Genomic DNA, 57671 nt, shown 5'->3' with positions numbered 1-57671 from the left:
TTTCCTTTGTTTAAGGTGCTGCAAATATAATAGGAATATCTGTTCAAAGCAAGTTTTATCCTGAGATCAGGGTGATTTTTGACTAAATGTATTGAATTTCAATAAGAAATATTTTGATTATTTTTTAATTAAGTTCCTATCAGCCCCAATAAATGCCAGAATAATGCTGCCCCACTTACAAAAAAAATGTTGGATTTTTATTTTATGGCTATGCTTTGCAATTTTAAATAAAATGAAAACGACCAACTAGATAAGAAAATTGGATATTATCAAATACTAATCAGATAATTTTTGATTTAATAGTTGATATGGCGTCATATTGTTATCATCAAAAAAATGTTCTTTATAATCAATCTCTAATTTATCCAGTAATCGGAGCATATTGAAGCCTGTAGAATAAAAATAGCGAATAGAATTACTTTTATACATCCACGGCTTATCTTCCAGTTTAAAAGATTTCAATGCTGAAGGATTATAATATTTGTCGATCTTCATGAGTTCCTTATTGATTGGAATATTTTTAAATGCTAGGTATAACTGGTATTCTATATACCTTGCACTGCCTTCCATCTTTTCCATAAATTCTTCCTGAGATGCCAGATCAAATTTTTCAGTCTGATAAAACTTTAATAATCTCTGGCTTCTTTTTGCTTTATATTCTTTAAAGAGTGCTTTTGTTTTCTTGATACTCCGGCTGTCTATGCAGGCTAACAAAATTTCATTTTCTCTCTCTATGCTATCGCTGAACCATGAATAATGTTCGTAATATGACTGTAATTTCGTGATACTGACAGTTATTGAATCATTGGCAAACCGTATGAATTCCGGATGACGAAACTGAAACCCATGAAAATACTCGTGTAAGATGATGGTGGCCCAGGTTTGGGTATCAGGAATATCATCAATGTGTTTAGAGGTTGTATCATAATCACTGCAGAGTATAACAGGATAGTGGTACCATAATTTGCTGCGGTCATCATTTTCATATGCGGTCAACATATGAAATGATGTGGTATCCAGGCGTTCTGTTTTTTCTATCGAAAGATTTCCTTTTTTATAAGTTGCTAATGGTTGTCTTTTTAATGTTTTTGAAATAGGGCGGCCTGTTATAAAAGTTTCGGTAGGAGTGAAGTAAGCAATGTCTGCGGTATATTTGGAGGAACCAAATGTGGGCCACGATGTATTTAGATGCTGTTTTAAAGTGTGAAGGTATTGTATACGCTTAATGTCAAGTTTATGATTCTGTGCGTGAAGATTCAACGGAAAAATAAAGAGGCAGCAAAAGATAAGTATTCCTGTTGATGTTCTTTTCATGCTGATTTTTAAGGACTAATATAACAAATATTTAATGAGGAGATTATATCTGAATGAACAAAATGTAAAAAAAAGACCTACATTTCTGTAAGTCTCTTTTTATTATTTTTTCAGATCTTTTAATATTTCCTGAACAGCTCTTTCCAGCTGCGGGTCATTATTCTGAAGTCGATCCATAAACGTATTTTTAACATAAATGTCTGGTTTTACACCTGTTTTTTCAAGATTTTGTCCGTCTAAAGTATAAGTTCCCCACGAAGGCAGTCTGTAAGAAGATCCGTCTACCAAACTTTTAGCCGAAGTGAAAATAATCCATCGATAGGTATCCTGGCCTATGATTTTACCCAGCTTCAGGGCTTTAAATCCTGCTGCAGTCATTTCGGCATCACTTAATGAAGCTTCATTAATCAACAGTACGATAGGTTTACCGGAAGGAGCAAAGTTAGGCTGTGTTGTCATTTTTCCTTCACGATATTTCCATTGTAAATAAGGCTTCTGAGAAAGGAAATTTAATACCTTATCATGAACATTTCCACCTGTATTGTAACGCAGGTCAAGAATTACAGCGTCTTTTCTGTTTTCCTGTTCCACCATATCCAGAAGGAAGCGGTCCAGCTCATCCGTAGACATATTTTTCATGCAGGAATACGCAATACGGTTGTTGCTGAGCTTATCAACACGCTGGTGATTGTTGTAAATCCAGTCATCGTAAAGCAATCCTTTTAGTTCACCGTTTGAAATAGGGTGTACTTTTGTGGTAATATTTTTACCGTCGCGGTTGAAAGTAAGAACAAGCTCATCCTGTTTTTTAGGACTCGTAAAATAGGCCTCACGGTTTTCATTCGGGTCGATTTTTTTTCCGTTGACAGCAATCAATTGGTCCCCAGGTTTAATATCAACTCCGGAACGGAAAGCCGGTGATTTTCTTACAATACTTTCCACCGTGTAAGGTTGATCTTTTTTGAAGATAACTCCTGTTTCGTTGGTGAAATAGTTCAGGAACATTGCTTCTTCTTTTCCGGTTGAAGAAAACCCGGTGTGAGAAGAGTTAAGCTCTCCTAAAAGATCATTTAATAAAATCCGCAGATCATTTCTGTTGTGTACATACGGAAGATATTTGGCATATTGTTCCTTTTTCGCTTTCCAGTCAATACCATGAAATTTTTCATCATAAAAATTTTCTTCTACACCAGTCCATGCTTCGGCATACATCTGTGTAAATTCTGAAGCCAGATCTTTGTCAAAACTATACTGAATACTTATTTTCTCAGGTTTTAAAGCCGCTACAGTTGTTTTATAAATGTTTCCTTCGATCAAAGCAAACAGGTTTTTCTCATTTTTAGTAAGATAATACGCTGCTTTATCAAAAACTTTTTCAGATTTGGCAGGCTCAAAATCTGTGAATACTTTTTTGTACAGCTGTCTTTTTCCATTATCCTGATTAGAGTTGAATAACAAGATCTCCTTTTTGTCATCTGTAAAAACAGCAGGGTCGTCCTGATATCCATATCGGTCGGTAACCAGTTCTATTCTGTCCAGAGTATCTTCAGAATTTACCTTCAGTTCTTTGATTACCGGTTCTTTTTCTTCCTTCTTCTCCTTTTCTTTGTCTTCTTCTTTTTTGTCCTTCTTGTCTTTATCTTTATCCTTTGCTTTATCAGAAGATTTTTCTTCCTTCTTTTCTTCCGTGAAGAGATTGTCAAATTTTTCAGATTTAAAAGGTTCGTCAAACCAATCTAAAGCCATGCGGTAAATATTAGACTTCTGCATGCCTAAAGGATAAGATGGGTTGGTTCTGTCGCTGGCAAAATAAATATACTTACCATTGGGTGACCACACTGGATCCTCTTCTGATACACCAGTATTGGTCAGGTTTAAGGTTTGTCCTTTTTTAATATTATAAATGAAAATATCCAGTTCAAAGTTTCTTTTTGCAGAGAACAGGACGTATTCATTGTTTGGCGAAAAAGATGGTCTTGAGTTTTGGAAAGCCCAGATTTCGTCTTTTACGATCGTTGTAGATTTGAAGCTTTTTAAATCCAATAATCTTACTTCATCTCTTCCGCTTAAATAAACTGCTTTTGAAAGATCGCCGTTGAGCATTATATTACGATTATTGCGTAAATCTTCCGTTAATTGCTTTGGCTGTCCTTTTCCGTCTGCCTGAATCGTAAACCAGTTTTGGTATCCATTATAGGTCTGACTGTAAAGCAGGGTGCGGTTGTCTTTCAGCCATTTTACTTCCATTGCACGTTCTTTTCCATCAGAGACCTGTTGTGCAAATTTTCCTTCAATATCTGATACAAATAAAACTCCACGGCTTATAAATGCCATTTTTTTACCATCCGGAGAGACATCATAATAAGAAATGTTATTTTCCACATTGAAGTTTTGCTCTTTATCTAATGTTTTATTGGTGTTTAAACTGATATTAAGTGGAGTAGTATTTTTTGAGGCTACATCATAAGTATAAAGCTGATAATCCTTTTCAAAAATAACTTTAGAGCCGTCTGCGGAAACAAAAGGCTTTTTTATAGAAGTATCAAATTGTGTTAAAGCTGTTTTTTTACCATTTTCAAGTTTGTAAAGATTGTATTCTCCGTTATTTTCATCAGAAATAAAGTAAATAATGCCGTTTTTATCTACGCTTGGATTAAAATCTTTCCCTTCATAGTTTGTATACTGTTTGAAGGAATTGCTTTTTGGGCTATATCCTAAAATGTCAGGATTATTTTCTCCTTTGTAACGCTTACGCTGCACCTGATGAGCACTTTCTGAAGAGCTGGTGAAAAGATATTCTCCCGCAGGAGTTTCTACAAGTCCATTGGTATTGTTAAAATAATTATTGAAAAGTTTTTGTGGAGTTTTTCCTTCAATTGTAGTTTTAAAACTGCCGAAATTATTATTTCTGCTTGAGGTAAAATAAATAGTTTTGCTGTCCCATGCCCAGCTTTCCATTTCGTCTCTTCCTGTGTGGAAGGTTAACTGCTTGATAGTTCCTCCTCCCGCAGGCATTACATACACATCATAATTTCCGTATTGGTTAGAACTGAATGCAAGCCATTTTCCATCCGGTGACAATCGGGGATTGATTTCTTCTCCGTCCAGTGCTGTAATTCTTGAAGCGTTTCCGCCATTGGAGTCTGCTTTCCAGATATCGCCGTCATAAGCGAAATACGCTGTTCTTCCATCAGGACTCAATGAAGGACTTGATAAAAAATAAGACTTTTCCTGTGCCGAAATCCCTATAATAGAAAATGCTGTTAATAACGAAATAATAGTTTTCTTCATGGTATAATGGGTATTGATACAATACTATAATGTTGATTTTATTACTCTTTGTTTAGGTAAAGAAATATCCATTTGCTGAGAATTTTAGCACTTTGAATAACTCTAAAAAAGAATAGTCGAATGATTATGGAAATCGTTACATGAAAAATAGCTGGAAAGGTGGATAATATTCAGTGAAGCAGGTCAATACTTCATAAAAGTTAATATAAGTTACCGATATCTGTCTTTTCCAGGCTGGATATGTACAATTGTTCAGATTAAGGCATAAAAAAAGACTCACATTTCTGTAAGTCTTTTTGCTCCTCCTGCTGGGCTCGAACCAGCGACCCTCTGATTAACAGTCAGATGCTCTAACCAACTGAGCTAAGGAGGAATGTCCTTTGTTTTAAGTGGTGCAAATATAGGACGAATATTTATACCCTACAAATATTTTTAAGAAAAATTTTAAAAAAATTATAATTTCCCTGTAAATACCTTGAAGATGTCGCTTCCAAAGATCAGTAACATCAATCCTAACAGGAAGATAACCCCGATCATCTGTGCGTTTTCCAAAACTTTCTGAGGAACTGGTTTTCCTACAATAATTTCATATAAAGTAAATAAAACGTGTCCGCCATCAAGTCCAGGAATAGGAATAAGGTTCAGGAATGCCAACCATACGGAGAACATTGCTGTAAAGCTCCAGAAAGCAACCCAGTTGATTTTAAAACTTCCATCAGCATCTTTATCTACAGGCATATTTTTTACAATCGCAATAGGACCTCCTACATTTTTATACCCCTGAACTTTAGAGTTGAACATGATTTTGAACTGCTTAACCTGAGTTGTTAATGCTTCAATAGTTCTTGTGAATCCTCTTGGAATAGCTTCTCCAAAAGAGTATTTTTTATTCGTTACGATCGTTTTTGCGATGCTTTTTGTATCAATTGCTACACCCAGTTTTCCGTTTTTATCAACAGAAACAGCTGGTAAAGTTTGTAGAGTTCCGTTTCTTTCAACATCTACAGCAATCGTTTTACCTTTATTTTCGCTTAAAAGAGTGCTTACTTCATCAAAGAATGCTGCTTTTTTACCGTTGATTCCTACAATTTTATCTCCTTTTGCAAGACCTGATGCCTGAGAAGAAGGAGTTGCCAGTGAATCAATCACCATAGAAACTCTTGGAGTGATATACAATTTTGCTTCTCTTTGTTTAAGAACATCTGCAACACCGTCGGCATTTACCGGGAAAGTAACTTCCTGCCCGTTTCTGTTTACAGTAACATGATCTCCTAAAAGAATATTGATTGAAGTGTTTTCAAGTCTTTCTGCAGGTTTTCCATCTACACTGATGATTTTGTCACCATTCTGGAATCCCATTTTCTTTCCGGCAGAAGTAGCTTCAATACCATTGTCGAATTTCGTGATATCTGTATAGGTTTCTCCATTGAAGAAAGAAAGGCAGCTGTAGATCAGCCATGCAAGGAAAAAGTTAACCGTAACTCCTCCCAACATAATAATAAGTCTCTGCCAGGCCGGTTTAGATCTGAATTCCCATGGTTCTGCCGGTTTTTTCATCTGGGCAGTGTCCATACTTTCATCCACCATTCCGGCAATTTTTACATATCCTCCAAAAGGAAGCCATCCGATACCGTATTTGGTTTGTTCAGGGTGTTTTCTCCAGTCGTTATCCGGAAGTTTTGATATATCGATAGGAACTTCTTCTTTCTTTCCGTTTACCTCTATTACTTCAGAATCCGGCAGGTTCCTTGATAAAAACTTATACTGCCATTTTCCGTTGATTTTCTTCATGGAGAATATGGAGAAGTAAGGATCAAAGAACAGGAAAAACTTTTCTGCTCTGGTCTTAAACCATATTGCGGGTAAAAAATGCCCAAGCTCATGAAGAAGCACAAGTATAGAGATGCTCAGAATGAACTGAAAAAGTTTGATTGCTATTTCCATTAATAAATTTTAGATTTTAATTTGCAAAGGTAACAATTATCAAAACTATGCCAAATAAAAAAGCTCCCCGAAACGAGAAGCTTTGTCATATTTAAAGACGATTTGATTATAAATTGAAAGAAACACCCAGACTGCCATTATTACCTACTTCTGCAAATACTCCTATTTTCTCTGTGAAGAAATAACGGGCTCCAATGTGAGCGCCAACTCCGAAGTCTCTTCCAAGAACTCCAAGGTCTACACCAGGGTAGATGTCCCATTTTGAAGGCAGGTTCAGTGCTTCCTGTAAGTGGAAATTAAGTCTTCCGAAAACAAAAACACGATTATCCTTATCGTTGTTTTTGTAATTGTCAAAATAGCCATTAATCCCGGCTCCTACTGAAATAAGTTTGTTGAGCCCATAGTCATAAGTTCCCGTTACTCCGGTTCCATATCCCCAGGCACTCAGCCCCAGTTGTATTTTCTGATCTCCCTTTCCTGTCCAGGCCTGAGCATTAGCCATAGCCCCAAAAAATAAGATCGTCACCATAAAAAACAATTTCTTCATAAATTTTAAATTTTTAAGGATAGTAATAAAAAATATCTCTATCAAAAATGAAACCGAAAGAATGACAGTATTGTAAAAAGACGAGACTTTAATAAATTATTAAGAAATATGACTCCGTTTTTGTGGATAAAACTATTTTTTCAACGGTTTAATTCTCCTTTTGTAATCATAAAAGCTGTATTTTTATACATCAGATTTGTAATAATTTAAAAAGAATAAAAGATGAAAGTTGTAGGGCTTAATTTAGATATCATCTGGAAAAATAAAGCTGAGAATTTTAAACTCATAGAAAAAGAACTTCAAAATGTGGAAGCAGATCTGTTTCTTCTTCCTGAAATGTTTTCCACAGGCTTCTGTATGGATGCTTCTGAAGTTTCGGACAGAAATAATGAGTCACTGGAGTTTTTGAAAAAGATCTCGAAAGAGAAAAATGCAGCATTCTGCGGAAGTGCTCCGGTAGAACAAAACGGAAACTTTTATAACAGAATGTTTTTTATAAAGCCGGATGGTGAAACATCTTTTTATGATAAAAGACACTTGTTCTCTTTTTCCGGAGAAGATAAAGTATATACACCCGGAAAAGAAAGAGTAATTGTTGAATATAAAGGAATACGTTTCCTGCTTCAGGTATGTTATGATCTTCGTTTTCCTGTCTTTGCAAGGAATAATGATGATTATGATACCATTTTATATGTTGCTAACTGGCCTGAGAAAAGAGTAGGAGCGTGGGAACACTTATTAAAAGCCAGAGCAATTGAAAACTTATCTTTTGTATTTGGTTTAAACAGAATCGGGACAGATGGAAATGATTTATTTTATCAGGAAAGTTCTCACTGCTTCTTTGGTGACGGAAAAGAAATTTCTGAAAAACAAGGGAATTTGGTCTCTGCAGAATTGAATATGGATGAATTGAAAGATTTTAGAAAACATTTCCAGTTTTTAAATGACCGGGATAGTTTCTCCATTCAATTGTAAATAAAAAATAAAGGCTGAAATTCATTTGAACTTCAGCCTTTATTTTGGTCTTTATCTAAACATATTGTTGGAGAAGATGAGTTAATGTATTCACATCATGCACTCCACTTTCTTTCCATAGCATTTCTCCTTTTTTGAAAATAGCCAGAGTAGGAACTCCACGAACTCCATATTGAGCTGCCAGTGCAGGATATTGGTCTACATCTACCTTTATAATTCTAGCTCCTTCGCCGATATTTTCTTTTACAGTATTTAATACCGAAGACTGTACTTTACAGGGTTGGCACCATGTTGCGAAAAAATCGATCAGTACCGGTCTTTCGGAATCAATGATTTCCTGAAATTTTTGTGACATAGTTTTGGTTTTATTAGTTTGCCTTTTTGGTTGTTTCGTCCTGAATCGCTTTTACATTCTTCCAGCTTGTGCCATCATAGGCTTCCACTCCATTTTTCTTAAGAATTTCCATTGCCTGATCTGCCTGAACTCCTTTATTGCAGAACACAACAACTTTATTGCCCTTCAGGGTTTCTATGTTGTTTTGAATATCTGCTAATGGAATGTTGATAGCATTTTTTGCCGTTCCTGCAGCATACTGTTCCGGAATTCTGACATCTACCAAGGTTACATCAGAGCTGTTAACTACTTCTTTGATGTTAGCTTTGGGTATGACAGCTGTATGATTTGTTTTACAGGAACTTAGCGTAATAATTACTATTAGAAAAAGTCCCCGAAACTTAATATTCATGATCTTATGATGTTTTGGATTGGCATACAAAATCTGAAGTCGGCAATTTTTCAGTCTTTTTTATACCGTTAAAACCTCCTTCTATTTCAGTAAAGTTTCTGATTCCGTGTGAGTTAAGGATGCTTGCTGCAATCATGCTTCTATATCCTCCTGCACAGTGAAGGAAAAAGTGTTCTGAATCATCAATTGTGCGAGCCCAATCACTGATTGCATCTAATGGCTTATTGTACGCATTATCAATATGTTCTGCAGAATATTCAGTCAGTTTTCTTACATCAATTACTTTTGCATCTTCTGTAAACTGTTCAGCAAATTCAGATGGAGTAATTCTTTTGATCTCATCAGTTTCCTTACCTGCATTTTTCCAGGCTTCAAAACTTCCTTTCAGATAGCCTACTACATTATCAAAACCAACTCTGCTTAGTCTTGTAATTACCTCTTCTTCGGTTCCTTCATCTGTTACCAATAATAAAGGATGCTTTACATCTACGATAAGGTTTCCTACCCATGGGGCAAAATCACCTTTCAATCCTATGTTGATAGAGTTCGGAACAAATCCTTTATGGAAATCTGCCGCTCCTCTTGTATCTAAAATTAATGCTCCGGTTTCTTCAGCTAATGCTTCAAAATCTTCCGGTGCTACAGGCTGTAATCCTTTGTTCATTACAACGTCCAGACTTTCATATCCGCCTTTGTTTAATGCGACATTCATTCCGAAATATTTCGGTGGTGCTGTTAAACCGTCAAGAACCTCTCTGATAAAAGATGCTTTGTCTGGCTGATTAAGCGCATAATTGGTTTTCTTTTGGTTTCCTAAAATATCCACCGTTTCTTTCTGCATATTCTTTCCGCACGCAGAACCCGCGCCATGAGCCGGATAAACTGTAATGCTGTCATCCAATGGCATGATTTTGTTCTGAAGACTGTCGTACAGAATTCCTGCAAGGTCTTCCTGAGTAAGATTAGTTGCCTTCTGAGCAAGGTCCGGCCTTCCTACATCACCCAAAAACAGGGTGTCACCCGTGAAAATTGCCTTTTCAACACCATTTTCATCGATTAAAAGATAAGTACTGCTTTCCATTGTGTGTCCCGGCGTATGCATTACCTTTATTTTTACTTTTCCGATTTCAAAAATCTGATTGTCTTCAGCAATAATTGCTTCAAATTCAGGAGCAGCAGTAGGTCCGTATACAATCGGAGCACCTGTTTTTTTGCTTAGATCCAAATGTCCGGATACAAAATCAGCGTGGAAGTGAGTTTCAAAAATATATTTTAAAGTGACATTGTCTTTTTCCAGACGATCCAGATAAGGTTTTACTTCTCTTAGTGGATCTATAATGACAGCTTCATTCTCTGATACAATATAATAGGCCCCCTGAGCCAGACAGCCCGTATATATTTGTTCAATTTTCATTGGGTCTTTTTTTAATGAGTTAAAGATACAAAGTATTAGATAAATTCTAAATGAAATGTTAAATCCCATTGATAGTTTCTTTCAATACTTTGTTAAACGGATGTTTGATCCATTGTGTTTTTCAGCAAAAAGAATGCCTTACAACTTATGAATTTGCAAATGCTGTTTTTTATCATGTTCTCCTTAGAAATCATCTATTGTTCACAAATTAATACATATGGTTTGAAATTTGTTTATGCAGATACAAATTTATTTTTCGAAGAAATAAAGATAAGTTCATTGGAAAATATCTTTAAATATTCTCCAAAAATTTTATATTTATAAGTTAAAAAAGCGATCAGATGGCAGACAAAACACAATTTATTGAAGAACTAAATGCAAGATACACTCCAAAAGGAGAACATATTATATTAGGAAAAGGAATGCTGGACGGAGAAGTGGTAACAGAAGTAAACGTAACCATTCCCCTGAAAACAATTAACCGTCATGGTCTTATTGCCGGAGCCACAGGTACCGGTAAAACAAAGACACTGCAGGTGTTTGCAGAACAGCTTTCCCATGCTGGAATTCCATCTTTGGTTCTTGATATTAAAGGAGATTTCTCCGGGATTGCAGAAGCAGGCCAGATGAATCCTGTCATTGAAGAAAGATATGCCAAAACACAGCTTCCTTACAATCCACAGAGTTTTCCCGTAGAACTGATGAGTATTTCCGGTGGTGAGGGTGTAAAATTGAGGGCTACTGTTACAGAATTTGGTCCCGTTTTGCTAAGTAAAATTCTTGAGCTTAATGATACTCAACAAAGCATAATGTCTATCGTTTTCAAATACTGTGATGATAAAGGCCTTCCATTGATTGACCTTAATGATTTGAAGAAAGTCCTGCAGTATGTGACGGATAATGCACAAGGAAAAGCTGAGCTTGCAGCAAATTACGGATCTATTGCGCCAGCATCCTTAGGAACAATTTTAAGATCTATTGTTGCTTTAGAACAGCAGGGAGCAGCAGGATTCTTTGGTGAATTAAGCTTTGATGTTCAGGATTTACTGGAAACAAGAGACGGAAAAGGAGTAGTCAATATTTTAAGAGTATCAGATATTCAGAATAAACCACAGCTTTTCTCAACGTTTATGCTTTCTCTTTTTGCTGAAATTTATATGACGTTTCCGGAAGAAGGAGATAGTGGAAAACCAAAACTAGTATTATTTATTGATGAAGCACACCTGATTTTTGACGAAGCTTCCAAAGCACTTCTTTCGCAGATTGAAACGATGGTAAAACTGATTCGTTCCAAAGGGGTTGGGATCTATTTCATTACCCAGATTCCGGGAGATGTTCCTGAAAATGTGCTTTCTCAATTAGGATTAAAAATCCAGCATGCATTGAGAGGTTTTACAGCAAAAGATAAAAAAGAAATTTCCAAAGCCGTTGAAAACTATCCTACCACAGAATACTACAATGCTTCCAGCCTGATCCAGAATTTAGGAATTGGAGAAGCATTTGTTACCGCTTTGGATGAAAAAGGAATACCTACCCCATTAGTACATACCTATCTCATTTCTCCGGAATCAAGGATGGATGTTCTGAATGAAGCTGAAATCTCTGATCTAACCGGTAAATCAGCACTTGTTGCAAAATACGAAGAGGCTGTTGACAGAGAATCTGCTTACGAAATGCTAACTAACAGAATGGAGCAGGCAGCACAAAATCCAACTCCTGCACAAAAAACAAGACCTGTGAAAGAAGAACCGGGAATGTTTGAACAGGTATTACAGAGTAAAGCCGGCCGTACTTTTACCAATACATTGATGAGAGAAGGAGCAAAAGCGATTCTCGGGATGTTTGGTCTGGGAGGCAGAAGAAGATAATTTTGAAAGATAACCTGCTATATTTTGATATATTTTTTGTTATTTTAGCAGGTTATCTTACATAACAGTAAAAATAGAACTGGATTTTATCGGGGAATAAAACACAGTTTTAATATCAATGACAAAACAGCAGTTAACACACATTCAATGTATTCAATTATAGATATAGAAAGTAATGGTGCAGGTTATAGAAATGAATGCATTATAGATATTGCCATCTACAGATATGATGGTCAGAAAATTACGGACCAGTTTATATCCCTTGTAAACCCAGAAGGAGATATCACTCCTTTTGTACAGAAATTGACCAGTATTACCCCAAAAATGGTCAAAACTGCTCCGAAATTTCACGAAATTGCCAAAAGAGTCATTGAAATTACTCAAAATACGACCTTGGTAGGCCATAATATCGATTTTGATTACAGAATGCTTCGCCAGTCTTTCAAAAGGCTTGGGTATGATTTCAAAATCAATACTTTAGATACTATTCCTTTAGCAAAAAAACTGATTCCTGATGAGGTAAGTTACTCGCTTGGGAAACTGGTGAAATCTCTGGGAATTCCTTTGACTAATCATCACAGGGCTGAAGGAGATGCAAGAGCTACACTGGAACTTTTTAAACTCCTGATTTCAAAAGATACTGAAAACGAAATCATTCAGAAGCAGCACGATGAATCTAATGCAAAAACCTATATCAATAAGATCAAAGAGCTTACTCAGGATCTTCCTAATGATAAAGGTTTTGTCTATTTTCAGGATGAAGCAGGACGTATTATTTTCTCGGATTACGTTCAGGATATCAACAAGTTTTCGAAAAAGGTTTTTAATTCCAAATCGAAGAAATGGGAGAATATTCAAAAAGGGGTTGAGCAGATTAATTTTGAACTTACAGGAACAGATATTATTGCAAAGCTGATTTTGAACTCCAAGAATATTAAAAAGAAAGAAGTATTGCCTTTCGGTCTTTATTTCAGGAATAATAAATATGTTGTTGAAAAAAACACACTCAATAAGACAGAAAAACCAGGCTTAAAATTCAGGTCATTTACCCAGGGAACGAAAGCGGTTCAGTTTATTGGTTTGCAGGAGGAGTTTAATGATTATACAGCGTTGAAGCAGAAAATTGAATTCAGAAAAAGAAATGAACTGTGGCTGGGGCCGGGAAGAAAATTGGGTGAAAAATTATTTTTAATCATCGAAAACGGGAAAGTAATTTCATTTGGTTTTTATGAGCTGTTCACGCAGATTCAGACTCTCAGTAAGCTGGCTAAATTAAAAATTGATCTTCCGTTATCTTCTGCAGATTTGAATAACGAATTGCAGCTGGCACTGCTTCGAGGTGACTTTGAGACGCTGCCGTTGCCAAAATAACAGAGAAATTTAAGCTTTACCCATTTTATCGGAAAGAAGCTGCATTTCAAATCAATTTTCGTAAAATAAAAAATAAATAGTATTTTTGCAAAAAATAAATAGTAGCAATGCAAAATTTTAAACAAATAAAAACTGGAAAAAAGGGAGCTGTAAAGTTCTCTAAGGTTTGGAATATTTAAAAGAGTTGTCTTGCATAAAAAATAATCAATGTGGCAGACTCTTTTTCGAAGGATCTGCCTTTTTTTATGTTAAAATGAAATTATGAATTCAAAAGAATTACTAAAGATTGCCAATGAGTTTGGCACACCGGTGTATGTTTATGATGCGGAGTCCATCAAAGTTCAATACGAGAAACTTACATCTTCTTTTTTAAAACATACAAAGTTTTTCTATGCTGCGAAGGCATTGACGAATATCAATATCCTTAAGTATGTCAAGAACCTGGGTGCTTCTTTGGATTGTGTATCTATTAATGAAGTTAAACTTGGATTAAAAGCAGGATTTTCAAAAGAAAAAATATTGTTTACTCCAAATTGTGTTGACTTGGCTGAAATAGAGGAAGCAATGACTTTTGGTGTTCATATAAACATTGATAACATTTCTATTCTTGAGCAATTCGGGAACAAATATGGAAATACTTATCCCATTTTAGTAAGAATTAACCCGCATATTTTTGCCGGAGGTAACTATAAAATTTCAACAGGGCATATCGATAGTAAATTCGGGATTTCCATTCACCAGGTTCGTCACATTGAAAGAGTGATGAAAAGTACAAACCTGAATGTGGAAGGACTTCATATGCATACAGGAAGTGAGATCAAAGATCCGGATGTATTTTTGCAGGCTTTGGAAATCATGTTAGAGCTTTCTGAACATTTCCCGAATCTGAAATATCTGGATATGGGAAGTGGTTTCAAAATCCCTTATCAGGATAGTGAGGAAGAAACTGATGTAAGAACATTAGGGAAAAAAGTAGAAAAAGTAATTTCTGAATTTTCAAAATCTACAGGAAAGAAATTCGAACTATGGTTTGAGCCAGGGAAATTCTTAGTTGGGAAAAGCGGATATTTATTAGTTAAAGCCAATGTAATAAAGCAGACAACGGCTACTGTTTTTGTGGGAGTGAATTCAGGATTCAACCACCTTATCCGTCCGATGTTCTACGACTCTTACCATATGATTGAAAACTTATCCAATCCAAAAGGGGCAGAAAGAATTTATACCGTAGTAGGGAACATCTGTGAAACAGATACTTTTGCCTGGGACAGAAAACTGAACGAAGTGAGAGAAGGAGATATTCTTGCCTTCCATAATGCAGGAGCTTATGGTTTTGAAATGAGTTCAAACTTCAACTCAAGATTAAAACCTGCAGAAGTGTTATTCCTGGATGGGAAAGCCCACCTGATCCGTAAAAGAGATGAGTTTGAAGACCTACTGAGAAATCAGATCGAAGTCGTGATGTAAACTCAGATGATAATATATGAACAGCTGCCTTTTTGGGTGGCTGTTTTTGTTTTGAGATTAATATGCTTGGTTATTATTGATGGACAAAGCCTTATGTATTTCTAAAACTTATGAGCTTAAATAGTAAAAAACTCAGAGTTAAATTACAAATTTTTAACATTGAAGCCGGGTGAAAGTTCCAATTTTATTAGCTAAATTTGATAGACATAGGGTTGTTGATATCCATCTCTGGCCCTGTTCTTCACCAAAAAATAATACCAAAACATAACAATTATGGCAAAAAATATTGCAGAGCAGATTGTTGAAATGCTCGAAAATGCCAATGTGAAAAGAATTTATGCAGTAACCGGCGACAGTCTCAACCATCTGAATATTGCCGTCAAAAAAAGCAGTATCCAATGGATTCATGTAAGACACGAAGAAGTAGGGGCTTATGCAGCTGCTGCAGAGGCGGAACTGGATGGCTTAGCAGTATGTGCGGGAAGTTGCGGTCCGGGACACGTTCACCTTATTAACGGAGTATATGAAGCGCACAGGTCTCATGTTCCTATGCTGGTGATTGCTTCCACAATTCCCAGTGATGAAATGGGAATGGATTACTTCCAGGAAACCAATACGATAAAACTGTTTGATGACTGCAGTTACTATAACCAAATGATTACCCGCCCTGAACAGGTGCAGAGAACCGTTCAAACAGCTATTCAGCATGCAATTTCCAAGAAAGGAGTTGCTGTGATAGGCCTTCCGGGAGATGTTTCCGAACTGGATGCGGAAGAAGGTTCTACTTCCACCCAGATCTTTAAAACCAATCCTGTTGTAAGACCTTCAGATGATGAATTGAAGAAATTGGCTATATTAGTGAATGGAAGCAAAAAAGTAACATTATACTGTGGCGTCGGAGCAGGTGAAGCAAGTAAAGAAGTTATAGAATTATCTAAACTTTTAAAAGCACCTGTAGGATATTCTTTCCGGGGGAAAATGGCCATTCAGCCTAATAATCCTAATGAAGTGGGACTCACCGGGCTGCTGGGATTTCCTTCAGCGTATCATGCAATGCACGAAGCAGATCTGGTTCTTCTTTTAGGAACGGATTTCCCGTATCAGAAATTTATGCCGGTAAAAAATAAAATTGTACAGATAGATGAAAGTCCGGAAAGATTGGGAAGAAGAGCAAAACTGGAATTAGGTCTTGCAGGAGATATCAAAGAAACAATAAAAGCATTACTCCCTTTATTAGAAGAAAAGACAGATGTTCACTTCCTGAATGAGCAGTTGGCGTTTTATGATAAAGTAAAAGAAAATCAGTTGGAATATGTAAAAGATTCTGGAAAAGAGAATGCCATCCAGCCGGAATATGTAGCCCATACTTTAGATAAGCTTGCCCAAAAAGATGCCATTTTTACTGTTGATACCGGAATGTGTTGCGTATGGGGAGCCCGGTTTATCACAGGAACTGGGGAAAGAAAAATGCTTGGCTCTTTTAATCATGGATCAATGGCCAATGCTATGCCGATGGCAATCGGGGCTGCTTTAGCCCATCCCGAAAAAGAAGTTATTGCCATGTGCGGAGACGGAGGATTATCTATGTTATTGGGAGATATGGCGACTATTTTTCAGTATAAACTACCGATAAAACTGATTGTTTTCAACAACAGAACGTTGGGAATGGTGAAGCTTGAAATGGAAGTCGGTGGAATGCCCGATAATGAAACAGATATGATCAATCCCGACTTTGCTATGGTAGCCCATGCCATGGGATATCCAGGTAAGAATGTACATCTTCCTGAAGAAGTGGAAAGCGCAATTAAAGAATGCTTAGATCACAACGGACCTTATCTTCTGAACATCTTTACTAATCCTAATGCACTTGCTCTTCCTCCTAAAATTGAGTTTGATCAAATCATGGGAATGACCAAATCAATGGCGCAGCTGATGCTTGGCGGTAAAATGGATGAGGTTTTTGAAACGGTAAAGACCAATTATAAACACATCAAAGGCCTGCTCTAAGAAGAAATAAATAATTGGAAAGTTGCCTGAGATTCAGAACCTATAGATAAAACTTCATGCTTTGCGTGAAGTTTTTCTTTTTTATAAATGAGCTAAATATTTACCTTTGCTTATTATTAGGAAACAAAATTATGAGAACGGTACTTTTATTTTTGGCTTTGTGTGCAGGTACTTTTTTATTTGCACAGGATCAGGAAGAACGGGATGATTCCTTCATAAGAGATAATAATAAAACCCTTTTAAAAATAGATATTAAAGAACCTTTTATGCAGGTTGCCGTGAAATGTAATGATTTTAAACCGGCAGCCTATGAAGGTGGGGTTTCAGCTTACAAAGACATCCTGAACAAGTATATGTATGCTTATCTGAATTCGGATTTCTATGCGCTTACAGGAGACTTTACATTTACTTTGGTGCTTGATGCCAAAGGGAAAGTTGTGGATGTGAAAGGAATGCCTAAGGTACAGAACAGCGAAGTTTTTTTTGATGACATGCAGTATGTCGTAAGAAGAATAAAGAAAAACTGGACACCGGCGTCTTGTGGCGGGCAACCTGTAGCTTCACAGATTAAAGTTAAAATGAACTTCTCTTCAATGTCAGCTGATATTGATTAAATAATTTAAACACAATAATGAAAAAGACTTTTATTATGTTTTTTCTGGCTTTTGTCTCTCTGTATAAAGCGCAGATACTTGATGAATATCCGGAGAAACAAACCTTTTATGAAGGAGGAATGGTTAATTTTTACAAAGATGTTCATGAATTTCTTATCAATAGTAAATTGAAGGAATGTGATGGCAAAGAAATTTATCAACCTAGAATTATCATCACCGAAAAATCTGAAGTTAAATTTATTAAAGATCAGGATACGGCTAATATTGCCAGGAACAAATGTGCATATGACCTTTCCAGAGAAGTTCTTAAGAATCTTAAAAAATGGAAGCCGGCTGAAGCAAAAGGCTGGAAAATAGGAGCTATTACTGAGTTTATTTTATATCCAAAAGATGTAATGAGCAATTACCAGCCGGGTTATGATGCCAATAAATTTGTAGCGCACACCAAATACCCTGAAGGGTCGAAAGCTTTTCATACCTTATTTCATGATAATTTTATGACGATTTTTTCAGATTATCAGCTTAACGGGAAAGTAAATCTGGAGTTTTATATCAGTAAAGACGGGCATATTATTAATCCCAGAATTTATCCTGAAGTTGATAATAAAAATTTCAATATTGATTTTATGCGAACTCTTGCAAGGATGAAAAAGATCTGGATACCAGCTTTCTATAAAGATATTCCAATCGTTGAGAGGATTTCATTTCCGGTACAGTTTTCAATAACATTTACTGAAAGATAATCCTGACAATCTGTCACAATATTTTGTATCTTTGCAAACTTATTTGTTCGTAATTTAAAATTGCGGACCTTAAATTGATTATCGTGCAGGAAAAATATATAGACGAGACGAAACAGGGCGAAGCTTTTGCCATTGCTGAAAGACCGGAAAATTCTAAAAAACTGTTTTTAGAAAGCTATGGCTGTCAGATGAATTTCTCTGACTCTGAAATTGTTGCATCCATCCTTAATGAACAGGGATACAATACAACAATGAAAGTGGAAGAAGCAGACCTGATTCTTCTAAATACATGTTCCATCCGGGAAAAAGCAGAACAGACCGTGAGAATGCGTCTTTCCCAGTTCAAAAACCTGAAAAAAGAAAAACCGAATATGACGGTGGGTGTTTTAGGTTGTATGGCGGAAAGATTAAAAACCAAATTCTTAGAAGAAGAACAACTGGTTGATCTGGTTGTAGGTCCGGATGCGTATAGAGATCTACCTAATCTTTTAAAAGAAACTGATGATGGAAGAGATGCAATTAATGTGATCCTTTCCAAAGAAGAAACCTATGCAGATATCAATCCCGTTCGTTTAGGCGGAAACGGTGTTACCGCTTTTGTTACCATTACCAGAGGGTGTGATAACATGTGTACATTCTGCGTAGTTCCTTTTACCAGAGGAAGAGAAAGAAGCCGTGATCCGCACTCTATTATAGATGAATGTAAAGATCTTGCCAACAACGGATATAAAGAAATTACCCTTTTAGGACAAAATGTAGACTCTTATCTTTGGTATGGAGGAGGTCCTAAAAAAGATTTTGCCAAAGCTTCTGAAATGCAGAAAGCAACAGCCGTTAATTTTGCCCAGCTTCTTGACTTGGTGGCTAAAGCCGTTCCGGAATTAAGAATAAGATTCTCCACTTCAAATCCACAGGATATGAGCCTGGATGTATTCAAAATGATGGCAAAACACGATAACATCTGTAAATATGTGCACCTTCCTGTACAAAGCGGAAGCAATAATATGCTGGAAGCGATGAACAGACAGCATACCCGTGAAGAATATCTTGATCTGATTAAAAAAGCAAAAGAAATTGTTCCGGAAGTTGCCTTTTCTCAGGATATGATTGTTGGATTCTGTAATGAATCAGAAGAAGACCACCAGGATACCTTAAGCCTGATGAGAGAAGTGGAATACGACTACGGTTATATGTTTGCTTACTCAGAAAGACCGGGAACTCCGGCTCACAAGAAAATGGAAGACAATATTCCTGCCGATGTGAAGCAGAGACGTCTTGCTGAGGTTATTGCCCTTCAGGGTGAGCTTTCAAAACAAAGAATGAAATCTTATGTAGGAAGAATGCACCAGATTCTGATTGAAGGAATTTCCAAGAAGAATAAAAACCAATGGAAAGGAAGAAACTCTCAAAATGCCGTATGTGTCTTTGATCAGCTTGAAGGACAGAAAATAGGTGACATTGTGAACGTTTTTGTCTATGACAATACACAAGGCACACTTTTAGGGAGAACAGCGGAATAACAGTAAGTTGTGATTAAAGCAGTCTATCTTTTTGCAATGCTTTCGTTTGCTCTGGTATCCTGTCAGACAGAAAAGACAGCAAAAAAGTATCCGAATACTGTAGGTGATATTGAATTTGATGAAAAGCTGGATGATGCTGGTTTTAAGAAATGTGGTTCAGAAAAATGGGGACATTTCAGCTTTCAATACTATCAGGGTTCAAAGGAATATGGCTACAAAGGAGAGAAGATTGCGATCGTAGAAAAACTTAAAAAAGAAAATATATATTCTGAAAATAAGATCGACGGTTATATTACCGTAAGATTTTTAGTAAATTGTGAAGGAAAGACAGGACTGTTCAGATTACAGCATATGAGTCCGGATCTGAAAGAAACTGTACTTGATGAAGAATTGGAAAATAGATTGCTGCAGTTTACAAAATCACTCGATGGCTGGATGCCGAAAGAGATAAAAGGTTTAAAAGTAGATTATTATCAGTATTTAACCTATAAAATTGAAAATGGAAAAGTTTCAGAGGTATTACCTTAGCTTTTTGTTGCTTATCGTTTACACCAATACTATTGCACAGGTCAACTGTAATGCAGTAGAGGGTGAGAACTGCAAAAAAGCGTGTGAGTTATACAACTGGGCTTCAGATTTACAAGGTTTCGCAGAATCTCAGGAAGGCTTTGATAAAGCTATTGAGCTGTGTCCTGATTTCTCCCTTGCTTACATGGAAAAAGCAGTTCCATATCTTAAGAACGGAGATTTCGTAACCTGGAAAATTTTAATTGATAAAGCCGTTGCTTTAGATCCTCAAATGCACCTTGGATACAGAGGCTGGACCAAGTTTCAGTTTCTAAGAGATTATAAAGGTGCTATTCAGGATTTAGACCAGCTAAAAAAATATTATCCCGGAGACTTAGGAAGGTCTCAGAACGGAGACTATAATCTGGATGTAGTAAGAGCTATGTCCTACAGTGCGTTAGGACAGAAAGAAAAAGCGGCTGGGATTATAGAAAAGCTTCTGGCGGCCAGAGGTTATGTGAAGGGAATGTTTGACCATTACCAGTTGGGAGTGACTTACTTCGAGCTGGGAAGGTATGATAAAGCCCTGGAAAATTTTGAAAAACAAAGCAAAGAATACAACTTTGCCGAGAATATATACTTTAAAAGTAAAGTTTCTAAGATCAGAAACAAAGATTATTTAGATTTAAAAATGTTAGCCCTGCAAACGTATGATGAAGGAAAGACTATGAAAGATGTCTACACTCATCATTTTAACAAAGTCTACAGAAAAGAGATTGAAGAGCTGTAGAAGATTAACATTAAATCAATAATCAAAAATTTACTTATGAGCAACGAGCTACAAAACATAAAAAACCGTTTCGGAATTATCGGAAACTTTCCCGCACTCAACCGGGCACTGGAAAAATCTATTCAGGTTGCCCCTACAGATATTTCTGTACTGGTAATAGGAGAAAGTGGGGTTGGAAAAGAGTTTATTCCAAAAATTATCCATTCAGAATCTAAAAGAAAACATCAGCCTTATATCGTGGTCAACTGTGGAGCAATTCCGGAAGGAACCATAGATTCTGAGCTGTTCGGACACGAAAAAGGAGCTTTTACAGGAGCTACAGCTACAAGAAAAGGGTATTTTGAAGTAGCAGACGGAGGAACCATCTTTTTGGATGAGGTAGGAGAGCTTCCGCTGCAGACCCAGGTTCGTCTTTTAAGAGTACTGGAAAGTGGTGAATTTATGAAAGTGGGTTCTTCACAGGTGCAGAAAACCAACGTAAGAATTGTAGCGGCTACCAACGTTAATATGATGAAAGCGATCCATGACGGAAGATTTCGTGAGGATTTATATTATCGTCTGAATACCGTTCAGATCGATATGCCGCCTTTGAGAGAAAGAAAAGGAGACATTCATTTGCTGTTCAGAAAGTTTGCAATAGACTTTGCAGAAAAATACAGAATGCCGGAACTGGAACTGGAGCAGAGCGCTGTTCATTACATAGAAAGTTATTCTTTCCCCGGTAACGTCCGCCAATTAAGAAATCTGGTAGAGCAGATGACCGTTGTGGAAAGAAACAGAAATATAACTGCTGAGAAACTGGCCGAGTATATTCCGATGGAAACCCACCTTCCAATGGTAGTGAATACTCAGAATACTCCTAAGCAAAACGATTTTGGAAGTGAAAGAGAAATCATGTATAAAATTCTATTCGATATGAGGAATGATATTAATGATTTAAAATCCTTAACTTCGGAATTGATTAAAAACAGGGGAACAGCAGATCTGAGCAACCACGAGAAAAATCTGATCAACAGGATTTATACCCCTGAGACTCAACCTCAGGTAAATCCCGGGTCTTTAGTCTATTTTGACAATCATAATGATGCGCCTGTAGTTCAGAATCCTACGATTATCTCAACTCCGGATGACAGTTATGAAGATATTGAAGATATTGAAATTGAAGAAAACAGACCAGAGTCACTTTCTCTTCAGAATAACGAAAAGGATTTGATTATCAAAGCGTTGGAGAAGCATAAGGGACGTAGAAACAGAGCCGCAGATGAATTGGGAATCTCACAAAGAACTTTATACAGAAAAATAAAACAATATAACCTGGAAGATTAGCACAACATAAATAATGAAAGTAAATTTAACACCTAAGCCGATCAATTTTAAACTCGGAGAATATATTAATAAAGGTTTCGAACTTTTAAAGAAAGATTTCGGAAATATTTTTGTAGCATTTTTAGTGTGCTTTATCATGTCGATTATTCCGTTTTGCGGACTATTAGCGATGGGTAATTTATATAAATATCTTCAAAGGCTGAGCAGAAATCAGCCGGCAAGTCCAGGAGATATCTTCGATTTTAAGGACTTTATGCCTTACTTTATGCTGCAGTTAATTGTTTTTGGAGGTGTTTTATTACTTTACATTCCTTTATTTGCTGTGCTGGGGATATCAGGAGCAATGTCAGAGGGGAATGAACCCAATCCAATGGTGGCTCTTTTTGTGTTTCCTTACGTGTTTTTATTGATTGCAGCGATATACTACTTCGTATTGAAGGGCTTTTATATCATTCCATTAATCAGCCTTAAAGGAATTACAGAAATAAAAGAAGCCTGGAATATTTCAAAAGTAATGACCAAAGGAAATCTGTTGTCAATTTTTCTTTTCTCATTAATAGTGAGTATTTTAGCTCAGATTGGTATTGTTGCCTGCGGGATAGGAATTTTTCTTACCCTTCCGTTTTTATATACTGCAAACTATTTTGCTTATGAAGATGCTATTCAACAAATTGAGTATGATGAAATTATTGAAATTGGATCTAAAAATGAATTTTAAAATTAAAAATATCAGCCTGAAACAATCACTGCTTACCGTAATGCTTTTTGCATTGCTGGGAGTTTTAAATTCATGCTACAGCTTTACGGGATCATCTCTTACAGATGAAAAAACTGTTCAGATTAATGAATTTCCGAACAATGCACCTCTTGTAAACCCTGCATTATCCCAACAGTTTTCTACCGCAATACAAAATAGATTCCTTCAGAGAACAACACTGAAAGGAACAAAAGAAAATCCTGATATCCTGATAGAAGGAGAGATTACTGACTATTCTATTACTCCTACTACAATCAGTTCCAATACCCAGACCAACCCTTCTGGCGGAGTGATTCAGCAGGCACAGAATAAACTTACGATTACCGTAAAAGTACATTATGAAAACAAAATTCATCCGGAGGCAAGTTTCGACAGAACGTATTCCGATGAAGCTGCTTTCAACAGTGATGTATCACTAAGTCAAATCGAAGATCAGCAGGTAAAGCTGGTAACAGATAGAATTATTAATAAGATATTTAACGACATTGTAGCGAATTGGTAAGATGAATCCGAGAGTTTTAGAATTAATAAAAAATCCGAAAAATATTCAGTTAGAAGACCTTGGTCTTTTGAAAGAAGAAATTCATACTTTTCCTTATATTCAAAATATCAGGGCGCTTCATCTGTATGGAATCCATCTGTACGAAAAAGAAAACTATCAGAAAGAGCTTTCTACAACGGCAGCCTATACTACTGACAAGAAGATTTTGTATCAGCTGATCAATGGAAAGATAAAACAGGAGTCCAAATCAGAGATTGTTGAAGAGAAGAAACCTTCTAAAACAATTGAAAAACCAGCTCAATTAATCCAGAAAACCAAAGCTTTCCCTATCAAAAGAGAAGAGGGCGTTTCTGTGGAAAAACCAGCAGAAGAGCATGATGCTGCATGTGTTTTACCAACTGCACTGGAGGTTAAACATATTTATGTAAATGGTGAACGAAACAGAATTTTATTCGAAGGAGAAGAAAATTTCCTGGAAGAGCAAAATTCTGAAACAATAGATATTGAGTCTACCCTGGAATCAGGGGTTCTGGTTACTCAAAAAACTGAACCTGTAGTGGAAGAGCCTGTTCAGCAAGAAGAACAAGCTGAAACAGAGGAAAAAGCAGGAGAAAACTTCACACCGGAAGCCATCATTCACGAAGATCAGATTTCTTCAGAAAAAGAAGAAGAAAAGATTGACGAAGAAGAAAATATCAGTTTTCATGAGATAGCTCCTGTAGTACCGGAAGAAAATATTGAAGAAGTTGTAGAAGAACCTGTAAAAACAGAATCAACAGCTAATGAAACTGAAATTGTTTCTGAAGAGGAATTTTCTCAACAAGAAATACAAGCTGAAATAGAAGAGAATGCTGGAGAAAATTTTACACCAGAAACCATTATCGACGAAGATCAGATTTTTGCCGGAAAAGAAGATACACTAGGTAATGAAGAAGTGTCTTCAGTGGAATTGTCCGATGCTGAAGTAAGCTTCCATGGCACGGAATCATTTATGCCGGATGTTAAAATCCAGGCCAACAACGAAGAAATTTCTGAAAAAGCTGAAGTTTCCCAGCCTCATGTAAATAAGCATGAAGAGGAAATGAGACGTCTCATCGAAGAAGTTGAGAAAAAGATGAAGGAGGCAAAACCTGTTGCTCAAGAAGAAAAAACAGAGTCTGAAGCAGCTGGAGATCATGAAATTAGCTTTGCTGAAACCCAGAATTTCCATTTCTGGTCAACAAGTGAGGATAAACCTTCAGAAATCAAAGAAGAGCCTGTAAAAGAAGAAACTGTTGTAAATCAATTACCTGCTGAAGAGGAGGTTAAGGTTGAATCCGCAGAAGAAAAAGAAGAAGCTCCTGAAGCTCAGTCTTCATGGAAGCCTATGAGTGTGGAATCTAATATACCTGATTCATTAATCAGTAAGTCAACAGAAGCGGCGGCTCCTGAAATAAAAATTCCGGCAGCGGAAATAATTCCTGCAGAAGAACCAGAACAGATAATGGAAGCTGAAGCCCCATCTGAAACGGAGGCTATTACAGAAATTGTTCAGGAAGATACTGTTTTAGCAAAAGAAGAAACTTCAGAAGTTGCTGAAGATCAACCTGTCCCAATTGAAACAACCGAAGGAAATACTGATAAAGCTGTTGAAAAAGAAGAAGTTCCGGTGATGAATGTTTCTTTCTTTGGAACCGATATTTCTACCCTTAAGGTTGAAGATAAGCAGAAGGAAAGTAAAGAAGAACCTGTAGAGCAAATACAGGAAGTTACTATGAAGAATACAACACAGCCGCAATTAGACAGTAATGTTCCCGGTTTTATCAATACCTGGCAAAGCTGGCTTAAGATCGACAGAACTGAAGATGTAGAGAAAGAGAAATCAGAAACCAAAGAAAAGGCTATTGAAACCTTCATTGAAAACAATCCTAGAATCAGTCAGTTAAAAGAAGAAAGCTCCTATGTTGTTAAAGAAAAGAACGATGACATCTCGCATTTGATGACAGAGACGTTGGCAAATCTTTACTTTGAACAGAAACTATATACAAAAGCAATAAAAGCGTTTGAAATACTAATCAAAAAGAGTCCTGAGAAAAAAGAATACTTTGAATCTAAAATTCAGGATATTAAGGACTTTAGAAGTAAAAATTAAAAGGAAAAAGGTACTGATTTTAAACAGTACCTTTTTTTATTTATAAATTCTGAGGATCACTTTTACTTCCTCGTAATTTTTTCCATGCTCTCCGTCCAAAAACAATCACAAGAATTAAGGCAATTATTGCAAGAATTGCTGCAATAACCGGTGCAGCCATGGCGAGAACAGACATGAGACCAGCTCCGGCTGTTTCCGTGGTTCCTACCACAGAATTCCCCAACCCTCCTGTTGTGGCTGTAGAAGCGGCCCTTATTCCTGCAAATCCGGAACTGATGGTAGCTGCTGTACCTCCACCTGCAATTAATGCCAGCGCCCATTGTGGGAATGTTCCCAACTCTGCAAACTGACTGGCAAATAGTATAGAACCCGCTACCGTTGCCATCGGAATAGAGACCGTATCCAGCAAATGATCAATAAAAGGGATGTAATAGGCTAGTATCTCAGCCACTGTGGCAATTCCTGTTGTAATCAATGTAGGAAGACCTGCAAGCCATTCAAAATGCTCATTCATGGGAATCCAGTTGAAATAAGAAGAAAGACTTACGATAAACATCGGGAGAAATACCCGAAATCCCGTAGCTGCTGCTAATCCAATCCCGATAAATGCGCTGATGACATAAGAAAAATAGGGAATATTATCTAACATATTAATTTTCAGATTTATTGTTTTCCCTAAATTACAAAAAGTATATGATATGTGGAGTATTATTGATTTCTGAGTTTGGGGATTCGGGTTACGGGTTTCGAACTTCGCTATTCGTGATTTTTTGTAGAATAAGAATATTTTCTCTACGTAATTATCTGTGAAAATCTGTGCGATCTGTGGGAAACAAAAAAAATCTGCAAGCTAAAACCACCTACAGACCATTTTATTTTAATGAAAGACTATTTTTTCTGCGTTTCACAAAGCTTTATAAACTGAGCCTCCACATCCTGAAACTTCGGTGGCATCTCAGGAGAAACCCAAAATAACATAGCCATCGTTTTTTCACCAAAAGCTTCTTTAAATAACTCTTTATTCAAGCGGTAGCATTCTCTCAGTAATCTTTTGATACGGTTTCTATGGACAGCTTTTTTAAAATATCTTTTTGAAACAGAAACCCCGAATCTGGGTGCTTCTATTGGAAGGGTGGCTTTGTCTTTCAGAATAATGATTCTCAGATTTCCGCTGGTTCTCCATTTGCCTTTCTCAAAAAGCAAACTGATTTCCGTATTTTTTTTGAGCTTTTCCGCTCTGGGATACTTGGAATTTGTCATTTACGGAATGTGAATTTAATCCTGTTTTAATAAATGATTAATCACTTCAGAAGCAGTGTACAACCCGAAAATGGCAGGCATATAACTTATGGTTCCGTAAAAAGATCTTTTATAATTGGTTCCGTCAGTCATTTTTAAACTTTCTTCATCCTGAATATCATTGGCAAAAACACAACGGACACCTTTGTCAATTTTCACTTTTTTCAGCCTTTTTCTGACTTGTCTTGCAAGATGGCAGTGTTCTGTTTTACTGATGTCTCTTACCAATACTTTACTTGGATCGGTTTTTCCGCCGGCTCCCATTGAGCTTACAATTTTGATCCTTCTTCTTTTGGCAGCGATAATCAAAGAAAGTTTTGGAGTAACACTGTCGATACAGTCCAAAACATAATCAAATTTTGCCGAATCCAATACTTCTTCCATCCTTTCCGGATTCAGAAACTCATTGATTTTCGTTAAATTAAGCTGTGGATTGATGTCAAGAAGCCTTTCAGCAACAACATCCACCTTATGTTTTCCGACAGTAGAGTGTAAAGCAGGCAGCTGTCTGTTGATATTTGTAATATCTACTGTATCACCATCCACAATGGTCATATTTCCTACTCCGGCTCTCGCCAGAAACTCTGCGGCAAAAGAACCTACTCCGCCCAAACCTACAACAAGCACATTTGCCTTGATCAGTCTATCCAATCCTTCTTCCTTTATCAAAAGTTCAGTTCTTTCCAGCCAGTATTTATCCATTTTTTATCGAGTGTAAATTTTCTAAAATTTGTTCATTCAGTTGTTCCAGGGAAATAGCTTTTATTTCCGAAACTTTAATGTACAATTCTTCAATGTTAAAATCTTCATTATCAGTTTCTAAAAAGATTCTGTCTAATGGTGTTTCTTTTATAATATCCTGCAAAGATAAATTATACAAAACAGCTTTTCCAAAACTCAGGTAAAAATTATTGCTCAGAAGATCTTCGGCAATTTGTCTTTTTTTATTGAAACCATGAATGATCATTGGTTGTTCCGCCTTCTTTTTAAAAGAAATAACCTCATAAAATTTTCTTACACAATGAATAATCAGAGGTTTTTTTACCTCATTTGCGATTTCTATCTGTCTTAAAAAAACTTCTTCCTGAATTTTCTGATCCACAGAAACTAAAGAATCCAAACCACATTCACCAATAGCAAAACAGTTTTCAGACATCGTACTTTTCATCCATGAAAACTGCTGTTCTATAGTATTAACATCAATATCGTTGGGATGAATACCGATGGAATAAGGGAAATCTGGTGGAGTTCCTTTCGACAGATTGTAAATTCCGTTTCTGATATATCTTTTATGATGGTGAAAATCAAAAAAATCCATATTCAAAAATAAGTATTTTTCAGATTTAATTTAAAATTATTAAACGATCGTTTATAAATGTGTTAAAAATTTCTTAACTTTACTCAAAGTGCACTTCATGAAAAAAAAATTTACAGAAAAACAGATTCACATACTGGATATTGCGGAAGAGCTCATCGCCAAGAAAGGATATGAGGGAACTTCTGTAAGAGATATTTGTTCCAAAGCTAATATCAACGTCGCTATGATCTCTTATTACTTCGGTTCTAAGGAGAAAATGATGTCTTATTTATATCAGTACAGAGTACTGAAAACCAGAGAAAATTTTTCAGAATTTGCAGATACCATCAAAGATGGGAAGCCCGAAATGCAGATGAGAGAGATGATCAAATATATCGTTTCTCAGCTGTTCAAATATAATTATTTTCATGGGTTCGTTACCCAGGAACTCCGCCATACAGAAAACCTGAAAGATGAATTACTTGATTTCTACCAGCTATTTGTAAAAAAGCTGGATGAAGTAATTAAAAAAGGAGTAGCTTCCGGTGTTTTTACTTTTACCCCCAAACCTGAAGATATCCTTACCATGATTATTGGCTCCACTTTATTTGTTATCAGAAATAAAAATTTTTATGAACTGTATGTTCCGAGTAAAAACGAAGAAACATATACTAAGGAAGCGGAGAAAAAGGTAAGAATGAATCTTTTATTAAGTGTTTTTGCAATTTTGGGATACGCTGCAGACTAAAATTACGTTAAATATTCATAAAAAAAAATCTATTGGCAAAAAAGTTATATTTTTGCAAATTAGTAAATCGGCTGTATAATCCGAAAACTGTTGAACTTTTTATATGAAAAAATATATTTTAGGTCTTTTTGCTGTAGCGGTGATTTCATCTTGTGTAAGCCAGCAGGAAAGAGCAATGAGGAGTGCTGATAAAGAATTTATCTTGAAAGCAGCTAATGAAAACTTTGCTAAGAAAAAGTGGAAAAATGCATTGGCTCTTTATGACAGACTTGCAAATCTTGTGGCAGGAACAGATGATTTTCCTAATGTAGGTTTCAACACTGCTTATGCCAACTATTATGACAAGAGTTATAAATTGGCAGGTCACCAGTTCAAAAACTTTGCAGTGAGCTTTCCGAAAGATCCAAGAGCTGAAGAGGCGGCTTACATGTCTGCATTATGCTATTATGAAGGATCTATGGATTACAACTTGGATCAGTCCAGTACAGAATTGGCGATTAATGAACTTCAGGACTTCCTGAACAATTATCCAAACTCTGAGAGATCTAAAAATATCAGCCAACTGATTGATGAATTGTCTTATAAGCTTGAATTTAAAGCCTATGAAAATGGAAGACAATACTTCAAAATGGGAGATTATAAAGCAGCGAATGTAGCATTGGAAAACGTTCTGGAAGATTTTCCAAGTACAAAACTTCGTTCAAAAATTTATGATTATATCCTGAAGTCACGCTATGAACTGGCGATGAAATCTGTTTATAATCTTAAAGCTGAGCGTATTGAAAGTGCATTAACTTATACAAGATTTGTAGAAAAAGAACTTCCTAATACAGAATATTCTAAAACAGCTACAGATCTGAGAGAAAAACTGGAAAAGGAAAAAGAGCATTTTGCTGTTGTTAAAAAAGAAACAGATGCTAAAATTGCAGCTTTAACAGCAAGACAGAAAAAAGAAGCTGAAAAATTGGCCGACCAAGGTAAAACCGAGCAGCAAATTAAAGATCAGATCAGCAATGAAAAGAAAGCAATGCAGTTACAGAGGGACAGTGCAGCACTTAAGACCCCTCCTCCTGCAGCGACTTTCAAAATTCAAAGATAATTCGTAAATTTGCCATCTTAAAATAAAAATAATTTTCTCAAAATGAGTGTAAAAGATACAAAAGCAGAAGTAAATACAATTACTTACGATAAAGATAAGATTGAAGATAAAGTAGGTTCAATCTATGAAGCTATTGTTATCATGGGAAAGAGAGCAGAGCAGATCAATGCGGAGATCCGTACGGAACTTCACAACAAATTGGATGAATTTGCCGTTCACAATTCTACATTAGAAGAGGTTTTCGAAAACAGAGAACAAATTGAGATCTCTAAACATTACGAAAAGCTTCCAAAGCCAACTTCAATTGCTATTGAAGAGTGGTTAAACGAAGATGTTTATTTCAGAAAAACAGAAGATAGAAAATAATCATCTGTGTTTTTTATAAATGAGGGTCATAAAAGAAATCTGTTCTTTTATGACCTTTGTTGTTTTAAAGCCTGATTGTGTGGGAAAAAATAAGTATTTTAGTATTTCAAAAAATTAAAACTCAATGAGTGTTTCCGGTAAAAAGATACTTATCGCCGTCTCTGGGGGAATTGCGGCCTACAAAATTCATTTTTTGATAAGAGATTTTGTGAAAAAAGGTGCTGAAGTGCAGGTCATTATGACGCCCGATGCAGAGCATTTTGTAACGAAACTAAGCTTATCTACACTATCCAAAAAACCAGTGTATTCAGAATTTTACAGCGATAACGGAACATGGAACAGCCACGTGGAAATGGCACTGTGGGCAGATGTTATGATCGTAGCGCCCTGTACAGCCAATACACTGTCTAAGATGGTGCATGGGATGTGTGATAATCTGGTTATTGCAACTTATATGTCTGCAAAATGCCCTGTTTTCATAGCTCCGGCAATGGATCTTGATATGTACGTACATCCTTCCACAAAGAAGAACCTGGCGCTTGCAGAAAGTTTTGGACACATGATAATTCCTGCAGAAAATGGAGAGCTTGCTAGTGGACTGATCGGGCAGGGAAGAATGGCAGAGCCGTCAACGATTTTTAATACTGTTGAAAACTATTTTACACAAAGCAATCATTCCGGAAGCCTTGAAGGAAAAACGGTTTTAATTACTGCCGGCCCTACCTATGAAGCGATAGATCCTGTAAGATTTATAGGAAATCATTCATCGGGAAAAATGGGATTTTCTCTGGCAGAAGAAGCTTCAAAAAGAGGAGCAAAAGTGATTCTGATTTCAGGACCAAGTTTCCAAACCATTAATGATCCCAATGTTGAACTTCATAAAGTAACTTCAGCAAAAGAAATGCTGACAAAAGTATTTGAATTTTATGACAAAATAGATATTGGTATCGCAAGTGCTGCGGTGGCAGATTACGCTCCAAAAGAAGTAGCAAAAGAAAAGATCAAGAAAAATGATAATAACCTGACGATTGAGCTGGTTAAAAATCCTGATATCCTTAAAACGATGGGGGAACAGAAAACCCATCAGTTTCTGGTAGGTTTCGCTCTGGAAACCCAAAATGAAGAAGAAAATGCAAAAGGAAAGCTGGAGAAGAAAAACCTTGATATGATTGTGTTAAACTCTTTGCGTGACGAAGGTGCCGGGTTTAAGAATGATACCAATAAAATAAGGATCTTTACAAAGACAGAGAAAAAAGAATTCGACCTGAAATCCAAAGATGAAGTAGCGAAAGATATTCTCAATTTTGTTGAGTCTCAACTTTTAAAATAATTTTAATAAATTTCCGTTCTCAATTTTTAATAGACAATGAAAAAAATTATAAGTTTATTTTTTCTGTTTTTTATATATACCCAAAGTTTTTCCCAAGAGCTGTTGGCAACCGTTCAGGTAAACTCCCAACAGGTAGGAGGAAGTAACCAGCAGGCATTTAAGGCATTGGAGAAAAGTCTCAGGGATTTTATCAATAACACCAGCTGGACAGGGAAAAAGCTTCAGAATTTTGAAAAAATAAAATGTGGTTTTTCCGTTGTTATTGGAGAAAGAGATGGAAACAGATTCAAAGGATCTATTGTTGTTCAGGCTATGCGTCCTGTTTACAATACTACTTATGAATCCCCTTTAATTAACCTTCAGGATCAGAGATTTGGCTTTGAATATATTGAAAATGAGAGTCTTATTTTTAATGAAAGACAATTTTCAGGGAAAAACCTTACGGATGTAGTCAGTTTCTACATTTATCTTATTTTGGGATTAGATGGAGATAGTTTCCAGTCAATGGGAGGGTCTCAATGGTACGCAAAAGCACAACAGATAGCCCAGAATTCTCAGAACAGAAATTATGAAGGATGGAATACCATCAATGAACCAAGAAGCCGCTCTATATTAATCAATGAAGTGATGAATCCTAACTGGAACCAGTTACGTTCTACTATTTATACTTATCACAGAGCCGGAATGGATAATCTTTTCAATCAGGATCAGACTGCCGGGAAAAAAGTGATCTTTGATGCCCTGATGCAATTGAAAATGTACGAGAATACATTTCAACAGGCATTTTTCTTTAACCTGTTCATGGATACAAAAAGTGATGAGATCTTCAATATATTCAATTCCGGAAATAACGGAGGTTTGATTCTTAATGATCTTAAACAGACGATGATTATTCTTTCGCCGAAAAATATTGATAATAAGTGGAATAAGTGGAAAGTATAAGATCAAAATTCATTAATAAACTTTAAAAATTTTTGAGAAATAGTTTTTTGAGAAGTTGGACCTGAAAAAATGTTAATGAGCAGAAAGCACTTAAACATATTCAATTCATTAAAAAAAACTTACTTTTACAGTTCAAACTGAAATTGGATCATAACCCAGATTATCAATGCTTTCGAGAATATATATTAAAAACTTTGCCCTGATTGATACCCTTGACGTATCTCTTAAAAATGGTTTACAGGTTATTACCGGTGAAACAGGGGCGGGTAAATCTATTATTTTAGGGGCGCTCCGACTTATTTTAGGAGAAAGAGCAGATGTAAAATCCATTGCCAAAGCTGAAGAGAAAAGCGTCGTTGAAACTGAATTCTCCCTGAACAACCAGTTTAAGAAATTCTTTATTGAAAATGATCTGGATTACGAGCTTCAGACGATTATAAGAAGAGAAATCCTTCCATCGGGGAAATCGCGTGCCTTCATCAATGATGTGCCGGTAACGCTGGATATTCTTAAAGAACTTTCTTCACAGCTGATCGATATTCATTCCCAGTTTGAGACATCCAATCTTTTCACTTCAGAATATCAGTTTAAAATTATCGACGGACTTTCTGAGAATAAAAAAATTATTGAAGAGTATCAGAAGGAGTTTTCCGACTTTCAAAGCCTGAAACTGCTGTTGAAAAAACTGAAGACTCAACTTTCAGAAAGCAATAAAGAAAGCGATTATAAAGAATTTTTACTTAACGAGTTAGAAGAGTTAAAGCTTGATGATGTTGATTATGAAGATGTTCAGAATCAGCTTTCCATTCAGGAAAATGCAGGAATGATATCAGAGAATGTTGGCCAAATTCTGTCCAGGTTTCATCAGGAAGAAATAGGAATTCTGTCATTCTTTAATGAAGCTACCCATAAGCTTTCAAAAATTTCTGAAGTTTCTACCAGTTTCGCAGAGTTAGATGAAAGACTGGAAACGTCTTTTGTAGAGTTAAAAGATATTATTTCTGAATTGGAACATGCTGCCGAAAGAGTTGAAATCAATCCTGAAAATCTGGTACATCTTACTGATCTTAATAATAAAATCAACGCTTTATTTCTTAAACATAATGTTTCAGATCTTAATGAACTCATTGAGATCAGAAATCAGCTGGCAGGAGATCAGAAAGGAGCTTCAGACCTGGAGCTTCAGATTGAAGAAACCGAGAAGAATATTGCTCAAAAAGAAAAAACACTTCAAAGTCTTGCTGCAAAGCTTTCAAAGAACAGACACAAAAATATTTCTGTCTTCATCAAGAAAGCTGAAGGTCTTCTGAAAAAATTAGGTCTTGAAAAAGCTAAAGTTGATATAGAACTGCAGGATGCTGAGGAATTCAATCCATTTGGAAAAGAAAATATTCAGCTGTTATTCCAGGCTAATTCCGGATTCCCTTTAAAACCAATTCAAACGGCTATTTCCGGAGGAGAAAGATCAAGGGTAATGCTGGCTGTAAAAAAGATTATTGCTGAAAGCGATGAGCTTCCAACCCTTATTCTGGACGAAATTGACACCGGAGTTTCAGGAAAAGTTGCCGAAGAGATCGGAAACCTTATGAGAGAGATGTCTGAAGACATGCAGCTGATCGTTATTTCACACCTGGCGCAGGTTGCTGCAAAAGGAAACGATAACTATAAAGTGGTAAAGCAGGATATTTCCGGCAGAACACAATCTACTATAATTCCTTTGAGCAACGAAGAAAAGCTGAACGAAATTGCCCAGTTACTTTCCGGAAGTAAAATTACGGAAGCTGCTCTGGCACAGGCCAAAGAGCTTATTGGATAACTACATAAATCTATTTTTCTTTAAAAACTTGTAACATATTTTACATTATATTTACTAATGTAAAAAAACTAACATATGTTTCTAAAGTTCCTTAAGCTTGAAATAAAAAGCTTTTTCCGTGGTACATCTTTAGGGATCAATCTGACCATGAAAATCCTCCGCTTTATTGGAATACTTTATTTCGTGGGCTGTCTTGTAGGCGGGGCTTTTATTGCTTTTTTCTACGTGCAGGAGGAAATGCATCAGAATCCTGTAAAGGTGGTTTCAAAATTCATGATTGTTGCCTGGATTATTGATCTTGTTCTCAAATATCTCTGGCAGGAAATTCCTACGCAGAATATCAAGCCATTCCTCACGATGAATATCCGGAAGAATACATTGGTCAATTATATGCTGGCCAAAACTTTTCTTTCTGCATTCAGCTGGCTGAGTTCTTTATTCTTTATCACATTTTCATTGATTGCTTTATTCAACGGATATAGTATCTTAGGAGTATTGGTGTGGCTTATAGGGGTGATTTCATTGCTCTATCTGAATAATTTCCTCAATATTTTCTTCAACGGTAAAGAAACGTTGGCGGTGATTATAGGAGTATTCCTTTTGGGTATAGGAATGTTGGGATACTATAAAATAATTCCGGTTCTGTCTTATTCTGAATCTGTTTTCTTCAGTTTCTATGAAAAACCTTACTTTGCACTGATACCTGTTGCTTTGTTCGCTGTGCTGTGGTGGATTTGTTTCCGTTACCTGCGTAATGAATTTTACCTGGACCAAAGTCTTGAAGCGAAAAAAACAATCGGGAAAACAGAGAATATTGCTTTCCTGAATAAATATGGAGTTATTGGAACATTTATCAATAATGACATTAAAATGCTAAGACGTAATAAAGTACCCAAAGGAATTTTACTGGGCAGCTTTATGTTTCTGTTCTACGGATTGCTGATGTTTACTTCTTCAATGTACAAAACACCGGCAATGATGATGGTGATGGGACTTTTTGTGACAGGAGGATTTCAGTTTCTGTTTGGGCAGAGAGTTCCCGCTTTTGACAGCTCATATTATCCGTTGATGATGACCCTGAATGTTCCCTATAAAGAATATTTAAAAGCGAAATGGTGGCTGATGAATATTGTAACAGGAATTTCTATCATTATAGCGCTTTGCTATGCCTATTTCGGATGGGAAGTCTACGTTACATTTTTTGCCGCAGGATTATATAATATTGGCGTAAATTCTCAATTTACCTTGTGGTCGGGAGCTTTCAATAAAACTCAGATTGATCTTAATACAAAAGAAAAAAGATTGGGACAGAAAGGGAGCTTCAATATGATCGCGATGCTTCTGCTGATTCCTAAAATGCTTCTTCCCATGGGAGTATTTGCCTTAACAAAATATTTGTGGGGAATTACAGGAGGAGTAATAAGCATTGCAATTATCGGAATTGTAGGATTTTTCCTGAGAGAGAAAATCTTCGATATTATCGTAAAACTTTACAAAAAAGAAAAATACAGCACACTGGATGCATTTAAAAATATAAGTTAAGCCATGATCAACATACAAAATTTATCTAAAACATACGGGACAGCAACGGTTCTTAATATTGAACATCTTGACATTCCAAACGGGGAAACATTTGGCCTCGTGGGAAATAACGGAGCCGGGAAAACTACCCTTTTCAGCCTGATGCTCGATCTGATTCAGGCTACTACAGGATCTGTAAGCATTGACGGAATTAAAGTCGCTGAATCTGAAGCATGGAAAAATAAAGTTTCAGCCTTTGTAGACGATACGTTTCTCATTGGCTATCTTACTCCTGAGGAATATTTTTACTTCATTGGAGAGTTGAGAGGGCAGAACAAAGCATCTGTAGATGAATTCCTGAAGCCTTTTCATGATTTTTTCAATGGAGAAATCCTTAAATCAGGGAAATATGTCCGTGACCTTTCAAAAGGAAATCAGAAAAAAGTAGGAATTGTAGGGGCAATTATTGGAAATCCTGAGATTATTATCCTGGATGAGCCTTTTGCCAACCTCGATCCATCCACACAAATCAAACTGAAAAATCTGATCAAAGAATTATCAAAACAGGATGGTGTTACTTTTCTGATATCCAGTCATGATCTTTCCCATACAACGGAAGTCTGCAACAGAATTGTGGTAGTGAACAAAGGCCTTCTGGTAAAAGATATTCAGACCAATCCGGAAACATTGAAAGATCTGGAACAATATTTTGCAGATCAGGTTTCTGTTTCGGATATTTAATACCACAAAAAAAGAGGTATGAATACGATAGAATCTCAGAATGTTACAGACTATCCAAACAGCAACACTATTTTCATGGTCTGGAAACTTAATGACAGCCCACAACTGAAAGACATTTTTCAGGAATTGTGTGCTTTGGTCTTAAATCTTAATAACTCAGTTTTCAACCGTTTTCCGGACAGCAGAGCAAGCTGCGTAATGGGAATTGGTGCTGATGCATGGAGAAAACTTGAACTTCCGACACCACTGCCAAAGGAGCTAATCAATTTTGAAGAAATAAAAGGAATAAAACACACGGCTGTTTCCACTCCCGGAGATCTTCATTTTCACCTGAGAGCGGATAACAAAAGCCTGATTTTCGATATGGCTGTTGAAATATCAAAACTATTGAGTTCAGTGGCCGAAAGTATTCTGGAAATTCATGGGTTTAAATATTGGGATGCACGTTCCATTCTTGGTTTTGTGGACGGAACTGAAAATCCACATGGAGACGACCGCGATTATTTTGCAAAAATTGGAGATGAAGACCTTCAGTACAAAGGAGGAAGCTATCTTTTTGTTCAGAAATATCTTCATAATATGGATGCCTGGAAAGGATTGTCAACAGAACATCAGGAAAAAGTAATCGGAAGATCAAAAGAAAATGATATTGAAATGTCTGATGATGTAAAACCTTCCAACTCACACATTGCCTTAGCCAATATCGAAGGGGAGAATGGGGAAGAATTGAAAATTGTAAGAGATAATATGCCATTCGGAAATCCTTCCACAAATGAGTTTGGAACTTATTTTATTGCCTATTCAAGTACATTTTCGACAACAAAAAAGATGTTGACCAATATGTTTATAGGTGATCCTTCGGGAAATTATGACAGAATTTTAGATTTCAGCACAGCCGTTACAGGAACGCTTTTCTTTATTCCCACCAGAAATATGCTTGATGAATTCTCAGGATAAAATTGAAAAGGCTGTCTCACTCTGAGGCGGCTTTTTTTATTTGTTGAGTAGTACAAATAAATTTTTTTCAAAAACATTGTAACCTTTTTTTGTTTTGATTGTCTTTAGTATAGAAACAGCATAAGCATGAAACTTTTGTTCGGAAATAAAAAGAATGATTTGTTGAGCCTCCTGAAAAAACAGGATCCGGTTGCACAGAAGATTTTCTATGAACAGAATGTAAAGAGATTTCTGAGTGTAAGCAAAAGCTATGTAAGCGATTTGTATCAGGCGGAAGATTGTCTCATAAAAGCATTCTGTAAAATTTTTAAGCACATAGAAAGCTTCAGAGGAGAGTCGAACCTGGATAGCTGGGCAAGAAGAATTGTCGTGAATGAATGCCTGAATTTTATCAAAAGCCATAAAACAGTATTCTATCTGGATGAGATCAACCAATCCTTTCATGAAGATATCCATGAACCGGAGATTGATTGTGACTTTAATGCGCAAGACCTTTTGGATCAGCTTCCCGATGCCTACAGAATGGTTTTTAACCTGTACGTGCTGGAAGGATATTCTCACCAGGAAATTGCTGATACTTTACAGATTTCAATCACTGTCAGCAAAACTCAGCTGTTCAGAGCGAAAGAAAAATTAAGAAAGATCTACTTTCAACAACAAAAAAAAGTGAAAAATGAAAACGTTTAAAGATAATATTGAATATCAGATCAAAAAGCAGATTGAGGAAAGAGAAATTGCTCCTTCACGTGATCTGTGGTCTGAAATTGAACTTCATAACAGTAATACTCGTCCTAAATCAAAAATAAACTGGTTTTTGGTGGCAGCATGTTTCATGTTATTATTCAGTTTGGGTAGTGTTCTGTTTTTCCTTAATCAACCTTCCGAAGCTCAACCGAAAATGGTAAAGCAAACAGAAAAAAATACTTCAGAAGAAATTATAAAAGATCCGGTTCAGAATAATGCTCCACTGGCTGTTCAGAACAATGATAATAAGGAAGTAAAGATAACAACACCTTCCCAAAATAAAGAAGAAGTGATTTCTGCAGTGGCCATAGGTCAAAATAAGCTTATTACCAGAGAAACCACAGTAAAGAAGCCGGAAATTCCTCAGCTTTCGGATCCTAAACTGATGGCAAAAGCCGATTCTTTAAAAACTCCGGTTAAAAAGAAAAAATATGTAGATCCTTCCACACTGCTTTTTTCAGTAGAGCATAAAGATGTGATTGAAAAAACAAAAGATGGAAGTAATGTAGCTACTACTATTGACTTGAATTCCAGATAATTTACCTGTGAAAATTTAAAAATTAATAATATGATCAAGAAATTAATCGTAATGGGAATGCTGTGCTCTATTTCAGCATCATTACAGGCACAAAAGGCACTGAATATTAATTTGTCTTCTAAAAAAGACACGGAAGTAAGTCCGATTGTAAAAGAGAAAGTAGAAGAATATGCTACCAAGATCAATACTATCATCCAGGAAGAAAAAAAGCTGATGGAAGAAGAACTGGTAGTTTTGCAGGCAAGAAACCTCGATAAAGCAGATTTTGACAGAGAGAAAGCTCAGATTGCAGACCGCTATTCTGAGAAAATGGATAAAAGAATTGAAGAACTTGGATTTGATCTGGATGATGTTATTCAGAAGCAGGTAAGATATTCTCTTTTGAATACAGATGTTACTTCCAAAGAAGAGCTTAAAGAAAAATTATTGAAAAAATTCCGTCCCAGCAGAAGCTTTACAGGATATTTCTCATACGGAATTATGACGCTGACAAACAGTGCTCCCGATAATCTGCTGGATAAAAACATAGGATATGCCAATAACCTTGAATTTGGCCTTAAACTGAACTACCAGCTTAGCAGAACAAGTCCATGGGCCATTACTTCAGGATTAGGATTCTCATGGAGAACGGTAAGAGCGGATAACAATATGATGTTTATAAGAAATGCTAATCAGGGAGTTGCTCTGGCTCAATACAGCGAAAATCTTGAGAAAAGCAAGTTGAGAACTGGATATATAATGGTTCCTCTTGGGGTGCAGTATAATTTTTCCAAGCTTAAAAATGCCGGAATGGATATCCAGTACAGAAGTTATTACACAGGATTTAAAATTGGAGCCAATCTATATGGAGGTGTAAAAATGTCCACCAACAATATTGTAAAAGGAATTGATGGTGAAACCAGAGACCGTGGAAATTATCAGGTAAATCCTTTTGTGTATGGAGCACAGGTTACTTTTTCATATAACAGTTTCAGTGTCTTTGTGAAGAAGGATTTCAGCAATTTCTTCAAAGACAGTTATTTCAAAGATGATAAAGCTCTCATATTCGGATTAGCCATCGGATTAGATTAAATTAAATATATTTTGATTGCAAAACGAAAAACTCCGGGGAAGGCTCCCGGAGTTTTTGCATTGTATCAGTTATAGAATCATTATTTTAAACTTCCTACCATATCTTCTGGTTTTACCCATTCGTCAAACTGCTCAGCAGTTAACAGACCAAGATTGATGGCTTCTTCTTTTAGGGTTGTTCCATTTTTATGGGCAGTTTTAGCAATTTTAGCGGCATTTTCATATCCGATATGAGTATTTAAAGCCGTAACAAGCATTAAAGATTTGTCTACGAGCTCTTTAATTCTCTCATGATTCGGTTCTATGCCTACTGCACAGTGATCATTGAAAGAAATACATGCATCGGCGATCAATTGGGCAGACTGCAGGAAATTGTAAGCCATTATCGGTTTGAAAACATTCAGTTCATAATTTCCCTGAGTTCCTGCAAACGAAATCGTAGTGTCGTTTCCTAAAACCTGTGCACAAACCATAGTCATAGCTTCATTTTGAGTAGGGTTTACCTTTCCAGGCATGATAGAAGATCCAGGTTCATTTTCAGGAATATGAATTTCCCCGATGCCGGAACGTGGTCCTGATGCCAGTAATCTTACATCCTGAGCAATTTTATATAAAGAAACAGCCAGTTGCTTTAATGCTCCGTGAGATTCTACAATCGCATCGTGAGCTGCAAGCGCTTCAAACTTGTTTTCAGCAGTAATGAAGGGGTGTTTCGTAAACTGGGCAATATATTCAGCAACTTTTACATCATAGCCGTTAGGAGTGTTCAATCCTGTTCCTACAGCTGTTCCGCCTAAGGCAAGCTCGGAAAGGTGAGGTAATGTATTTTTTAAAGCTCTCAATCCGAATTCCAGTTGTGCCACATATCCGGAAAATTCCTGTCCCAGAGTAAGCGGTGTTGCATCCATTAAATGGGTTCTCCCGATTTTTACAACATCTTTGAAGGCCTTTGACTTTTCAGCCAGCGTATTTTTTAATTTTTCCACTGCCGGAATCGTTACTTCCACTACTTTTGTGTAAGCCGCAATGTGCATGGCAGTAGGATAGGTATCATTGGATGACTGGGATTTGTTGACGTCATCATTCGGGTGGATTTCAGATTTTTCACCTAAAGTTCCGCCGTTATTGACGTGAGCTCTGTTGGAAATTACTTCATTGACATTCATGTTCGACTGTGTTCCGGAGCCCGTCTGCCAGATCACCAAAGGAAACTGGTCGTTAAGTTTTCCATCCAGAATTTCATCACATACCTTGGCGATCATATCTCTTTTTTCAGCAGGAAGTACTCCCAGATCAGTATTGGTATATGCTGCAGCCTTTTTCAGATAAGCAAAAGCTTCAATAATCTCATGTGGCATTGAACCCTCAGGTCCTATTTTAAAATTGTTTCTGGAACGTTCCGTCTGTGCACCCCAAAGTTTATCTGCAGGTACCTGCACTTCTCCCATGGTGTCTTTTTCTATTCTGTAATTCATATTATTTATTTGATTTTTCTTTTGTTAAAGTGAGATCCTTTATGTCATTCATATTCATTAACACATCATAGCTTATAAAACATGTTGGGCCAACTGATTTTAAATTTAATCTCATGCTGCTATGCAAGACATCAGATAGAGTTAAAGTTCCTGTGGAAAATATGCAATCTTCATAACGTTGTGAAGAAAATTTAGCCTCTTTAATAGAAATAATAAACTCATTTTTTTCATTAGCTGTTACATCAGATTTTAGAATGGTAAACCTTTCATTTTGAAAATTGATAAACGAAAAAGTAATAGAATTGGGGTCTTTTTCCAAAATCTCAAACTTAATGGGGTGGCCCTCAACTTTTCCGGTCCAAGTTCCCGAAAGTTGTATTCTACTTTCGCACTGACCAAAACTGTTACAGTATATTATGAAACAGAAAAAAATGACTAATATAATTTTCATTAAAGTGAATTATGCAAATTTTAAATCTTTTTGCTATTACAATAACTTTCTATAAAGGTACTTATAAACTCAGAAACCGCCAATTTATAATCATTATAAATATCAATTTAAATGACTGATTTTACTCATATTTTTTTAAAGGAGGCGTATTTTTGCACAAACAAAAATTGAATGGACTTTAGATATCAGGATCCGTATCCAATTCAGAAAGATGATACGGTGTATAAGAAGCTTACATCAGATTATGTAAAGGTTGAAAAACTGGGTGACAGAGAAATTTTAAAGATTGACCCGAAAGGATTGGAGTTATTAGCTGAAGAAGCTATGGCAGATGTTTCTTTCATGCTTCGTTCTTCACACCTGGAAAGCCTTAGAAGAATCATTGATGATCCTGAAGCTACAGATAATGACAGATTCGTTGCTTATAACCTTTTACAAAACGCTGCAGTAGCCGTTGAGGGAGCTCTTCCTTCATGCCAGGATACGGGAACAGCTATCGTAATGGGAAAGAAAGGAGAAAATGTATACACAGGAGTAGAGGATGGGGAATACCTGAGCAAAGGAATTTTCAATACCTATCAGAAAAGAAACTTAAGATATTCTCAGGTAGTTCCTTTGACCATGTTTGATGAGAAGAATTCAGGATCTAACCTTCCTGCACAGATTGATATCTATGCTAAAAAAGGAGATTATTATGAGTTTTTATTCTTAACAAAAGGAGGAGGTTCAGCCAATAAAACATTCTTATACCAAAAGACGAAATCTTTATTGAACGAAAAATCTCTTGAAGAGTTCGTTAAAGAAAGAATTTCAGACCTTGGAACAGCTGCATGCCCGCCTTATCACTTAGCATTAGTAATTGGAGGAACTTCAGCAGAAGCTAACCTTGCGGCAGTGAAAAAAGCTTCCGCAAAATATTATGACCATCTTCCAACAGAAGGAAATGAGGCCGGTCAGGCATTCAGAGATCTTGAATGGGAAGCAAAAGTTCAGAAAATCTGCCAGGAAAGTGCTATCGGAGCTCAGTTTGGAGGAAAATACCTTACTCATGATGTAAGAGTAATCAGACTTCCGAGACACGCTGCATCTTGTCCTGTAGGAATGGGGGTTTCCTGTTCTGCGGACAGAAATATCAAAGGAAAAATTACAAAAGAAGGGATCTTCCTTGAGCAATTGGAACAAGACCCAAAAAGATTCTTACCTGATACTCCTCCACACCTGGAAGAAGCAGTTGAAGTTAACCTGAATAAACCAATGCCGGAAATTCTTGCAGAACTATCCAAATATCCAATCAAAACAAGATTGAAACTAAACGGAACATTGATCGTAGCAAGAGATATCGCCCATGCAAAAATCAAAGAAATTATTGACAGCGGGAAACCAATGCCGGAATATTTCAAAAACCACCCAATCTACTATGCAGGACCTGCAAAAACTCCGGAAGGAATGGCTTCAGGAAGTTTCGGGCCTACTACAGCAGGGAGAATGGACGTTTATGTGGATGAATTCCAAAGCCACGGTGGAAGTATGATCATGCTGGCAAAAGGAAACAGAAGTAAAGATGTTACCAATGCTTGTCATAAATACGGAGGTTTCTACCTTGGATCTATCGGAGGACCGGCTGCTATTCTTGCCAAAGACAATATTGTGTCTGTAGATGTAGTAGACTTCCCGGAACTAGGAATGGAAGCGGTAAGAAAAATCGAAGTAAAAGACTTCCCTGCATTCATTATTTCCGATGATAAAGGCAACGATTTCTTTGCAAATCTTGCTCACTAATTAGTTTAAAATGAAAATAAATAATAAAATAGAGCACTGATCTTTTGTGTAAAAAAGAAAAAAGCTTTATTTTTGCCTAAAATCTTTAAGAGAATGATAACGATATTATCAGCATTTTGGCCGTTTTACCAGTTCCTTTGGACTGTATTCTTCATTACTATGTTCCTAGTAGGATTCTGGTGTATTTTTATGTTCTTCGGATTAGTAATCCCAATGTGGCTAACTGAAGGTTTGAAAGAGTATTTCGGAAAAGTAAAGCCTTTCGATCCTGAAGATATCAGAAGAAAACTTATTACTGAGCAGGAAGGTGTAGAGGTTATCTACAGCGAGCCTAAAGGAAACGGACCTTTCCTTCACGATCACGGACATCATCATTAATTGATTGTCATTGCTTTTTCACCTGAATTCTGAAAAAGTAATATCAAAGCAAAACAACATATACAAAACCGCTTAATTCGTTAGGCGGTTTTTCTATTTATTATTCCTGAGGCTTTCCGGAGACACTCCGAATTTCTTTTTAAAAGCCCGTGTAAAGTTCTGAAGATATTCATAACCGCATTCAATAGCGATCTCTTTGATCATAATTTCCTTGTCAGTAATCAGTTTCTTTGCCTTCAGCATTCTGAGTTCCGATATATAATGAGCAATCGTTGTATGATACTGAGCTTTGAATTCCTTTCTGATAATACTCTGATTCATGCCCATATACTTTCCAATCTCTTCCGCTTTTATATTCCTGTGGTAATTTTCATCAATGAATTTTCTGATCATTTCAGGAGTTTTGGGAGTGGATTCCAGGATATTTTTCTCATTGAACTGCTCAAAAATCAATATAAGAAGTTTGATGATCTTGGCTTCTATAAATAACTTCTGCATAATTCCTTTTTTAGTATACCCCAGAATTTCCTTTACGATCATATGCATTTCGACGGTCATGTCAGGTGGTGTTTCTTTATGAAGGAATATGAAATTATTGTGGGTCATGTTTTCCAGAATTTCTGCATTCTCACCATTAAGTTCCGGATTGATGAGGTTGAAAACATATTGATAATTGATCTGAATCTGAAGATATTTCAGAATTTCCTGGTTTTCTGTCCATAGTTCGGCAACACTTTCTTGGGGTGAATAATGAAGGATGTACTGATTTTTCTTAAAAGAAAATTGGGTTCCGCAGTCATGAGCTTCCAAATTGATTTCATCACTCAACAGAAAAAGAAGATTAAAGCTTGCCTTCCCTTCCAGCATATGAGATCTGAAAGTTTGATCAGGGCACAGGTCTTCCTGCATGATAATTTTGATGTCTTCGGATCTGAACAAAAGTCCACTTTTAGATAATTTCCTCATACAACACATTTTTACAGCCATGGTACAACTACTTAAGGTAAAAGACCTTTACAGGATAACCAAAAGTTCGGAAATGATAACTCGGGGTTAATTATGTGAGGTACTTTTGCGCAAAATTAAATTAAATTTAGAATAATTAAAAATAATATTTTATATGTTTAGAGATTTACATTTTGCAATACAGAAAATCAGAACGGGATTATCGTTGCTGACTATTGCGGGAAGCTGCTTGTATGCTCAGCAATGGGAAAATGTTGGAGGCATTCAGGATGTATCTGCAGGAGGAAGTAGTTTTAACAATTTAGTTATTGACAACTCAGGAAATTATTATCTGTCATATTATGATGTTTCCGTAGCCAGAGGTTCTGTTCAGAAATTTAACGGAAATTCATGGTCATATTTAGGAGGAAGTGCGGGAGTTACAACAGGAACCGCAACTTACAATTCACTGTCTATAAGCCCTAATGGAAACAGTCTTTATTATACCAATCAGCTTGGTTATCCAGGCTCAGGAATGGAAGTTCGTCTGTTTACAGGATCCTTATGGTCTCAGCTTCCCAATGTAACCGATAATACAGTTAATTATCAGGCTTCTGCGGTATCCTCTGATAATATTCTCTTTACGTATGGATCTTATGGATCAGGAACTGTGAAAAGATATGCTGCAGGCTCATGGGAACAGGTAGGAAATGCCGGGTTTTCAGGAGGTGCAGAATTTGCAGAAATGGTGATTGGCACCAATGATATGGTATATACATGTAATGTTTCCGGAGGTTTAAAAGTATATCAGAACAGTACTGGCGCAGGTCCTTTACAAAACTGGACTCTGGTAGGAGGTGCAGCAGCAGATGCTTCTTCTTCAGGAGAACAATACAATGCCGATATCGCTTTGGATGGCTCTAATACAATTTATGTAGCCTATGTTTCAAATTCAGGAGGCGGCAGAAAATTGAATGTTAAAAAGTTCGACGGAAACGCTTGGGTTCAGGTTGGAAATGCTAATTTTTCAGACGGAAAAGTTCAGCACGTTGCTTTAGCAGTGACGGAATCCGGAAAGCCGTATGTAGTTGCCAGCCGTTTTGAAAATGACAATTTCCTGAGAAATACGGTTTATAAATTAGATGATTCACAAAACTGGGTTGCTTTTGGAGGTGACTTTGTTTCGGATGGTGAAGCTAAATACAACGATCTTGCTATAGATAAGGCAAACAATTATCTTGTTCTTGCTTATTCTGAAAATACTACAAAAGTGAAAAGAATTTCTCTGACATTAAATCCTCAGACATGCAGCAATACAGACCCCGGAGCCAATGTAGGAGATGTGGGGTGTGTAAGCTTTATGTATCGTGGTCAGCAGGTTGCTTATTCCACGGTAAGAGGTGCTGACGGAAAAATATGGCTTCAGCAGAATCTTGGAAGTACACAAGTTGCATCATCAATAGCAGATGCGAATTCATATGGAGATCTTTTCCAGTGGGGGAGATGGGATGACGGACACCAGCTTAGAAATTCACAGACAGCACAAGCGCCTTCACTTAATACACCGGAAGGAATTGCTGCCGCAGGAGGTGTATATATTGTAGGATCTCCGGCATGGTGGGCAGGTTTTGCAAGTTCAGATACATGGAATGGAATAACAGCTTCGCAGGCTAATGCATCTAGTGGGGTAGATCCTTGTAAAGCTATTGGAGCAGACTGGAAAATGCCTTCCCAGGCAGATTGGACTATTTTAATAGGTGCTGAAAGTATTGGTAACCCGACAACAGCTTACAGCAGCAATCTTAAATTACCGGCAGGTGGATACAGAAGCTCCAGTGATGGTAACTTTACTTTCGTAGGCCAAAGAGGATATTTCTGGAGTTCAGATACATCAAGTTTAGGAGCGAAATATCTGTATATCGGATCAACTATTGCCAATCCATCGGCTGGAGCTATGAGAGGGCAGGGGTCTTCAGTAAGATGTATTAAACCTTCATCTTCTTTAGGTACTTCAGATATCAGGCTAAATAATGCAGTAACAGGAATGTATCCTAATCCGACAAAAGGAATTCTTTCTGTTAAATCAGACTCCGCGATTGATAAAGTAAACGTTGTCAATGCAGTAGGACAAAAAATGAATATACAGTTCTCAGATCATCAGATCAATATGACTGAACTTCCTTCAGGACTATATATCGTGGAATTAAAATTAAAGAACGGACAATCCGTTTCTAAAAAGATTATAAAAGACTAACAGAATTGCAATAAGAAAGATTTTCGTCCAAAAAATAGTTCATTACAATTACTTTTATTGGGAGGCTCATGAAATTTTCATGAGCCTTTTTTTATTTTATTTTTTCCCGGAAAATTGAAATATTTGATGATGAGTGGACAAGAATAATCGTTATGAAGAAAAATTTATACTATATTCGATAAAAAATAAGAAATGAAAAAGCTTTATTCCGTTGTTTTTCTGTTGATTGCAATGGCTGCTTTTGGACAGATCAATTATTCCATCAGCCCAAATCCATTCAACGAGACAGATGCTGTTACCCTTACTGTTCCAGGAGATCAGATTGATGAGTCTGCATGGAGTGTTTCCAATAATGCCATTTATATCTGGACGTGGTCTTTTGATACCAATTATCAGAACAGCCAGGATTGTCCTACCAATGGCAGCTGGAACAATTCCAATGATCTGAATAAGCTGAATTATAATGCTGCTACAGATACTTATTCACTTACTTTCACACCCACTTCTTTTTATGGAAGAACAGGAATCGGAAGGTTTGGGTTTTTATTGAAAGATAAAACAGGGTCCCATCAGACTTCTCCGGACATATTTGTGAATGTGGGTACTTTAAGCTTAAATCTTACCAATCCGCTGGCGAATAGCCTGACTTCAGTACCGGTAGGAAACGCTATCAATATTACAGCTACGACAAATACCAACGCAACGTTTCAGCTAAAAGCAAACGGAACTGTTGTTAACTCAACGACAACCCCTTCACAGGCCTATTCTTATAGTTATACCGTCACTCAGGATGCGAGTATGGAACTTGTGGCAACACAGGGATCCAATTCTAAAGCTGCAACATTCATTGTACAGGTTCCAAGAAATGTTGTTTCAGAAGCCGTTCCAAACTGGATTAAACAAGGAATTAATTATCATCCTACAGATCAGACCAAGGTAGGACTGGCGCTATATGCACCAGGTAAAAGTTTTGTACATGTCATCGGAAGTTTTAATAGCTGGACGGTGAATGACACGTATTTAATGAAAAAAGATACCACAAATCCTGATCTGTACTGGATAGAACTCAATGGAATAACTCCTCAGCAGCTCTATACTTTCCAGTACAGAACAAATGATCTGAGAAAAGTAGCAGACCCTTATTCACCACAGATTTTATCTTCTTATGATGATCCGTGGATTTCAGCTTCAACTTATCCGAATTTACCAGTGTTCCCTGCCGGACAAGGTTTTGAGGTTTCAACATTTAAAACAGGTCAGACCGCTTATAACTGGCAGACAACCAATTTTCAGAGACCGGCGAAAGAAGATCTGGTGGTCTATGAATTATTATTGAGAGATTTTACACAGGAAAAGAACTGGCAGTCATTGATCAATAAAATTTCTTATTTAAAAAATCTAAAGATCAATGCTATAGAATTACTTCCCATCATGGAATTTGATGGAAACCTTTCATGGGGTTACAACACCTCTTTCCATTATGCACTGGACAAAGCCTACGGAACTCCGGAAAAATTCAAAGAATTTGTAGATCTGTGCCACCAGAATGGAATTGCAGTGATTTTGGATGTAGCGTTTAACCATGCAACAGGACGTTCTCCTCTGGTAAGGCTTTGGAACGCAGATCCGGATGGAGACGGTTACGGAGACGTTGCCGCAAACAATCCCTATTTCAATCAGGTTCCGAAACATTCATACAATGTATTCAACGATTTTAATCATACAAGCCTTTCAACGCAATATTACGTTGAAAGATGTCTTCAGCAATGGCTTACAGAATATCATATTGACGGATTCCGCTGGGATTTAACGAAAGGTTTTACCCAAAGCTGTTCTGAAAATGATGAAGCCTGTACCAATGCTTATCAGCAGGACAGGGTTGATATTATGAAACATTATGCCGACAGGCAATGGGCCATTGATCCCAATTCATATATGATCTTTGAACACCTGGGAACGGATGCTGAAGAGCAGCAATGGGCCAACTACAGAGTCGCAGAAGGAAAGGGAGTAATGCTTTGGAATAAACAAACAGATCCTTATAACCAGAATACCATGGGATATAAAGACAACAGTAATTATGACAGAATGAATCATAGTCTTCATGGTTTTACCAATATGCGCGCTGTAGGATATGGAGAAAGTCATGATGAAGAAAGGCTGATGTTTAAAAACCTTGCCTATGGAGCTGTTAATGGAAGTTACGATGTTAAAAATCTTAATACAGCTCTTGAAAGAATGAAAACTTTCGGATCGACTTTCTTTACCATTCCCGGCCCGAAAATGATCTGGCAGTTTGGCGAATTGGGATATGAGTTCAGTATCAACAGATGTGCTGACGGTAGCATCAATAACGGGTGCAGAACCGATGAAAAACCAGTTGCATTCACTTTAAACTACGATACTAACGTCAACAGAAAAGCTGTGTATGATACATGGGCGAAAATAATCACGATCAGAAATAGCCATCAGATTTTTAAAACTAAAACGTACAGTATAGAATCCAATAACCTGACTAATGATCCAAATGGATTGATCACGAGAATTTATCTGTATGATGCGGCTATAACAACCGGAATAAAAAATGTAGTGGTATTAGCCAATTATGATACCTCTGCAAAAAATGTTGTTCCATACTTCCCTTACACAGGGCAATGGCAGAATCTGATGGATGACAGTATCCTGAATGTAGCTTCTACCACGACTCCGATAACTTTACAACCGGGAGAATTCAGAATTTTCGGAAATTATGTAGGTGCTCTGTCAACAACAGATCCAAACGCTGTACATAAATTATCGCTTCAGATTGCGGATAATCCGATACAAAACGGAGTCGCAAAATTAATTTTTAATAAAGCGAAAAACGGAGAAATTTTGATTTTTGATATGACCGGTAAGAAACTGGATTCATTCAAACTGAATAAAGAAAACGGAACTTATGAAGTAAAAATCAATTATCCTGCAGGAACTTATCTGGTTCAGCTGAAATCAGAAACAGGAACTGCCATTCAAAAGATGATTGTTAAGTAAAAAAGAAAGCAGATTTGCAGTACAGCAGATCTGCTTTTTTGTATATTTAAAAAATTAGTCTACTTTTGCAGTAGATTTATCAAGAAAGGTGGAGGGATTTGGCCCAAAGAAACCTTAGCAACCTGCACGATTCCAGAAGTGTAAAGGTGCTAATTCCAACCCTGAGGGGGAGATAAGTGAAGTCAATATTCTTATATGAATTCCATTTCTTGAAGTCTTGTATATCTGCGGAAATATCCGTCAGACTGTTATTATTAATTGGCAAGAACAAAAATGAAAAAATTAAGTACAGCGGTATTATTGCTCGGGGCAATTTTGGTGGCTGCTCAGGAAAACGAGGAAAAAGGAAAACAAATCGAAGATATTATCATCGTTGGAAACCGTAATGTCAAAAGAACAAAACTGGAAACACCGGTTCCTGTAGATGTTATCAATATTGACAAAATCCAAAGGAGTTCTCCGCAAATGACGGCTCAGGATCTTCTGAATTATGTGATCCCATCCTTTAATGCTGTGAGGCAGTCTGCTTCTGATGGTACAGAACATATTGATCCTGTAACTTTAAGAGGAATGGGTTCTGATCAGGTTCTCGTATTGCTGAATGGGAAAAGAAGACATACAACCTCTTTGGTCAACTATCAGAATACCGTGGGAAATGGTTCTGTAGGAACAGATCTGAGCACAATTCCTGTCATTGCTATTGATAGGATAGAAGTGTTAAGAGACGGTGCGGCAGCACAATACGGATCTGACGCCATTGCAGGAGTCATCAATATTATTCTTAAAAAAAATGCAGGAGCTTCAGCAAGCCTTACTTACGGATTGACCGGGAGAAATGATGGGGATACTTATCAGGCGGGAGTCAATTATGGAACTTCATTAGGAAAAAAAGACGGGTATATCAACCTTTCCCTGCAATTAAGCCACAGAGGAAAAACTACAAGAACTCAAAATCACGATCTGGATATTTTCGGAGATAATTTCGCTTATGAATTTGCTGGTGATGCTGAAGCCGTAAAAGCTGCCAGAGCTGCGGATGATGCAGAAATTGCAAAAAGAGGATTAACCCGTGATGATTTTAATTTTCAAATCGGAGATGCCCAGATCAGACAAGGGCAGTTGTTTTTCAATTCAGAATACCCTTTTAACGATAATTTTAAAGTATATTCTTTCGGAGGCTTCAGTATTAAAGAAGGAAAAGGATTTGGTTTCAGAAGACTGCCGAGCGAAAAATCTAATGTAGTTTCATCCATTTATCCGAATGGTTTTCAGGCCGCTCTTGGATCTCAGGTATATGATATTTCCTATGCTGTAGGTGCAAAATATAATGTCAATGACTGGTTATTTGATTTAAGCAATACATTCGGCAGCAATACCTTCAATTATAACGTAAGCAACACCAATAATGCTTCTCTGGGAGCAAAATCGCCAACTCGGTTTTATGCAGGAGCGCATAGTTTCCTTCAGAATACAGTGAATCTTGATGTTTCCAAAAATATAAACCGCTTCAATATCGCTTTCGGGGGTGAATTCAGATTTGAACAATACCAGATCAAAGCAGGGGATGAAGCTTCTTACACCCAATATGACATTAATGGAAACATTGCGACGGAAGGATCAACAGTGCTTGGTGCGGGAGGGTCTCAATCTTTTATCGGATTTTCTCCAAACAATGCTTTGAAAAAAGACAGGCATTCAACGGCTGTATATGTAGATGTTTCGTATGATTTAGATAAAAAATTAAATATTGATGCCGCTGCCAGATTTGAAAATTATTCAGATTTCGGAAATACCTTGAATGGAAAACTTGCCGTCCGATATGAGTTCGTAAAAAATTATGCAGTAAGAGCAGCGGTTGGGACAGGGTTCAGAGCGCCTTCACTTCAGCAGCAGTATTTCAATAATTCGTACGCAGATATTTCTACTTCCGGCTCAAAGATTGTTACTAAAGGAATATTCAGTAATGATAGCGAAGCTGCCAGAATTCTTGGATTTGATAAACTCAAACAGGAAACTTCTATCAACGCGAGTGCTGGATTTACGCTGAAACCTTTAAACAACTTGACGATCGCCATTGATGGATACTGGATTAAAGTGAAAGACAGAATTGTGATTACCAGCAATATTACAGACTCAAGGTTAGATCAGTTTAAGGTAGAAAGCGGAAGATTTTTCGCCAATGCTATTGATACAGAAACAAAAGGAGTAGATGTAGTGGTTTCCTATGACTGGATTCTTGGGAATGGAAAATTAAATATGAATCTTGCCGGAAATTACACAGAAACAAAAATTACAGACTTTCATTTTCCGGAAAATTTAGAAACACCTCAGGATCAGTTTTTTGGTCCCGATCAGATCAATATCATTGAAACATTGTCTCCAAAAACCAAAGCTTCATTAGGGTTAAATTATGGAATCGGGAAATTCAATTTTCTCGTAAGAAATACTTATTTTGGTAAAGTAATAAGAGATGGTTATCCCTTTGGAGGAGTACAGGAATTCTCTCCAAAAATAGTTACAGACATCAGTATTGGGTATGATATCACCAAAAGTATCAACTTTACGGTAGGAGCCAATAATCTGTTTGATGTCTTTCCGGATCGCCAGATTTATGAAAATTCATACTATGGAGTATTCAAATATGCACCGGTTCAGATGGGAACACTGGGGAATTATTTCTTCGGAAGGCTTAATTTTAACTTTTAATCATTAAATGAGTACTACCTCACATCAGATTGGCTGGAAAACGGCCGCCGCCATTGTAGTTTCCAATATGATTGGAACCGGGATTTTTACCACTCTCGGTTTTCAGTTATCTGATATTACCAATACCTACAGTATTTTCCTGTTATGGGCTATCGGAGGAATTCTCGCTTTGTTCGGGGCTTTTTGCTATGCCGAATTAGGTTCACATTTCAAAGGAAACGGAGGCGATTTTATTTACCTTAAAGAAACATATCATCCATTGTTCGGATATCTGATCAGCTGGGTTTCTCTGATTATTGGATTTTCCTCTCCGGTCGCACTGGCAGCACTGGCGATGTCAAAATACCTTTCCGTATTTGATTATACCTTTGGAAATGGTTTTGCGATTGCCGCTATTTTTATCGTAGCGGTGTCATTATCATTCAGCTTAAAAACATCCAGCAGGTTTCATAACTTTTTCACCTTCATTAAAATAGCCTTTATTATTGTTCTGATTATCCTTGGTGTTGGACTTTCAGAATCTCCACAGTTTGGCAACAGTTTGAATTTCAGTGACAGCTGGCAGAATGAGATCATGCTTCCTGCTTTTGCTACCTCACTGGTATTTGTTACCTATTCCTACACAGGCTGGAATTCAGCTTCTTATATTGCAGGAGAAATAAAAGACGTTCAGAAGAACCTTCCCAAATCTTTGATCATTGGAACTGTTTTTGTGACGATAAGCTATATTCTGGTAAATTATATTATGCTGAAACATGCCCCTGTAAGTCAGTTGGCGGGAAAAGAAGATGTGATGGGAGAAGCGGCTGTCAATATGCTAGGTCCTGCTTTCGGAAAGATTGTCAATGTTTTTATTGCTCTGCAGCTGGTTGCTACAATTAGCGGATATTTATGGGTAGGTTCTAGATTGACACAGGCTTTTGCTAAACATACCTACATTTGGAAACCATTATCAGCGGGCAATACAAGAGGAATTCCTGTAAGAGCCATTTTTGCCCATGCAGTCATTGCAACAGTTATTATTCTAACGGGAAGCTTTAAAGAAATTTTTGTCTATACCGCTTTTATTTTACAGCTTTTTGCAAGCCTTGCGATTTCAACTGTTTTCTTCCTTAAGAAAAAAGACAGGAAAATTTTTAAGTCAAATGCATTCCATATTTTTCCGGCTGTTTTTCTATTGTTCAGCATCTATATTCTCTATTTTACATTTATTCATAATCCTAAAGAAAGCCTTATAGGAGTGGGAATTATTGCGGTAGGAATTATTTTATATTGGGTTGACAGGAGACTTTCCAGACAATATCAGAACAAGTCTTAACTGCACAGAAAGACTGATAGGTAAATTTGGAAATCCACCTTTTTACAGTTTTGCTCCCTTTATCCCTAATGCTCAAAAATTTATGATCATCAGTAATTTTAATTTTGAATTAATAATCCTTATCTTTGCACCCACAAAATTTCTACAATGTCTAAATCATTAATTCCAAAATTAGAAGCTATAAAACAAAGATATAATGAGGTTGCAGACCTTATTATACAGCCTGATGTCATTTCAGACCAAAAAAGATATTCTTCTTTGAACAAAGAATATAGTGATTTGGGAAAAATTGTAAGAGTTTACGATCAGTACAAAGGAGCGCTGGATAGTATTGCAGAATCTGAAGAGATCATTGCAGATGGTTCAGACAGAGATCTGGTAGATCTGGCTAAAGAAGAAAAGTTGGAAGCTCAGGCTAAACTTCCGGGATTGGAAGAAGAGCTGAAAGTATTATTGATTCCTAAAGATCCTGCCGATGACAAAAACGTTATCGTAGAATTACGTGCAGGAACAGGTGGTGATGAAGCGGCTATTTTCGTAGAAGATATCTACAGAATGTATACCATGTATTTCAAAACAAAAGGATGGAGACATGAAGTAACAGATTCTAATGAAGCAGCTAAAGGGTACAAAGAACTGATCATGAAAGTGGAAGGAGAAGGTGTTTACGGAATCATGAAATTCGAGTCCGGGGTTCACCGTGTACAGCGTGTACCTGAAACAGAATCTCAGGGAAGAGTACACACTTCTGCCATTACCATTGCTGTTCTTCCGGAAGCTGAAGAAGTAGATTTTGAACTGAATCCTGCTGATATTGAAATGCAGACTTCCCGTTCAGGAGGTGCCGGAGGTCAGAACGTAAACAAGGTTGAAACGAAAGTTCAGCTTACCCACAAACCATCAGGACTTGTTGTAGTTTGCCAACAGGCTCGTTCTCAGTTAGCTAACCGTGAATTGGCTATGGAAATGCTAAGAACAAAATTATACGATATCGAATTGCAGAAAGTACAGGGAGATATTGCTGCACAACGTAAATCTATGGTTTCTACCGGTGACCGTTCTGCAAAAATTAAAACATACAACTACCCTCAGGGAAGAGTTACAGATCATAGAATCAACAAGTCTATGTACAATCTGGACGCTTATATGAACGGAGATATTTCTGAAATGATTGATGCCGTAATCATGGCGGAAAATGCAGAGAAAATGAAGGGAGAAGAAGAAAATTATTAAAATTAAAACAAATAAAAACAAAGCCTCTGATCCTTCAGGGGCTTTGTTTTTGCAAATGACTCAACATAAAAATATCAACTATGAAAAACTACAAAATTATTTTCCTGCTGCTTACCATGATGGGACAGCAACTTATCGCGCAAACTGAGGTGAAGAAGCCTAAAGAAGCCTTTGAATTATTTTTCGGAACTTTTGTAAATAATGACGAAGCCGCATTGAATAAGCTGAATGATTACTTAAAACCCACAGTAGAAGGACAGAATGCTTACCAGGTAGATTTTAAAGAAACTTCAAAAGAAATGATGGATGGCAGCGTAGAGAATTTTCTGTCTGCTTTTCCTAAAGCAACGGCCGCAGCATGTAAAAAAGAGGCGGAGGAGTACTTTACAGCAATGTTCGGAAATTTTAAGACCGGAAAACTAACCGTTAAAAATGTAAAAGTTGTTCCGAATGAATATGTTGAAGGGCAGAAAATTGCAGAAATAAATTATTCTGTAAGCTTTTTGGTTCCTTCAAAATTGACATCCGGGCCAAAAGGTGATCTGAATAAAATAAAAACGGAAGATTTGAAGAAATATCTGATTCAGGCTGTTCAGGACTTCAAAAATGCCGATAAAACAGTTACAACCGATCAGAATTTTAATCTTTATGAACTTAAAGAAGGCGATAAAATATACTATTGGAACGGAAGCCCCGATGAGATTGTTACCAATCTTACTGATTTCTATTTTGAAAGCTTCGGAGCCAATGAATAGTTGAAAAGCTCATTCAAAGAATAAAAGTCCCGATCTATCGGGACTTTTTTGTTATCTATTTAATAGAATTATAAAAGCTCGAGAATTGCAGGATCTGTTAATGGAGAGCCTCCTTGTACAGGACCTATTTTGGCTTCTATCTGCTTTGAAAAATTATTAAGTGCATCTCTATCTAGCATAAAATTGATAAATTCAGTTGGAGAAGTATTTGGATAGGTTTTGTAACTTTTGTACTCTGCTTTATCAGGCATATCATCTCTTACTGACCATTCTCCCCATAATCCCTGCATTTTTTTAGAAAGGATCCATGTCATGTACAGCTTAGCGGCAGCTTTGTGCTTCGTGGTTTTGAAGATGGCTCCCGTTTGTGCCCATGTTAAAAAATGATCTTTCACAGGAAGTACTACCTGGGCTCCTCCGTCTAAAGATTTATCAAAAATACCTGCAGTTCCCATAGTGGCGAGCTTGTTTCCTTTTCTTACTTGAGTAGTTGGTGCTGCGGTTCCTCTTATCCATTGAGGTTTTTGCTGAATAAGTTTATCAATATATTCCCAGCCATATTGATCTACAATTTTCTTATAAAGATATAAGACAGCATCATCGTCATGAGGATAAGTTAATATCAGATTGTTTTTATATTGAGGAGTTAATAAATCTGCATAGGACTGAGGTATATTCGCGACAAGTGATCTGTTGGCGATCATGGCAAATGTTACCATATAGACTGGGGTAAATGCACCATCTGGATCTTTTATATTATTGGGAATCTGCTCTCCCCCGAATGGTTTGAAATTTTCAAGAACACCTTCACTTTTCCAACGATGGAAATCGTGAACAGTCTGTAATTGTACAACATCTGGGACTAATGTATTGCTAGCAAGCTGTTGGTCAACCTCTGCATCTAAAAATTTTGAAAGATCAACTCTTACATTTATTTTAATATCGGGAAAATCTTTCTCCCATTCATTTTTTATCCAATCTAACCGGCCAGGTGCATCTCCACCTCCCCATATTGTTATTTCTTTGTCCACGGTCTTTGCTTCATTA

49 protein-coding genes, 1 tRNA gene and 1 riboswitch (1 of these 51 cut by a window edge) are annotated in these 57671 nt (G+C 36.7%); of the genes, 34 read left to right on the top strand and 16 right to left on the bottom strand.

Annotated elements, in window-relative coordinates; all coding sequences use genetic code 11:
- Positions 1-276: 276 nt before the first annotated feature.
- The 5 genes from ACLMCG_RS18750 to ACLMCG_RS18730 all read right to left on the bottom strand — a co-directional run bounded on the left by ACLMCG_RS18750 (position 277) and on the right by ACLMCG_RS18730 (position 7096).
- Positions 277-1314 carry a hypothetical protein gene (locus ACLMCG_RS18750; RefSeq protein WP_413960764.1) on the bottom strand — a complete coding sequence of 346 codons (1038 nt, stop codon included), beginning with the start codon at positions 1312-1314 and terminating at the stop codon, positions 277-279.
- Positions 1315-1416: 102 nt separating this feature from the next.
- The gene (locus tag ACLMCG_RS18745) at positions 1417-4605 is read right to left on the bottom strand and encodes a S41 family peptidase (RefSeq protein WP_413960763.1); all 3189 of its coding nucleotides are present in this window, start codon (positions 4603-4605) and stop codon (positions 1417-1419) included.
- A gap of 299 nt (positions 4606-4904) precedes the next feature.
- A tRNA-Asn gene (locus ACLMCG_RS18740) sits at positions 4905-4978 on the bottom strand.
- Positions 4979-5058: 80 nt separating this feature from the next.
- The gene (gene rseP, locus ACLMCG_RS18735) at positions 5059-6549 is read right to left on the bottom strand and encodes an RIP metalloprotease RseP (protein ID WP_413960762.1); all 1491 of its coding nucleotides are present in this window, start codon (positions 6547-6549) and stop codon (positions 5059-5061) included.
- Between the two features lie 106 nt (positions 6550-6655).
- Positions 6656-7096, bottom strand: coding sequence for a DUF6646 family protein (locus ACLMCG_RS18730; RefSeq protein WP_047424548.1), 441 nt, complete (start codon positions 7094-7096; stop codon positions 6656-6658).
- A gap of 222 nt (positions 7097-7318) precedes the next feature.
- Between ACLMCG_RS18730 and ACLMCG_RS18725 the strand changes: the two genes are divergently transcribed.
- Positions 7319-8071: a nitrilase family protein gene (locus ACLMCG_RS18725; RefSeq protein WP_413960761.1), complete on the top strand. Its 753-nt coding sequence runs from the start codon at positions 7319-7321 to the stop codon at positions 8069-8071.
- Between the two features lie 55 nt (positions 8072-8126).
- On the opposite strand, the gene ACLMCG_RS18720 is transcribed toward ACLMCG_RS18725, so the two are convergent.
- The 3 genes from ACLMCG_RS18720 to ACLMCG_RS18710 are packed head-to-tail and all read right to left on the bottom strand — an operon-like array spanning position 8127 to position 10231.
- On the bottom strand, positions 8127-8426 hold the full coding sequence (locus ACLMCG_RS18720) for a thioredoxin family protein (protein WP_213277426.1): 300 nt from the start codon (positions 8424-8426) through the stop codon (positions 8127-8129).
- A 13-nt stretch (positions 8427-8439) separates the two neighbouring features.
- Positions 8440-8817, bottom strand: coding sequence for a rhodanese-like domain-containing protein (locus ACLMCG_RS18715; protein WP_413960760.1), 378 nt, complete (start codon positions 8815-8817; stop codon positions 8440-8442).
- Between the two features lie 4 nt (positions 8818-8821).
- The gene (locus ACLMCG_RS18710) at positions 8822-10231 is read right to left on the bottom strand and encodes an MBL fold metallo-hydrolase (RefSeq protein WP_413960759.1); all 1410 of its coding nucleotides are present in this window, start codon (positions 10229-10231) and stop codon (positions 8822-8824) included.
- Positions 10232-10572: 341 nt separating this feature from the next.
- Here ACLMCG_RS18710 and ACLMCG_RS18705 point away from each other — a divergent pair, with 341 nt between their 5' ends.
- The 13 genes from ACLMCG_RS18705 (at position 10573) to ACLMCG_RS18645 (ending at position 25831) form a co-directional block, all read left to right on the top strand.
- A complete protein-coding gene (locus ACLMCG_RS18705; RefSeq protein ID WP_413960758.1) occupies positions 10573-12099 on the top strand; it encodes a helicase HerA-like domain-containing protein in 1527 nt (508 codons plus the stop codon).
- 147 nt (positions 12100-12246) lie between these two features.
- Entirely contained in the window at positions 12247-13470 is a 1224-nt protein-coding gene (locus tag ACLMCG_RS18700) for a PolC-type DNA polymerase III (protein WP_413960757.1), read from the top strand.
- A 261-nt stretch (positions 13471-13731) separates the two neighbouring features.
- The gene (lysA, locus tag ACLMCG_RS18695) at positions 13732-14934 is read left to right on the top strand and encodes a diaminopimelate decarboxylase (protein WP_174774481.1); all 1203 of its coding nucleotides are present in this window, start codon (positions 13732-13734) and stop codon (positions 14932-14934) included.
- Between the two features lie 273 nt (positions 14935-15207).
- Positions 15208-16941, top strand: coding sequence for a thiamine pyrophosphate-dependent enzyme (locus ACLMCG_RS18690; protein WP_413960756.1), 1734 nt, complete (start codon positions 15208-15210; stop codon positions 16939-16941).
- A gap of 131 nt (positions 16942-17072) precedes the next feature.
- The gene (locus tag ACLMCG_RS18685; RefSeq protein ID WP_413960755.1) at positions 17073-17555 is read left to right on the top strand and encodes a hypothetical protein; all 483 of its coding nucleotides are present in this window, start codon (positions 17073-17075) and stop codon (positions 17553-17555) included.
- A 17-nt stretch (positions 17556-17572) separates the two neighbouring features.
- The gene (locus ACLMCG_RS18680) at positions 17573-18298 is read left to right on the top strand and encodes an energy transducer TonB (RefSeq protein WP_413960754.1); all 726 of its coding nucleotides are present in this window, start codon (positions 17573-17575) and stop codon (positions 18296-18298) included.
- 83 nt (positions 18299-18381) lie between these two features.
- Positions 18382-19818: a tRNA (N6-isopentenyl adenosine(37)-C2)-methylthiotransferase MiaB gene (gene miaB, locus ACLMCG_RS18675; RefSeq protein ID WP_213277420.1), complete on the top strand. Its 1437-nt coding sequence runs from the start codon at positions 18382-18384 to the stop codon at positions 19816-19818.
- Between the two features lie 9 nt (positions 19819-19827).
- Complete coding sequence (locus ACLMCG_RS18670) at positions 19828-20346, top strand: hypothetical protein (protein WP_413960753.1); 519 nt, start codon at positions 19828-19830, stop codon at positions 20344-20346.
- A complete protein-coding gene (locus ACLMCG_RS18665) occupies positions 20318-21115 on the top strand; it encodes a tetratricopeptide repeat protein (protein WP_413960752.1) in 798 nt (265 codons plus the stop codon). Before ACLMCG_RS18670 ends, ACLMCG_RS18665 begins: the two co-directional genes overlap by 29 nt.
- Positions 21116-21151: 36 nt before the next feature.
- Complete coding sequence (locus ACLMCG_RS18660; RefSeq protein ID WP_223601314.1) at positions 21152-22441, top strand: sigma-54 interaction domain-containing protein; 1290 nt, start codon at positions 21152-21154, stop codon at positions 22439-22441.
- Between the two features lie 13 nt (positions 22442-22454).
- Positions 22455-23159, top strand: coding sequence for a hypothetical protein (locus tag ACLMCG_RS18655; protein ID WP_413960751.1), 705 nt, complete (start codon positions 22455-22457; stop codon positions 23157-23159).
- Positions 23149-23700, top strand: a complete 552-nt coding sequence (locus ACLMCG_RS18650; RefSeq protein ID WP_413960750.1) for an LptE family protein — start codon at positions 23149-23151, stop codon at positions 23698-23700. The genes ACLMCG_RS18655 and ACLMCG_RS18650 overlap by 11 nt, the downstream gene beginning before the upstream one ends.
- 1 nt (position 23701) lies before the next feature.
- Complete coding sequence (locus ACLMCG_RS18645; RefSeq protein WP_413960749.1) at positions 23702-25831, top strand: hypothetical protein; 2130 nt, start codon at positions 23702-23704, stop codon at positions 25829-25831.
- A 40-nt stretch (positions 25832-25871) separates the two neighbouring features.
- Here ACLMCG_RS18645 and ACLMCG_RS18640 read toward each other — a convergent pair whose 3' ends face one another.
- The 4 genes from ACLMCG_RS18640 to ACLMCG_RS18625 form a co-directional block, all read right to left on the bottom strand.
- Positions 25872-26480 carry a DUF4126 domain-containing protein gene (locus ACLMCG_RS18640; protein ID WP_413960748.1) on the bottom strand — a complete coding sequence of 203 codons (609 nt, stop codon included), beginning with the start codon at positions 26478-26480 and terminating at the stop codon, positions 25872-25874.
- 239 nt (positions 26481-26719) lie between these two features.
- Positions 26720-27091, bottom strand: coding sequence for a ribonuclease P protein component (rnpA, locus tag ACLMCG_RS18635; RefSeq protein WP_413960747.1), 372 nt, complete (start codon positions 27089-27091; stop codon positions 26720-26722).
- A 15-nt stretch (positions 27092-27106) separates the two neighbouring features.
- Positions 27107-27832: a ThiF family adenylyltransferase gene (locus tag ACLMCG_RS18630; protein WP_413960746.1), complete on the bottom strand. Its 726-nt coding sequence runs from the start codon at positions 27830-27832 to the stop codon at positions 27107-27109.
- Positions 27825-28448 (bottom strand): TatD family hydrolase, encoded by a 624-nt coding sequence (locus ACLMCG_RS18625; RefSeq protein ID WP_413960745.1) that lies wholly within the window; start codon positions 28446-28448, stop codon positions 27825-27827. The genes ACLMCG_RS18630 and ACLMCG_RS18625 overlap by 8 nt, the downstream gene beginning before the upstream one ends.
- 97 nt (positions 28449-28545) lie before the next feature.
- On the opposite strand from ACLMCG_RS18625, the gene ACLMCG_RS18620 reads away from it, so the two are divergent.
- The 12 genes from ACLMCG_RS18620 to ACLMCG_RS18565 all read left to right on the top strand — a co-directional run bounded on the left by ACLMCG_RS18620 (position 28546) and on the right by ACLMCG_RS18565 (position 40300).
- Complete coding sequence (locus ACLMCG_RS18620) at positions 28546-29175, top strand: TetR/AcrR family transcriptional regulator (protein ID WP_027372956.1); 630 nt, start codon at positions 28546-28548, stop codon at positions 29173-29175.
- Positions 29176-29278: 103 nt separating this feature from the next.
- On the top strand, positions 29279-30274 hold the full coding sequence (locus ACLMCG_RS18615) for an outer membrane protein assembly factor BamD (RefSeq protein WP_413960744.1): 996 nt from the start codon (positions 29279-29281) through the stop codon (positions 30272-30274).
- A gap of 42 nt (positions 30275-30316) precedes the next feature.
- Positions 30317-30640, top strand: coding sequence for a DNA-directed RNA polymerase subunit omega (locus ACLMCG_RS18610; RefSeq protein ID WP_047424579.1), 324 nt, complete (start codon positions 30317-30319; stop codon positions 30638-30640).
- Between the two features lie 124 nt (positions 30641-30764).
- Positions 30765-31970 (top strand): bifunctional phosphopantothenoylcysteine decarboxylase/phosphopantothenate--cysteine ligase CoaBC, encoded by a 1206-nt coding sequence (gene coaBC, locus ACLMCG_RS18605; RefSeq protein WP_413960743.1) that lies wholly within the window; start codon positions 30765-30767, stop codon positions 31968-31970.
- A gap of 36 nt (positions 31971-32006) precedes the next feature.
- On the top strand, positions 32007-32912 hold the full coding sequence (locus ACLMCG_RS18600) for a DUF4835 family protein (RefSeq protein WP_413960742.1): 906 nt from the start codon (positions 32007-32009) through the stop codon (positions 32910-32912).
- Between the two features lie 166 nt (positions 32913-33078).
- Entirely contained in the window at positions 33079-34728 is a 1650-nt protein-coding gene (locus ACLMCG_RS18595) for a DNA repair protein RecN (protein WP_413960741.1), read from the top strand.
- 75 nt (positions 34729-34803) lie between these two features.
- Entirely contained in the window at positions 34804-36270 is a 1467-nt protein-coding gene (locus tag ACLMCG_RS18590) for a DUF5687 family protein (protein WP_413960740.1), read from the top strand.
- Positions 36271-36273: 3 nt separating this feature from the next.
- The gene (locus ACLMCG_RS18585; RefSeq protein WP_413960739.1) at positions 36274-36990 is read left to right on the top strand and encodes an ABC transporter ATP-binding protein; all 717 of its coding nucleotides are present in this window, start codon (positions 36274-36276) and stop codon (positions 36988-36990) included.
- Between the two features lie 18 nt (positions 36991-37008).
- Positions 37009-37947: a Dyp-type peroxidase gene (locus ACLMCG_RS18580; RefSeq protein WP_413960738.1), complete on the top strand. Its 939-nt coding sequence runs from the start codon at positions 37009-37011 to the stop codon at positions 37945-37947.
- A gap of 126 nt (positions 37948-38073) precedes the next feature.
- Positions 38074-38634 carry an RNA polymerase sigma factor gene (locus ACLMCG_RS18575; RefSeq protein WP_413960737.1) on the top strand — a complete coding sequence of 187 codons (561 nt, stop codon included), beginning with the start codon at positions 38074-38076 and terminating at the stop codon, positions 38632-38634.
- Positions 38621-39229 (top strand): hypothetical protein, encoded by a 609-nt coding sequence (locus tag ACLMCG_RS18570; RefSeq protein WP_413960736.1) that lies wholly within the window; start codon positions 38621-38623, stop codon positions 39227-39229. The genes ACLMCG_RS18575 and ACLMCG_RS18570 overlap by 14 nt, the downstream gene beginning before the upstream one ends.
- 30 nt (positions 39230-39259) lie before the next feature.
- On the top strand, positions 39260-40300 hold the full coding sequence (locus tag ACLMCG_RS18565) for an outer membrane beta-barrel protein (RefSeq protein ID WP_413960735.1): 1041 nt from the start codon (positions 39260-39262) through the stop codon (positions 40298-40300).
- 80 nt (positions 40301-40380) lie between these two features.
- Here ACLMCG_RS18565 and fumC read toward each other — a convergent pair whose 3' ends face one another.
- Together fumC and ACLMCG_RS18555 are read right to left on the bottom strand one after the other, a co-directional pair.
- Complete coding sequence (gene fumC, locus ACLMCG_RS18560) at positions 40381-41775, bottom strand: class II fumarate hydratase (protein ID WP_413960734.1); 1395 nt, start codon at positions 41773-41775, stop codon at positions 40381-40383.
- Between the two features lies 1 nt (position 41776).
- Positions 41777-42226: a hypothetical protein gene (locus tag ACLMCG_RS18555; RefSeq protein ID WP_413960733.1), complete on the bottom strand. Its 450-nt coding sequence runs from the start codon at positions 42224-42226 to the stop codon at positions 41777-41779.
- 171 nt (positions 42227-42397) lie between these two features.
- On the opposite strand from ACLMCG_RS18555, the gene ACLMCG_RS18550 reads away from it, so the two are divergent.
- Positions 42398-44005, top strand: coding sequence for a fumarate hydratase (locus tag ACLMCG_RS18550; RefSeq protein ID WP_413960732.1), 1608 nt, complete (start codon positions 42398-42400; stop codon positions 44003-44005).
- A gap of 93 nt (positions 44006-44098) precedes the next feature.
- Positions 44099-44383, top strand: a complete 285-nt coding sequence (locus ACLMCG_RS18545; RefSeq protein WP_223601331.1) for a hypothetical protein — start codon at positions 44099-44101, stop codon at positions 44381-44383.
- Between the two features lie 93 nt (positions 44384-44476).
- Here ACLMCG_RS18545 and ACLMCG_RS18540 read toward each other — a convergent pair whose 3' ends face one another.
- On the bottom strand, positions 44477-45349 hold the full coding sequence (locus ACLMCG_RS18540) for a helix-turn-helix transcriptional regulator (protein ID WP_413960731.1): 873 nt from the start codon (positions 45347-45349) through the stop codon (positions 44477-44479).
- 154 nt (positions 45350-45503) lie between these two features.
- Here ACLMCG_RS18540 and ACLMCG_RS18535 point away from each other — a divergent pair, with 154 nt between their 5' ends.
- From ACLMCG_RS18535 to ACLMCG_RS18510, 6 genes are all read left to right on the top strand, one after another.
- Positions 45504-47582, top strand: a complete 2079-nt coding sequence (locus tag ACLMCG_RS18535) for a T9SS type A sorting domain-containing protein (protein WP_413960730.1) — start codon at positions 45504-45506, stop codon at positions 47580-47582.
- Positions 47583-47774: 192 nt separating this feature from the next.
- A complete protein-coding gene (locus ACLMCG_RS18530; RefSeq protein WP_413960729.1) occupies positions 47775-50612 on the top strand; it encodes an alpha-amylase family glycosyl hydrolase in 2838 nt (945 codons plus the stop codon).
- Between the two features lie 73 nt (positions 50613-50685).
- A riboswitch (SAM riboswitch) is annotated at positions 50686-50791 on the top strand.
- 94 nt (positions 50792-50885) lie between these two features.
- Positions 50886-53318: a TonB-dependent receptor plug domain-containing protein gene (locus ACLMCG_RS18525; RefSeq protein ID WP_413960728.1), complete on the top strand. Its 2433-nt coding sequence runs from the start codon at positions 50886-50888 to the stop codon at positions 53316-53318.
- Positions 53319-53325: 7 nt separating this feature from the next.
- Positions 53326-54636, top strand: coding sequence for an APC family permease (locus ACLMCG_RS18520; protein WP_413960727.1), 1311 nt, complete (start codon positions 53326-53328; stop codon positions 54634-54636).
- Positions 54637-54783: 147 nt separating this feature from the next.
- Complete coding sequence (prfA, locus tag ACLMCG_RS18515) at positions 54784-55869, top strand: peptide chain release factor 1 (RefSeq protein ID WP_047424606.1); 1086 nt, start codon at positions 54784-54786, stop codon at positions 55867-55869.
- Positions 55870-55949: 80 nt separating this feature from the next.
- The gene (locus tag ACLMCG_RS18510; protein WP_413960726.1) at positions 55950-56624 is read left to right on the top strand and encodes a hypothetical protein; all 675 of its coding nucleotides are present in this window, start codon (positions 55950-55952) and stop codon (positions 56622-56624) included.
- Between the two features lie 68 nt (positions 56625-56692).
- Here ACLMCG_RS18510 and ACLMCG_RS18505 read toward each other — a convergent pair whose 3' ends face one another.
- A protein-coding gene (locus ACLMCG_RS18505; RefSeq protein ID WP_413960725.1) for an ABC transporter substrate-binding protein crosses the window boundary here: on the bottom strand, positions 56693-57671 show its 3' portion. It continues 119 nt past the right edge of the window; 979 of the gene's 1098 nt are visible here — the last part of the coding sequence; its start codon lies off the right edge, out of view; its stop codon occupies positions 56693-56695.

It is taken from the genome of Chryseobacterium sp. S90, assembly GCF_047444895.1.
Lineage (GTDB): Bacteria > Bacteroidota > Bacteroidia > Flavobacteriales > Weeksellaceae > Chryseobacterium.
The sequence above is the reverse complement of the archived record's forward strand: the minus strand, read 5'-3'. Positions and strand labels throughout refer to the sequence as shown.

What these genes read in the sequence shown, in the direction of transcription:
- ACLMCG_RS18535 (WP_413960730.1), top strand. Translation starts at nt 45,504, where the DNA reads ATGTTTAGAGATTTACATTTTGCAATACAGAAAATCAGAACGGGATTA.
- ACLMCG_RS18630 (WP_413960746.1), bottom strand. Translation starts at nt 27,832, where the DNA reads ATGGATAAATACTGGCTGGAAAGAACTGAACTTTTGATAAAGGAAGAA.
- ACLMCG_RS18625 (WP_413960745.1), bottom strand. Translation starts at nt 28,448, where the DNA reads ATGGATTTTTTTGATTTTCACCATCATAAAAGATATATCAGAAACGGA.
- ACLMCG_RS18660 (WP_223601314.1), top strand. Translation starts at nt 21,152, where the DNA reads ATGAGCAACGAGCTACAAAACATAAAAAACCGTTTCGGAATTATCGGA.
- ACLMCG_RS18685 (WP_413960755.1), top strand. Translation starts at nt 17,073, where the DNA reads ATGAGAACGGTACTTTTATTTTTGGCTTTGTGTGCAGGTACTTTTTTA.
- ACLMCG_RS18580 (WP_413960738.1), top strand. Translation starts at nt 37,009, where the DNA reads ATGAATACGATAGAATCTCAGAATGTTACAGACTATCCAAACAGCAAC.
- ACLMCG_RS18710 (WP_413960759.1), bottom strand. Translation starts at nt 10,231, where the DNA reads ATGAAAATTGAACAAATATATACGGGCTGTCTGGCTCAGGGGGCCTAT.
- lysA (WP_174774481.1), top strand. Translation starts at nt 13,732, where the DNA reads ATGAATTCAAAAGAATTACTAAAGATTGCCAATGAGTTTGGCACACCG.
- ACLMCG_RS18655 (WP_413960751.1), top strand. Translation starts at nt 22,455, where the DNA reads ATGAAAGTAAATTTAACACCTAAGCCGATCAATTTTAAACTCGGAGAA.
- ACLMCG_RS18590 (WP_413960740.1), top strand. Translation starts at nt 34,804, where the DNA reads ATGTTTCTAAAGTTCCTTAAGCTTGAAATAAAAAGCTTTTTCCGTGGT.
- ACLMCG_RS18640 (WP_413960748.1), bottom strand. Translation starts at nt 26,480, where the DNA reads ATGTTAGATAATATTCCCTATTTTTCTTATGTCATCAGCGCATTTATC.
- rseP (WP_413960762.1), bottom strand. Translation starts at nt 6,549, where the DNA reads ATGGAAATAGCAATCAAACTTTTTCAGTTCATTCTGAGCATCTCTATA.
- ACLMCG_RS18680 (WP_413960754.1), top strand. Translation starts at nt 17,573, where the DNA reads ATGAAAAAGACTTTTATTATGTTTTTTCTGGCTTTTGTCTCTCTGTAT.
- ACLMCG_RS18555 (WP_413960733.1), bottom strand. Translation starts at nt 42,226, where the DNA reads ATGAAAATTATATTAGTCATTTTTTTCTGTTTCATAATATACTGTAAC.
- ACLMCG_RS18600 (WP_413960742.1), top strand. Translation starts at nt 32,007, where the DNA reads ATGAAAAAAATTATAAGTTTATTTTTTCTGTTTTTTATATATACCCAA.
- coaBC (WP_413960743.1), top strand. Translation starts at nt 30,765, where the DNA reads ATGAGTGTTTCCGGTAAAAAGATACTTATCGCCGTCTCTGGGGGAATT.
- ACLMCG_RS18620 (WP_027372956.1), top strand. Translation starts at nt 28,546, where the DNA reads ATGAAAAAAAAATTTACAGAAAAACAGATTCACATACTGGATATTGCG.
- ACLMCG_RS18530 (WP_413960729.1), top strand. Translation starts at nt 47,775, where the DNA reads ATGAAAAAGCTTTATTCCGTTGTTTTTCTGTTGATTGCAATGGCTGCT.
- ACLMCG_RS18510 (WP_413960726.1), top strand. Translation starts at nt 55,950, where the DNA reads ATGAAAAACTACAAAATTATTTTCCTGCTGCTTACCATGATGGGACAG.
- prfA (WP_047424606.1), top strand. Translation starts at nt 54,784, where the DNA reads ATGTCTAAATCATTAATTCCAAAATTAGAAGCTATAAAACAAAGATAT.
- ACLMCG_RS18585 (WP_413960739.1), top strand. Translation starts at nt 36,274, where the DNA reads ATGATCAACATACAAAATTTATCTAAAACATACGGGACAGCAACGGTT.
- ACLMCG_RS18650 (WP_413960750.1), top strand. Translation starts at nt 23,149, where the DNA reads ATGAATTTTAAAATTAAAAATATCAGCCTGAAACAATCACTGCTTACC.
- fumC (WP_413960734.1), bottom strand. Translation starts at nt 41,775, where the DNA reads ATGAATTACAGAATAGAAAAAGACACCATGGGAGAAGTGCAGGTACCT.
- ACLMCG_RS18700 (WP_413960757.1), top strand. Translation starts at nt 12,247, where the DNA reads ATGTATTCAATTATAGATATAGAAAGTAATGGTGCAGGTTATAGAAAT.
- ACLMCG_RS18665 (WP_413960752.1), top strand. Translation starts at nt 20,318, where the DNA reads ATGGAAAAGTTTCAGAGGTATTACCTTAGCTTTTTGTTGCTTATCGTT.
- ACLMCG_RS18715 (WP_413960760.1), bottom strand. Translation starts at nt 8,817, where the DNA reads ATGAATATTAAGTTTCGGGGACTTTTTCTAATAGTAATTATTACGCTA.
- ACLMCG_RS18610 (WP_047424579.1), top strand. Translation starts at nt 30,317, where the DNA reads ATGAGTGTAAAAGATACAAAAGCAGAAGTAAATACAATTACTTACGAT.
- ACLMCG_RS18550 (WP_413960732.1), top strand. Translation starts at nt 42,398, where the DNA reads ATGGACTTTAGATATCAGGATCCGTATCCAATTCAGAAAGATGATACG.
- ACLMCG_RS18525 (WP_413960728.1), top strand. Translation starts at nt 50,886, where the DNA reads ATGAAAAAATTAAGTACAGCGGTATTATTGCTCGGGGCAATTTTGGTG.
- ACLMCG_RS18615 (WP_413960744.1), top strand. Translation starts at nt 29,279, where the DNA reads ATGAAAAAATATATTTTAGGTCTTTTTGCTGTAGCGGTGATTTCATCT.
- ACLMCG_RS18645 (WP_413960749.1), top strand. Translation starts at nt 23,702, where the DNA reads ATGAATCCGAGAGTTTTAGAATTAATAAAAAATCCGAAAAATATTCAG.
- rnpA (WP_413960747.1), bottom strand. Translation starts at nt 27,091, where the DNA reads ATGACAAATTCCAAGTATCCCAGAGCGGAAAAGCTCAAAAAAAATACG.
- ACLMCG_RS18690 (WP_413960756.1), top strand. Translation starts at nt 15,208, where the DNA reads ATGGCAAAAAATATTGCAGAGCAGATTGTTGAAATGCTCGAAAATGCC.
- ACLMCG_RS18745 (WP_413960763.1), bottom strand. Translation starts at nt 4,605, where the DNA reads ATGAAGAAAACTATTATTTCGTTATTAACAGCATTTTCTATTATAGGG.
- ACLMCG_RS18540 (WP_413960731.1), bottom strand. Translation starts at nt 45,349, where the DNA reads ATGAGGAAATTATCTAAAAGTGGACTTTTGTTCAGATCCGAAGACATC.
- ACLMCG_RS18750 (WP_413960764.1), bottom strand. Translation starts at nt 1,314, where the DNA reads ATGAAAAGAACATCAACAGGAATACTTATCTTTTGCTGCCTCTTTATT.
- ACLMCG_RS18565 (WP_413960735.1), top strand. Translation starts at nt 39,260, where the DNA reads ATGATCAAGAAATTAATCGTAATGGGAATGCTGTGCTCTATTTCAGCA.
- ACLMCG_RS18730 (WP_047424548.1), bottom strand. Translation starts at nt 7,096, where the DNA reads ATGAAGAAATTGTTTTTTATGGTGACGATCTTATTTTTTGGGGCTATG.
- ACLMCG_RS18545 (WP_223601331.1), top strand. Translation starts at nt 44,099, where the DNA reads ATGATAACGATATTATCAGCATTTTGGCCGTTTTACCAGTTCCTTTGG.
- ACLMCG_RS18575 (WP_413960737.1), top strand. Translation starts at nt 38,074, where the DNA reads ATGAAACTTTTGTTCGGAAATAAAAAGAATGATTTGTTGAGCCTCCTG.
- ACLMCG_RS18520 (WP_413960727.1), top strand. Translation starts at nt 53,326, where the DNA reads ATGAGTACTACCTCACATCAGATTGGCTGGAAAACGGCCGCCGCCATT.
- ACLMCG_RS18705 (WP_413960758.1), top strand. Translation starts at nt 10,573, where the DNA reads ATGGCAGACAAAACACAATTTATTGAAGAACTAAATGCAAGATACACT.
- ACLMCG_RS18595 (WP_413960741.1), top strand. Translation starts at nt 33,079, where the DNA reads ATGCTTTCGAGAATATATATTAAAAACTTTGCCCTGATTGATACCCTT.
- ACLMCG_RS18720 (WP_213277426.1), bottom strand. Translation starts at nt 8,426, where the DNA reads ATGTCACAAAAATTTCAGGAAATCATTGATTCCGAAAGACCGGTACTG.
- ACLMCG_RS18570 (WP_413960736.1), top strand. Translation starts at nt 38,621, where the DNA reads ATGAAAACGTTTAAAGATAATATTGAATATCAGATCAAAAAGCAGATT.
- ACLMCG_RS18725 (WP_413960761.1), top strand. Translation starts at nt 7,319, where the DNA reads ATGAAAGTTGTAGGGCTTAATTTAGATATCATCTGGAAAAATAAAGCT.